Origin of the sequence: Burkholderia sp. Tr-20390 (assembly GCF_017104595.1) — a bacterium.
In the GTDB taxonomy this organism is placed as follows: Bacteria; Pseudomonadota; Gammaproteobacteria; order Burkholderiales; family Burkholderiaceae; genus Burkholderia.
On the sequence record NZ_JAAGPC010000010.1, the window covers coordinates 56,216 to 102,506 of the forward strand.

At 65.4% G+C, this 46,291-nt stretch carries 38 protein-coding genes and 3 pseudogenes (1 of these 41 only partly in view); 16 read left to right on the forward strand and 25 right to left on the reverse strand.

The window, feature by feature from the left end:
* Positions 1 to 619: the 3' portion of a CaiB/BaiF CoA-transferase family protein gene (locus G3N98_RS05345; protein ID WP_206147502.1), read on the forward strand. Its footprint begins 581 nt before the window's first position; 619 of the gene's 1,200 nt are visible here — the last part of the coding sequence; the start codon falls outside the window, past its left edge; its stop codon occupies positions 617 to 619.
* Positions 620 to 622: 3 nt separating this feature from the next.
* Positions 623 to 1,474 (forward strand): CoA ester lyase, encoded by an 852-nt coding sequence (locus tag G3N98_RS05350; RefSeq protein ID WP_089476254.1) that lies wholly within the window; start codon positions 623 to 625, stop codon positions 1,472 to 1,474.
* Between the two features lie 50 nt (positions 1,475 to 1,524).
* On the opposite strand, the gene G3N98_RS05355 is transcribed toward G3N98_RS05350, so the two are convergent.
* The 4 genes and pseudogenes from G3N98_RS05355 to uvrA all read right to left on the reverse strand — a co-directional run bounded on the left by G3N98_RS05355 (position 1,525) and on the right by uvrA (position 9,510).
* Complete coding sequence (locus G3N98_RS05355; RefSeq protein ID WP_206147503.1) at positions 1,525 to 2,565, reverse strand: LLM class flavin-dependent oxidoreductase; 1,041 nt, start codon at positions 2,563 to 2,565, stop codon at positions 1,525 to 1,527.
* Positions 2,566 to 2,797: 232 nt separating this feature from the next.
* Positions 2,798 to 2,978, reverse strand: a pseudogene (locus G3N98_RS39670) (hypothetical protein); the annotation flags it as partial.
* Between the two features lie 53 nt (positions 2,979 to 3,031).
* Positions 3,032 to 3,319, reverse strand: coding sequence for a DUF1330 domain-containing protein (locus G3N98_RS05360; RefSeq protein ID WP_089476256.1), 288 nt, complete (start codon positions 3,317 to 3,319; stop codon positions 3,032 to 3,034).
* Between the two features lie 296 nt (positions 3,320 to 3,615).
* Entirely contained in the window at positions 3,616 to 9,510 is a 5,895-nt protein-coding gene (gene uvrA, locus G3N98_RS05365; RefSeq protein ID WP_206147504.1) for an excinuclease ABC subunit UvrA, read from the reverse strand.
* Between the two features lie 204 nt (positions 9,511 to 9,714).
* Here uvrA and G3N98_RS39675 point away from each other — a divergent pair.
* The 4 genes and pseudogenes from G3N98_RS39675 to G3N98_RS05380 all read left to right on the forward strand — a co-directional run.
* Positions 9,715 to 9,801 (forward strand): annotated as a pseudogene (locus tag G3N98_RS39675) (arsenical resistance protein ArsH); the annotation flags it as partial.
* A 167-nt stretch (positions 9,802 to 9,968) separates the two neighbouring features.
* On the forward strand, positions 9,969 to 10,385 hold the full coding sequence (locus G3N98_RS05370; protein WP_089476258.1) for a plastocyanin/azurin family copper-binding protein: 417 nt from the start codon (positions 9,969 to 9,971) through the stop codon (positions 10,383 to 10,385).
* Positions 10,386 to 10,760: 375 nt separating this feature from the next.
* A complete protein-coding gene (locus G3N98_RS05375; RefSeq protein ID WP_206147505.1) occupies positions 10,761 to 11,738 on the forward strand; it encodes a chromate resistance protein ChrB domain-containing protein in 978 nt (325 codons plus the stop codon).
* Positions 11,735 to 12,913 (forward strand): chromate transporter, encoded by a 1,179-nt coding sequence (locus tag G3N98_RS05380; RefSeq protein WP_206147506.1) that lies wholly within the window; start codon positions 11,735 to 11,737, stop codon positions 12,911 to 12,913. The genes G3N98_RS05375 and G3N98_RS05380 overlap by 4 nt, the downstream gene beginning before the upstream one ends.
* A 266-nt stretch (positions 12,914 to 13,179) precedes the next feature.
* On the opposite strand, the gene G3N98_RS05385 is transcribed toward G3N98_RS05380, so the two are convergent.
* Positions 13,180 to 13,539, reverse strand: coding sequence for a helix-turn-helix domain-containing protein (locus tag G3N98_RS05385; protein WP_277396883.1), 360 nt, complete (start codon positions 13,537 to 13,539; stop codon positions 13,180 to 13,182).
* Between the two features lie 168 nt (positions 13,540 to 13,707).
* Here G3N98_RS05385 and G3N98_RS05390 point away from each other — a divergent pair, with 168 nt between their 5' ends.
* From G3N98_RS05390 to G3N98_RS05400, 3 genes are read left to right on the forward strand one after another with little or no spacing between them, the layout of a single operon-like run.
* Complete coding sequence (locus G3N98_RS05390) at positions 13,708 to 14,079, forward strand: DoxX family protein (protein WP_241025756.1); 372 nt, start codon at positions 13,708 to 13,710, stop codon at positions 14,077 to 14,079.
* Positions 14,080 to 14,090: 11 nt separating this feature from the next.
* Positions 14,091 to 14,834 carry an SDR family oxidoreductase gene (locus G3N98_RS05395; protein ID WP_206147508.1) on the forward strand — a complete coding sequence of 248 codons (744 nt, stop codon included), beginning with the start codon at positions 14,091 to 14,093 and terminating at the stop codon, positions 14,832 to 14,834.
* 53 nt (positions 14,835 to 14,887) lie between these two features.
* Positions 14,888 to 16,015 carry a D-alanyl-D-alanine carboxypeptidase family protein gene (locus G3N98_RS05400; RefSeq protein WP_241025757.1) on the forward strand — a complete coding sequence of 376 codons (1,128 nt, stop codon included), beginning with the start codon at positions 14,888 to 14,890 and terminating at the stop codon, positions 16,013 to 16,015.
* 68 nt (positions 16,016 to 16,083) lie between these two features.
* Here the strand turns inward: G3N98_RS05400 and G3N98_RS05405 are convergent, their stop codons facing one another.
* The 12 genes from G3N98_RS05405 to G3N98_RS05460 all read right to left on the reverse strand — a co-directional run bounded on the left by G3N98_RS05405 (position 16,084) and on the right by G3N98_RS05460 (position 27,009).
* The gene (locus tag G3N98_RS05405) at positions 16,084 to 17,526 is read right to left on the reverse strand and encodes an amino acid racemase (RefSeq protein WP_346779066.1); all 1,443 of its coding nucleotides are present in this window, start codon (positions 17,524 to 17,526) and stop codon (positions 16,084 to 16,086) included.
* A 14-nt stretch (positions 17,527 to 17,540) separates the two neighbouring features.
* Complete coding sequence (locus tag G3N98_RS05410) at positions 17,541 to 18,815, reverse strand: dicarboxylate/amino acid:cation symporter (protein ID WP_206147509.1); 1,275 nt, start codon at positions 18,813 to 18,815, stop codon at positions 17,541 to 17,543.
* A gap of 183 nt (positions 18,816 to 18,998) precedes the next feature.
* Positions 18,999 to 19,913 (reverse strand): LysR substrate-binding domain-containing protein, encoded by a 915-nt coding sequence (locus G3N98_RS05415; RefSeq protein ID WP_089476264.1) that lies wholly within the window; start codon positions 19,911 to 19,913, stop codon positions 18,999 to 19,001.
* 245 nt (positions 19,914 to 20,158) lie between these two features.
* Positions 20,159 to 20,479: a high-potential iron-sulfur protein gene (locus G3N98_RS05420; protein WP_089476265.1), complete on the reverse strand. Its 321-nt coding sequence runs from the start codon at positions 20,477 to 20,479 to the stop codon at positions 20,159 to 20,161.
* Between the two features lie 141 nt (positions 20,480 to 20,620).
* Positions 20,621 to 20,962, reverse strand: coding sequence for a cytochrome C oxidase subunit IV family protein (locus G3N98_RS05425; RefSeq protein ID WP_089429792.1), 342 nt, complete (start codon positions 20,960 to 20,962; stop codon positions 20,621 to 20,623).
* Between the two features lie 7 nt (positions 20,963 to 20,969).
* Entirely contained in the window at positions 20,970 to 21,689 is a 720-nt protein-coding gene (locus G3N98_RS05430; protein WP_206147510.1) for a heme-copper oxidase subunit III family protein, read from the reverse strand.
* Positions 21,686 to 22,297, reverse strand: coding sequence for a cytochrome c oxidase subunit 3 (locus G3N98_RS05435; protein WP_206147511.1), 612 nt, complete (start codon positions 22,295 to 22,297; stop codon positions 21,686 to 21,688). The genes G3N98_RS05430 and G3N98_RS05435 overlap by 4 nt, the downstream gene beginning before the upstream one ends.
* Positions 22,294 to 24,054 (reverse strand): cytochrome c oxidase subunit I, encoded by a 1,761-nt coding sequence (ctaD, locus tag G3N98_RS05440; RefSeq protein WP_206147512.1) that lies wholly within the window; start codon positions 24,052 to 24,054, stop codon positions 22,294 to 22,296. The genes G3N98_RS05435 and ctaD overlap by 4 nt, the downstream gene beginning before the upstream one ends.
* A 31-nt stretch (positions 24,055 to 24,085) precedes the next feature.
* The gene (locus G3N98_RS05445; RefSeq protein WP_206147513.1) at positions 24,086 to 25,234 is read right to left on the reverse strand and encodes a c-type cytochrome; all 1,149 of its coding nucleotides are present in this window, start codon (positions 25,232 to 25,234) and stop codon (positions 24,086 to 24,088) included.
* Positions 25,235 to 25,338: 104 nt separating this feature from the next.
* On the reverse strand, positions 25,339 to 25,854 hold the full coding sequence (locus tag G3N98_RS05450) for a hypothetical protein (protein WP_089429797.1): 516 nt from the start codon (positions 25,852 to 25,854) through the stop codon (positions 25,339 to 25,341).
* 219 nt (positions 25,855 to 26,073) lie between these two features.
* Complete coding sequence (locus G3N98_RS05455) at positions 26,074 to 26,583, reverse strand: DUF1269 domain-containing protein (RefSeq protein ID WP_089429798.1); 510 nt, start codon at positions 26,581 to 26,583, stop codon at positions 26,074 to 26,076.
* A gap of 210 nt (positions 26,584 to 26,793) precedes the next feature.
* Positions 26,794 to 27,009 carry a DUF3820 family protein gene (locus G3N98_RS05460; protein WP_206147514.1) on the reverse strand — a complete coding sequence of 72 codons (216 nt, stop codon included), beginning with the start codon at positions 27,007 to 27,009 and terminating at the stop codon, positions 26,794 to 26,796.
* 124 nt (positions 27,010 to 27,133) lie between these two features.
* On the opposite strand from G3N98_RS05460, the gene G3N98_RS05465 reads away from it, so the two are divergent.
* Positions 27,134 to 27,322: a hypothetical protein gene (locus G3N98_RS05465; protein WP_069250279.1), complete on the forward strand. Its 189-nt coding sequence runs from the start codon at positions 27,134 to 27,136 to the stop codon at positions 27,320 to 27,322.
* 269 nt (positions 27,323 to 27,591) lie between these two features.
* Here the strand turns inward: G3N98_RS05465 and G3N98_RS05470 are convergent, their stop codons facing one another.
* Together G3N98_RS05470 and G3N98_RS05475 are read right to left on the reverse strand one after the other, a co-directional pair.
* On the reverse strand, positions 27,592 to 27,933 hold the full coding sequence (locus G3N98_RS05470) for a hypothetical protein (protein WP_089429799.1): 342 nt from the start codon (positions 27,931 to 27,933) through the stop codon (positions 27,592 to 27,594).
* 244 nt (positions 27,934 to 28,177) lie between these two features.
* Positions 28,178 to 29,044: a LysR family transcriptional regulator gene (locus G3N98_RS05475; RefSeq protein ID WP_206147515.1), complete on the reverse strand. Its 867-nt coding sequence runs from the start codon at positions 29,042 to 29,044 to the stop codon at positions 28,178 to 28,180.
* Positions 29,045 to 29,190: 146 nt separating this feature from the next.
* Between G3N98_RS05475 and G3N98_RS05480 the strand changes: the two genes are divergently transcribed.
* The 3 genes from G3N98_RS05480 to G3N98_RS05490 all read left to right on the forward strand — a co-directional run bounded on the left by G3N98_RS05480 (position 29,191) and on the right by G3N98_RS05490 (position 32,088).
* Positions 29,191 to 30,222, forward strand: a complete 1,032-nt coding sequence (locus G3N98_RS05480; RefSeq protein ID WP_346779067.1) for an NAD(P)H-quinone oxidoreductase — start codon at positions 29,191 to 29,193, stop codon at positions 30,220 to 30,222.
* Between the two features lie 47 nt (positions 30,223 to 30,269).
* The gene (locus G3N98_RS05485) at positions 30,270 to 30,917 is read left to right on the forward strand and encodes a flavin reductase family protein (protein ID WP_069249689.1); all 648 of its coding nucleotides are present in this window, start codon (positions 30,270 to 30,272) and stop codon (positions 30,915 to 30,917) included.
* A 367-nt stretch (positions 30,918 to 31,284) separates the two neighbouring features.
* Positions 31,285 to 32,088 (forward strand): hypothetical protein, encoded by an 804-nt coding sequence (locus tag G3N98_RS05490; RefSeq protein ID WP_206147516.1) that lies wholly within the window; start codon positions 31,285 to 31,287, stop codon positions 32,086 to 32,088.
* 309 nt (positions 32,089 to 32,397) lie between these two features.
* On the opposite strand, the gene G3N98_RS05495 is transcribed toward G3N98_RS05490, so the two are convergent.
* Positions 32,398 to 33,426, reverse strand: a complete 1,029-nt coding sequence (locus G3N98_RS05495; RefSeq protein ID WP_206147525.1) for a methionine synthase — start codon at positions 33,424 to 33,426, stop codon at positions 32,398 to 32,400.
* Between the two features lie 26 nt (positions 33,427 to 33,452).
* Positions 33,453 to 34,484 carry a DUF1852 domain-containing protein gene (locus G3N98_RS05500; protein ID WP_241025759.1) on the reverse strand — a complete coding sequence of 344 codons (1,032 nt, stop codon included), beginning with the start codon at positions 34,482 to 34,484 and terminating at the stop codon, positions 33,453 to 33,455.
* Positions 34,485 to 34,709: 225 nt separating this feature from the next.
* Between G3N98_RS05500 and G3N98_RS05505 the strand changes: the two genes are divergently transcribed.
* Complete coding sequence (locus G3N98_RS05505; protein WP_089430136.1) at positions 34,710 to 35,618, forward strand: LysR family transcriptional regulator; 909 nt, start codon at positions 34,710 to 34,712, stop codon at positions 35,616 to 35,618.
* A gap of 410 nt (positions 35,619 to 36,028) precedes the next feature.
* Here the strand turns inward: G3N98_RS05505 and G3N98_RS05510 are convergent, their stop codons facing one another.
* The 4 genes and pseudogenes from G3N98_RS05510 to G3N98_RS05515 all read right to left on the reverse strand — a co-directional run.
* Entirely contained in the window at positions 36,029 to 36,691 is a 663-nt protein-coding gene (locus G3N98_RS05510; protein ID WP_206147517.1) for an OmpA family protein, read from the reverse strand.
* Between the two features lie 116 nt (positions 36,692 to 36,807).
* Entirely contained in the window at positions 36,808 to 37,065 is a 258-nt protein-coding gene (locus G3N98_RS39680; protein WP_306172476.1) for a YadA C-terminal domain-containing protein, read from the reverse strand.
* The gene (locus G3N98_RS39685; protein WP_346779068.1) at positions 37,040 to 37,360 is read right to left on the reverse strand and encodes a hypothetical protein; all 321 of its coding nucleotides are present in this window, start codon (positions 37,358 to 37,360) and stop codon (positions 37,040 to 37,042) included. Before G3N98_RS39685 ends, G3N98_RS39680 begins: the two co-directional genes overlap by 26 nt.
* 101 nt (positions 37,361 to 37,461) lie before the next feature.
* Positions 37,462 to 41,664 (reverse strand): annotated as a pseudogene (locus G3N98_RS05515) (ESPR-type extended signal peptide-containing protein); the annotation flags it as partial.
* Between the two features lie 1,443 nt (positions 41,665 to 43,107).
* Between G3N98_RS05515 and G3N98_RS05520 the strand changes: the two are divergent.
* The gene (locus G3N98_RS05520; RefSeq protein ID WP_089476273.1) at positions 43,108 to 43,944 is read left to right on the forward strand and encodes a response regulator; all 837 of its coding nucleotides are present in this window, start codon (positions 43,108 to 43,110) and stop codon (positions 43,942 to 43,944) included.
* The coding region (locus G3N98_RS05525; RefSeq protein WP_206147519.1) for a sensor histidine kinase at positions 43,937 to 46,291 on the forward strand (2,355 nt) is incomplete at its 3' end. The genes G3N98_RS05520 and G3N98_RS05525, both read left to right, overlap by 8 nt.

The window sequence follows — 46,291 nt, forward strand, 5'->3', positions numbered from 1 at the left end:
GGGCATCGGCTCGCACGTGGAAATTTCGATGCTCGAGGCGCTGGCCGAGTGGATGGGCTTCCCGATGTACTACGCGTACGACGGCCAGCAGCAGCCGGGCCGCAACGGCGCCGCGCACGCGACCATCTATCCGTATGGCCCGTTCAAGGCCGGCGACGGCCGCGTCGTGATGCTCGGCCTGCAGAACGAGCGCGAATGGAAGACGTTCTGCGACGTCGTGCTGCGCGACCCGGCGCTCGCGACCGATCCGCGCTTCGACGCCAACGTGCACCGCTCGGAACACCGTGCGGAACTGAAGGCCGTGATCGAACAGGCGTTCTCCTCCCTCACCGCGCAGGACGTGATCGCGCGCCTCGACGAAGCACAGATCGCGAACGCCGCCGTGAACCAGATCGGCGATCTCTGGACGCATCCGCAACTGCACGCGCGCCAGCGCTTTCGCACGATCGACTCGCCGGCCGGCGAACTGCAGGCGCTGCTGCCGCCCGCCACGATCGACAGCTTCGACGTGCGCATGGATGCGGTGCCCGCGCTGGGCGAGCACAGCGCGGCCATCCTGCATGAACTCGGGCGCACCGACGCCGATATCGAACAACTGCGCGCCGCCAGCGTGATCTGAGCCATGTCCAAGCCCCTTTCCCCCGTCCGCCACGCGCGCAGCCTGCTGTTCGTGCCGGCCACCCGCCCCGAGCGCTTCGCGAAGGCGCTCGATTCGGGTGCCGACTGCATCATCGTCGACCTCGAGGATGCCGTCAGCCCCGACAGCAAGGACGACGCCCGCGCGCAACTCGCGCAGCACCTGCCGCTGCTGACGGACGAGCAGCGTGCGCGCACTGTCGTGCGCGTGAACGCGGTCGGCACGCCGTGGCACGACGCGGACATCGCGCTGCTGCGCGACTGGGCCGCGCAACGCGTGGCCGTGATGCTGCCGAAATCCGAAGATGCGGGCGCGCTGCGCCACGTCGCGGCGCAGCTCGGCGAGCACGCGCAACTCGTCGCGCTGATCGAATCGCTGGCCGGGCTCGATGCGGCCGACGCGCTGGCGCGCGATCCGCAGGTCGTGCGTGTCGCGTTCGGGCATCTGGATTTCCAGCTCGACCTCGGCATGCGCGCGACGCCCGACGAGCCGGAGCTGGCCTTTGCGCGCAATGCGATCGTGGCCGCGTCGCGTCGCGCGCAGTTGCCGGCGCCGATCGACGGCGTGACCACGCGCACCGACGATGCCGAGCGTCTGACGGCCGATGCCCGCCGCGCGCGCGCGTTCGGGTTCGGCGGCAAGCTGTGCATCCACCCGGCGCAGGTCGCCGGCGTGAACGATGCGATGGGCTATTCGGAAGACGAGCAGGCGTGGGCGCGCCGCGTGATCGACGCAACCGCGAAACACGGCGGCGCCGTGTTCAGCCTGGACGGCCGGATGGTCGATCTTCCGGTGATCCGGGCGGCCGAGGCGATCATCGCCGGTACGCGGAAATAATCGATCGCGACTACGCGGCGCGCCCCACCGGTGCGCACCCGCGCCGCCGCTCAGGCCGCCGCTTGTTCGCGCCGATCGGCGGGACGCCAGCCGAGTGCCGGTGCGATACGCGTGATGACATCGTCGAGAATCTGCAGATAGTTCTCGAACGGCAGGTTGTAGGGCAGTTCGACACGCAGTTCCCGCACCTGTCCGACCACCGGATCGGCCTGCAGCCGCTCCAGGATTTCGTCCGAGGGGCCGACGAGATCCGGCGCGTACAGTGTGCGTCGCTCGCCCTGCGGCGCCAGCGTGCGGGCATGACGCCCTTCTGCAAACGCGCGATAGCGTTCGCGCTCTTTCGCGCTCGCGCCGTCGGTCGGGACGATCACGCGCCCCAGCGAGATACGCGGTGCGTGGGCTTCATGCCAATGGCCGCGATACAGCGCCAGTTGCCGCAATTGGGCGTCGAGATAATTGTCGGTGCCCTCGCCCGTGGTCACGTTGGCGATCAGCAGGTTGAAGCCGTTACTGGCCGCCCATTCGGCCGACCGAGCGGATCCCGCGCCGTACCAGAGCCGCTCCGTCAAGCCCGGTGCGAAGGGGCTCACGCGCGGCCGGACCTTGCCCGCAGCCGATTCCACGAACGTGTCTTCGTCACCGAGCCAGTCGCCGGCCAGATTGCGGCGCAACCGGGCCACGCGCGCATGCGAGAAGTCGACCCGTTCCGGATCGGTGTCGAACAGGCGTTCGCCCAGCAGCGCCCCGTGAATCGGCGCCCCCGCGCTGAGCCCGACGTTGAGCCGCCCGCGCGACAGCACGTCGACGGTGGCGAGATCCTCGGCCAGCCGGAACGGATTCTCGTATCCCATCTGGATGACCGCCGCGCCCAATCCGATCCGCGTCGTGCGCTGGCTCGCCGCCGCGAGAAACGTCGCGGCCGACGAGACGGCGCGCTCGAGATGGCGTTGCCGTATCCAGGCGCCGTCGTAGCCGAGCGCCTCGCCCGCGTGGAACAGGTCGAGCGCCCGCTCGAATCCCTCCGCTGCGTCTTCGCCGGGGTAGTTTCCCGCTGTCAGGAAGGAAATTTGATCAATGCGTACGTTGCTCACTTTCGTGTCCTTCGCTATCAGTCGAAATTCGAAAGGAAATGAGACATCGCGCTCGACCTCGAAAAGGTCGAGCCCATCGGATTCAAGCGGTCACGAGAAAGCGTGGAAGGGACTGGCGACTTCACATGCGTCGTCGATTATGGAGAATGTGCGACTGACCCGTTGCGGTCATTTCTTCTATGGATATGACGCGCGCATCCATAATGGAATGCGCGATCGAGGCTGGGCGGTTCGACGCCCGTTGCCGATCGCCGAGCGGCTGCGCGCACGCGGCCTCGGCCTACGCGCACCGCGTCGGGATCGACCGGCGAAATCGGGGCGCCCGGGCGATACGGCGCCGACGGCTCGGGCTTCAACAGCTTGCGTGACAGCGCTGCCGGAAAGCCCCGCTCGCCCTTGCACAGCGACACGATCCTCCAGCCGAAGGCGGAGTCGCCGCGACGGTCGACAAGCGACTCACGCCCCGTCAGACGCCTTCGACCAGCACGGCCCGAAAGCGTGCGCCCTTGAAGCGATGCGGAACGATGGCCTGGTATGCCGGGCTGCCATACCACGCGTGCGCGGCGTCCCTGGATGGAAACTCGACGATCACCACCCCTTCCGGGCCGTCGCCCTCGAGCGTTTCCTGCGGGCCATACGCGGCCAGCACCTTCAACGGGTGGCCGGCGATCGTCGCGCCGACCTTGTCCTGGTAGAGATCGAGTTCCTGCTGATCCTGCGTGCTTTCATGCGTGAAGACGATATAGGTCGCCAAGATTGCACTCCTGATGCGTTCGAGAATGATGGGACGATCGGGAGATCGTCCGCCGGACAACGGCACTCATCCTAACCATCGGGCGCGCTTTCTCTTATCCCCCTGCTTCCAACTCTCTATTCGAGCCGGATTAACAATGGACGCAACCGGTCGGCCGGGCGCATGTCGCAGCACCAAAAGAAAACACCCCTCGACGAGGGGTGCATGAGCCGGATCGCGGTGCCCCCCAGCCGCTGGCAAGTCAGCTGGGGGAACTCACCGCCCGGCACCGGAGCCGTCGAGACGCAGCGTCGCGCTCACCCTACTCGCGCTTCGCCCTCGCGCTCGGCTTCGCCTTCGTCCGACCCCGTTCGCGCCAGCACCGGCTTGAGCGCCTGCCCGGTGTGGCTTGCGCGCACCTGCACGAGCGCTTCCGGCGGCGCCGCCGCGACGATCGTACCGCCGCCCACGCCGCCTTCCGGCCCGAGATCGATGATCCAGTCGGCTTCGGCGATCACGTCGAGGTCATGCTCGATCACGACGACGCTGTGCCCCGCATCGACGAGCCGGTGCAGCACGCGAATCAGCTTCGCGACGTCGGCCATGTGCAGGCCGACCGTCGGTTCGTCGAGCACGTACAGCGTGTGCGGCGCCTTCTGGCCGCGCCGCGTGATGTCGTCGCGCACCTTCGTCAGCTCGGTGACGAGCTTGATGCGCTGCGCCTCGCCGCCCGACAGCGTCGGCGACGGCTGGCCGAGCGTCAGGTACCCGAGCCCGACATCCTTCATCAGCTGCAGCGGATGCGCGATGTTCGAGATCGGCGCGAAGAATTCCACCGCCTCGTCGATCTCCATCGTCAGCACGTCGCCGATGTTCCGGCCGCGCCACGTGACGGCAAGCGTCTCCGGGTTGAAGCGCTGCCCGTGGCACACGTCGCACGGCACCTTCACGTCGGGCAGGAAGCTCATCCCGATCGTGCGCACGCCTTGCCCTTCGCATGCGGGGCAACGCCCGTCGCCGGTATTGAACGAGAAGCGCGACGCCGTGTAGCCGCGCGCCCGCGCTTCCAGCGTATCGGCGAACAGCTTGCGGATCGTGTCCCACACGCCGATATAGGTGGCCGGGCACGAGCGCGGCGTCTTGCCGATCGGCGTCTGGTCGACTTCCAGCACGCGGTCGATCTGCTCCCAGCCGCTCAGCGACTCGCAGCCCTGCCACGCATGCGTGACGTTCAGCGACGGCCGCGGCGCGTTGCGCGCGAGCACGCTCGAACGGCGGTTGGTGGCCGGCGCATCCTGCTGCGCGGCCTTGCGTGCGCGGCGCGTGGCCGGCGACGACAGCACCGAGCGGCCGACCGCGTCGAGCAGGTTCGTCATCAGCACGTCGCGCGCGAGCGTCGACTTGCCCGAGCCGCTCACGCCCGTCACCGCGACGAGCCGCGCGAGCGGAATGCCGACCGTAACGTCACGCAGGTTGTGCAGCCGCGCGCCGTGCACGGTCAGCCAGGCGTCCGGCACCGCGGCGCCGCCCTGCTTGCCCGGCAGGCTCACGCTGCGGCGCGGCTGCAGCGGGTGCGTCATCGGCTGCGCGAGCAACCGGCCCGTGACCGAATCGGACTGCGCGGCCAGATCCGCGACCGCGCCCTGCGCGACCAGCGTGCCGCCGCGCTTGCCGGCGCCCGGGCCGACGTCGATGATGTGATCGGCGCGGCGGATCGTGTCCTCGTCATGCTCGACGACGACGAGCGTATTGCCCTTGTCGCCGAGCTTGCGCAGCGCGTCCAGCAGGATCTGGTTGTCGCGCGGATGCAGGCCGATCGTCGGTTCGTCGAGCACGTAGCAGACGCCCTGCAGGTTGCTGCCGAGCTGCGCCGCGAGCCGGATGCGCTGCGCTTCGCCGCCCGACAGGCTCGGCGCCGCGCGATCGAGGCTCAGGTAACCAAGCCCGACTTCCTCGAGAAATGCGAGGCGGCTGCCGATCTCGCTGACGATGTCGCGTGCGATCTGCGCGTCGCGCCCCGTCAGTTCCAGCCCGTCGATCCAGCGCCGCGTGTCGGACACCGTCCATTGCGCGACCTCGACGATCGGATGCGCGTCGAACGTGACCGCGCGCGCGGACGGGTTCAGCCGCGTGCCGTGGCAATCCGGGCACGGTTCGTTGCCCACGCCTTCCGGTTCCTGCTCGTCGGACGGCAGCGTCTGCTCGCGGCCACGATCATCGCCGGCGAGCACCGTGTCGTCATACGCGGCGCGCTGTTCGCGCGTGAGCGTGACGCCAGTGCCGACGCAAGTCGTGCACCAGCCATGCTTGCTGTTGTACGAGAACATCCGCGGGTCCAGCTCCGGGTAGCTCGTGCCGCACACCGGGCACGCGCGCTTGACCGACAGCACCTTGACCGTGCCGACCCGCGCGGTCGAATGATCGTTCTGCATCGCGTGGTGCAGCCCGTCGAGCGGTGCGAGCAGATGCATCACGCCCTTGCCGAGCTCGAGCGTCTCGTCGAGCACGCGCCGCAGTTCGGCCTCGTTGTCCGGCGACACGACGATATCGGCCACCGGCAACTCGATCGTGTGCTCGCGGAAACGGTCGAGCTTCGGCCACGGATCGACCGGCACGAACTCGCCATCGACGCGCAGATGCGTGCTGCCGCGCGCCTTCGCCCACTTCGCGAGATCCGTATACACGCCCTTGCGGTTGACGACGAGCGGCGCGAGCAGCCCGACGTGCTCGCCGCGATGATCGCGCAGCAACTGCGCGGCGATCGATTCGACGGACTGCGACGTGACGGGCGTGCCGTCGTGGATGCAATGCTGCAGGCCGAGCTTCACGTACAGCAGCCGCAGGAAGTGCCAGACCTCGGACGTGGTCGCGACCGTGCTCTTGCGCCCGCCGCGCGACAGCCGCTGCTCGATCGCGACGGTCGGCGGAATGCCGTACACCGCATCGACTTCGGGGCGGCCGGCCGGCTGCACGATCGAGCGTGCATACGCATTCAGCGACTCGAGGTAGCGGCGCTGGCCTTCGTGGAACAGGATGTCGAACGCGAGCGTCGACTTGCCGGAACCCGATACCCCGGTGATCACGTTGAACTTGCCGTGCGGGATGTCGACGTCGAGCGCCTTCAGGTTGTGTTCGCGCGCATTGACGATCCGCACGACGTCTTCGCCCTCGATCGCACGCCGCTCGCGCGCCGCGTTCAGCACGGCCTGCAGCGGCTTGCCTTCGTCGGCGAGCGCCAGCTCGGCATCCATTGCGCGGTCGTACTGCAGCAGCGCCACGCCGGTATGCGATTCGGCACAGGCCTTCACGTCGTCGGGCGTACCCGCGCACAGCACGAGGCCACCGCCGTCGCCGCCTTCCGGGCCGAGATCGATCAGCCAGTCGGCCGCGCGGATCACGTCGAGGTTGTGCTCGATCACGATCAGCGAATGGCCGGCCGCGAGCAGCTTGCCGAACGCCTGCATCAGCTTCGCGATGTCGTCGAAGTGCAGCCCGGTGGTCGGCTCGTCGAACATGAACAGCTTCGCCCGCGCGATGCGCGCTTCTTCCGTGACGACCCGGCGCCCATTGACGGCCGCCGCCGATTCGGCGAGGAAGCCGGCCAGCTTCAGCCGCTGCGCTTCGCCGCCCGACAGCGTCGGCACCGGCTGGCCGAGCTTCACGTATTCGAGGCCGACGTCGACGATCGGCTGCAGCACGCGCAGCACCTCGGCGTCGGTCGCGAAGAACGCGGCCGCTTCGCTGACGGTGAGGTCGAGCACGTCGGCGATGCTCAGCGCGCGGCCGTCGCGCTCGATGCGCACTTCGAGAATCTCGGCGCGGTAGCGGCTGCCGTCGCAATCCGGGCAGCGCAGGTAGACGTCGCTCAGGAACTGCATCTCGATGTGCTCGAAGCCCGAGCCGCCGCAGGTCGGGCACCGGCCGTCGCCCGAATTGAAGCTGAACGTGCCGGCGCCGTAGCCGCGTTGCAGCGCGAGCGGCGCCTTCGCGAACAGCTTGCGGATCTCGTCGAACGCGCCGACGTAGCTCGCCGGGTTCGACCGCGTGGTCTTGCCGATCGGCGACTGGTCGACGAACACGACGTCGCCGACCTGGTCGGCGCCCGTGAGGCTGCGGTACGCGCCCGGCGACTCGGTCGCCTTGCCGTGGTGCCGCGCCATCGCCGGATAGAGCACGTCCTGCAGCAGCGTGGATTTGCCGGATCCCGACACGCCCGTCACGCAGACGAGCCGCTGCAGCGGAATCTCGACCGTCACGTCGCGCAGGTTATGTTCACTCGCGCCTTCGAGCACGATGCGCGGCGTGTTCGCGTCGACTACCCGGCGCGCCCAGTTCGACGCATGCGCGACATGCTTGCGGCCGCCGAGATACTCGCCCGTCAGCGTGTGCGCGGAGCGGATGTCGCCCGGCGTGCCGTCGTAGACGATCGTGCCGCCGCGCTCGCCCGGGCCGGGCCCCATGTCGATCAGCCGGTCGGCCGCGAGCATCACCGACGGATCGTGTTCGACCACGACCAGCGTATTGCCCGCATCGCGCAGCCGCTGCATCGCCTCGACGATCCGCGTGAGGTCGCGCGGATGCAGCCCGATGCTCGGTTCGTCGAGCACGAACAGGGTTTTCGTGAGCGACGTGCCGAGCGCCGTCGTCAGGTTGATCCGCTGCACCTCGCCGCCCGACAGCGTGCGGCTCTGCCGGTCGAGCGTCAGGTAGCCGAGCCCCACGTCGCACAGGTATTTCAGGCGCGTGCGCACCTCGGCGAGCAGCAGCTTCAGCGCATCGTCAAGCAGCGCGCTCGGCAAGGTGATGTCGTCGAAGAAGCGGCGAATGCGCTCGATCGGCAGCAGCATCAGGTCGTGCACGGTCAGGCCCGGCAGCGCTTCGAGCTGCGCGCGGCTCCAGTCGACGCCGCGTGGCATGAAGCGGCCGGCCGGCGCGAGCACGCCGTCGGCGTTTTCCTTCGAGCCGAGCCGCCATTGCAGCGATTCCGTCTTCAGGCGCGCGCCGCCGCACACGTCGCACGGCGTGTAGCTGCGGTATTTCGACAGCAGCACGCGGATATGCATCTTGTACGCTTTCGACTCGAGATAGCCGAAGAAGCGCTTCACGCCGTACCACTGGCTCTGCCACTTGCCGTTCCAGTCCGGCGACCCGTTGACGACCCAGTCGCGCTCGGCGTCCGACAGCTCGGACCACGGCGTGTCGCGCGGGATGCCGGCTTTCGCCGCGTAGCGCATCAGGTCGTCCTGGCACTCCTTCCAGGCGGGGGTCTGCATCGGCTTGATCGCGCCGCCGCGCAGCGTCTTGCGCGCGTCGGGGATCACGAGGCCGAGATCGACGCCGATCACGCGGCCGAAGCCGCGGCAGGTTTCGCACGCGCCGTATGCCGAATTGAACGAGAACAGCGCCGCCTGCGGCTCCGCGTAGCGCAGGTCGCTGTCGGGATCGTGGAGCCCGGTGGAGAAGCGCCATACCTGCGGCTCGGCAACCGCGTTCCCGGCGTCGGCCGGCAGCACATAGACGTTCACGCGCCCGCCGCCGCGCTTCAGCGACGCCTCGATCGCCTCGACGACGCGCACCTTGTCGGTGTTCTGCACGCGGAAGCGGTCGGCCACCACGTCGAGCACCTTGCGCGGCCCGGTGGGCGACGCGACCTCGCGCTGCGCCTGCACGCGCGTGTAGCCGCTCGCCGACAGCCACTGCGCGATTTCTTCGTCGGACACCGCTTCCGGCAGCTCGACCGGGAACGTGACGACGACACGCGGATCGTCCGCCTGCGTGCGCGCGACGAGCTCCGCGTAGATCGTCTCCGGCGTGTCGTGCCGCACCTGCCGCGCGGTCTTGCGGTCGAACAGCTCGGCCGCGCGCGCGTACAGCAGCTTCAGGTGATCGTTCAGCTCGGTCATCGTGCCGACGGTCGAGCGCGAGCTGCGCACCGGGTTGGTCTGGTCGATCGCGATGGCCGGCGGCACGCCGTCGACACGTTCGACCTGCGGGCGGTCCATCCGGTCGAGGAACTGCCGCGCGTACGCGCTGAACGTCTCGACGTAGCGCCGCTGGCCTTCCGCGTACAGCGTGTCGAACACGAGGCTGGACTTGCCGGAGCCCGACGGGCCGGTGACGACCGTCATCTCGCCGGTACGCAGGTCGAGATCGAGATTCTTGAGGTTGTGCTGACGTGCTCCGCGAATGCGGATCAGATTGCTGGATGACAATTTGCCTGCCCGTCTGAATGAGTTAGCCAGAGTGCTCGGTGCCGGAACGCTGCGGCGGATGCCCGCAGGCGCGGCGCACGGGCCGCAACGGTTACACGTGTGCGGCTCGATTGCGACGGACACTATACTGTATATTCATACAGTTTTCCATGACGACCCTGGCGCCGTCATGGGCAGGCGGCTGGCGAGGGGGCGAGACGCCTGCCGGAGCGGCATGGCGCGATGACGGGCACCCTGAAATCACGGATCGCCCGGATTCCGCCGTCGGTCGCCGCTGTCCGTCCAATGCAGGCGGACCCCAGGAATAAACGCCTCGCAGCGCACGTTTACCGCACGTACCGCCCCACGAAAGCGTTCATGCCGTCGCACTGGCAGGGGTGTCTGCGTGCGCGGCATATCGCATACGGCCATCGCCGGACGCTTGGCGGGTGCGGTGTTTCGTTGCAACGGGAGCCATCATGAACGCCACTTGCCGAATCGCCATCCTCGCCAGCGTGACTGCGCTCGGCATGACCTCGCCTGCCAGCCGGGCAGAGCAAACCGTCAACGCGACGTTGCTGTCGAACGCGATCCAGCTCGAGACACACAGCGTGAAAGCGGGTCGCGTCACGCTTGATGTCAGGAATGCCGCGGACAACAACATGGAACACGAGCTCGTCCTGCTCAAGACCGATCTCGCGGATGACGCACTCCCTGTCCGCAAAGGCCTGGTGCTGGAGCACAAGTTGAAAAAGATCGGCGAAGTCGAAGACATCGCACCGGGCAAGCGCAAACGCGCGTCATTCACGCTCGTGCCCGGACGCTACGCGCTGATCTGCAACAAGCCGGGACACTATGCGGCCGGCATGCATACCGTGCTTGTCGTCACGCCGTGAATCGCCTGGCCGAACCGAACGCGCCGGGTACCGGCGCCCTGCGACCGGTATAGAAGACTTCGCCACGTCGCGCGGCGTGTGCGTCGTCGACCCGGACACTGCTTCACGTCATCCATCGGCGCGTCCGCTGCGTCACGCCGATCGATACCCCAGTCCTGATTGCCCCTTCCCCACGTCTCGCTTGCGCGACAGAGACTGCCGAGCAGGCGACCCGTTGCCTGCCGGTTCGCTGCGGTAATGGGCGTGCCGTGCCGACCATCCGAATCCCGCCGATGACGGTTGCCGGTCGCCGGCTGATGACTGGCGCAGCCCCCTGCTTGTACCGTTCGAAAAGTTAACTTGTAGAGTCAATGACGAGTTAGTAGCATTGTCTACATGAACACTTTATCGATCTGGTCACTCCTCGTTCTGACCCTTCCGACAGAAAACGCGACGGCCCGCATGCGGTTCTGGCGTGCACTGAAGGCGAAGGGTTGCGCGGTGCTGCGTGACGGCATCTACCTGCTGCCGTACACCGGAGAGCATGAAGCGACCCTGCGCGAGCTCGCGGACGCGATCGCCGAAAGCGGCGGCACGGCCTACCTGCTGCGCGCGCCCAGTCTCGACGCGTCGCAGGAACAGGAATTCCGCGCGCTGTTCGATCGCGACGACGACTACGCGGCCTTCACCCGAACACTCATCGACGCGCGCAAGACACTGGCCGGGCAGTCCCCCACCGAACTCACCCGCCTGCTGCGTCGCCTGCGCAAGGATTTCGACGCCATCCGGGCGATCGACTATTTCCCGGGCGATTCGGCCACCCGCGCCGAAGTCGCGCTGCAGGATTTCGTCGCGCTGGTCGACACCGTGCTGTCACCGGGCGAGCCGCACGCCGCGGACCGCGCCATTCGCCCGCTGGCGATTGGCGAGTACCAAGGTCGCACGTGGGCGACGCGGCAGCGGATGTGGGTCGATCGCGTCGCGAGTGCATGGTTGATCCACCGATTCATCGACACGCGCGCCCGCTTCATCTGGCTTGCAGCGCCGGCGGATTGCCCGGTTGATGCGCTCGGTTTCGATTTCGACGGTGCAACGTTCACGCACGTCGGCGAGCGCGTGACCTTCGAGGTGCTACTCGCCAGTTTCGGGCTCGAAAACGACGCCGCGCTGATGCGGCTCGGCGAGATCGTGCACGCGCTCGACGTAGGCGGCCCCGCCGCGCCCGAAGCGGTGGGCTTCGAGGCCGTGATGGCCGGCATGCGCCAGCGCACGGAAAACGACGATCAGTTGCTCGAACAGATGAGCGCCGTGCTCGACGCCCTGTATGCGCACTTCACGTCGAATGGCAAAAACCAGACCACGGCCAGATCATGACCACTACCGTCGCCACCACCGAACCGACCTACTCGCTGGGCGAGCTGGTCGCCTACATGCTGCGTCTCGGCACCTTGGGTTTCGGCGGCCCCGTCGCGCTGGCTGGCTACATGCGTCGCGACCTGGTCGAGCGTCGCGGCTGGATCACGGAGGCCGACTACAAGGAAGGCCTTACGCTGGCCCAGCTCGCACCGGGGCCGATGGCGGCCCAGTTGGCGATCTATCTCGGCTTCGTCCACTACCGCCTCCTCGGCGCGACGCTGGTCGGTTTCGCGTTCGTGCTGCCGTCGTTCCTGATGGTGGTCGCGCTCGGGTTCGCGTACGCGCATTTCGGCGGGCTGTCGTGGATGCAGGCCGTCTTCTACGGCGTCGGCGCCGCGGTGGTCGGCATCATCGCGATGAGCGCGTACAAGCTCACGACCAAGACCGTCGGCAACGACAAGCTCCTTTGGGCGATCTTCCTGACGCTGGCTGCGGTGACCTTCATCACGGAATCGGAAATCGCGTGGCTGTTCGTCGCCGCCGGCCTGATCGGCTGGCTGTGGCATGCACCACCGAAGTGGCTGCACAAGGGCGGCCTGAATGCCGTTGCCGCTGCCCATCTTCCCGCGGCCAGCGGGTTGCTGAGCGGCATCGATTTACCGCAGCTCGTTCAGATCGGCGCTTTCTTCATGAAGGCGGGTGCGTTCGTGTTCGGCTCCGGACTCGCGATCGTGCCGTTCCTCTATGGCGGCGTCGTCACCGAACATCACTGGCTGAACGACAAGCAGTTCGTGGATGCCGTCGCGGTCGCGATGATCACGCCCGGCCCGGTCGTGATCACCGTCGGCTTCATCGGGTATCTGGTCGCGGGATTCCCGGGCGCACTCGTCGCTTCTCTCGGCACGTTCCTGCCTTGCTATCTGTTCACGGTCATTCCCGCGCCTTACGTGAAGAAATACGGGCACCGGCCGGCCGTCAAGGCGTTCGTGAACGGCATCACGGCGGCGGCCGTCGGCGCGATCACGGGCTCCGTTCTAGTCATCGCGAAGCGATCGATCGTCGATATCCCGACCGCGCTGCTCGCCGTCGCAACCGTGCTGCTGCTGTGGCGCTTCAAGAAGCTCCAGGAACCGGTGATCGTGACTGCAGCCGCCGTCATTGGACTCGTGGCGTTCCCGCTGCTTCATCATTGACTCGAGTTTCCGGGAAACAGACGTGACGTGCCCGTTGAAAGCGTTGGCATGCGATCGTCATTCACCTATCGGAGAAAGCCGTTCGAGCGACTCGACAAGGCCCGCGTAATGTGACGGTTTGCGGGGTTACGCATTTCATCACGGTACTTGCCCCGACCATTGTCCTGCCCGCTAGCAACAAGCGCGAGCCCGGTCAGCGTGCCGGCGAGACCAGGATTCTTCAGGTTGTTCCCACGTGCTCCGCGAATGCCGGGGAACGCGCCAGATCACCCCAGCTTCGCCTTGGCGGGACTGGTCTTGCGTCCGCGCCCCGGCAGCTTGACCGGCACGGTGCGCCCATACTCGTTCCACCACGCCGTCAGCGCCTCTATCGTCGGCCCGAGGCCGCGCGCCTTTTCGGTGATGTCGTATTCGACGCGCGGCGGCACTTCCGCGAACACCGTGCGGGTAATCAAGCCGTCCGCTTCCAGCTCGCGCAACTGCGCAGTCAGCATGTGCTGCGTGATGCCGGGAATCGATTTTCGTAGTTTACCGAATCGATAAACGCGCTGGTTGAGCAGCCACATGATCTCCAGCTTCCACTTTCCGGAAAGCAGCGAGAATGCGCGCCGCATTTCGTCGTGCATGTTCACTTCGTCGGCGTCATTAGTCATCTTTTCCATACCTGCAGACAGAAAATCATCCTACTTGCGGGCTTTCATCTTAGACGACATTCTTGTGCCAAGTCGACATCGATGAAACTCAGGAACCCGCAACAAATGGCTGAAAATTTCGCATACTGGACCAGCACCGCTTTGCTGTCGCTGCTCTATCTCACGTCCGCGACGCTCTATATCGTCAAGCGCGATCGCGTCCGAAAAATCCTCGTCGGATTCGGCTATCCCGCGTATCTCGTGCCGCTCCTGACCGTCGCCAAGATCGGCGCCGTCGCGGCCATCCTGGCCCGTGTCAGCGTGCCGCTCAGCGATCTCGCGTACGCGGGCGTCTTCTATCACTTGCTGCTTTCCGGACTGGCGCACGTCGGTGTTCGCAAGCCGCGCGGCGCGCTGCCGGCAGCGGTCGCCCTCATCTGTCTCGTCGTTTCATTCACCACGCAGAACGAAGCACGCGACATCCCGTCACCGGATGGCGTCGCCGCGACAACGGGTCACGCGATCATCACCTAAAGGAGAACACCATGGCCCGACTCAGCGGGAAAATCGCCATCGTCACGGGCGCCGGCCGGGGAATCGGACGCGCCACCGCGAAACGGTTCGCTGCCGAAGGCGCAACGGTAGCAGTCGTGTCGCTCACACCGGCCAACGTCGATTCGGTCGTGGCCGACGTCGAGGCCGCTGGCGGCCGTGCGCTCGGCATCCCTTGCGATCTCGGCAGTGCCGACCAGATCAACGCGGCCGTCGACAAAGTTGCCACGACCTGCGGCGGCATCGACATCCTCGTGAACAATGCGTTCGATCCATCCGCGCCGTTTTCGTCGATCACCGATTTGTCGGTGGAGAAACTGCAACGCAATTTCGATCTCGGACCCATCGCGTACCTCCGGACGATGCAAGCGGCCTACCCGCATCTGAAAGCGAGCGGCGCCGGCCGCGTGATCAACTTCGGATCGATGGCCGGCGTCATGGGCCTCGCGGGGTACGGTCCGTACAACATGGCGAAGGAAGCGGTGCGCGCACTGACGAGAACCGCCGCACGCGAATGGGCCGCCGACCGGATCACGGTCAATAACGTGCTGCCGTTGGCGCAAACGTGGGGCGAGCGTGCCGACGTACCGCCGCCGACCAACCCGCTGGGGCGTTTCGGCACACCCGACGATGACATCGCGCCGGTTGTCCTGTTCCTCGCCAGCGAGGACGCGCAGTTCCTGACGGGCTACAGCCTCACGCCGGACGGCGGCTCGATCATCGACAGCGCACGCTGAACGCCGCTCGGCATATACGTTGCTACGGCATACGGCTCACGCATCCCGGCCGTATGCCGCACACGCATCACGCGATGCCGACACGGCATCGCGCGTGTCACGTCATCCCTTATGATCGGCGTCCGCACATCCTGTCGCGCCGCGTCGCAATCGACGCTTCCCCGTCGATCCATCCGCTCGACACCCGATCAGCCCTATCCCTCACGGCTCACATTTCCATGCAGGTTATTTGGCATACGACCCGACGATTCCGCTCCCTCCGCTTACCCCTGTTGCTGGCTTGCATCACCGCATGTTCGACGGCGCTTGCCGAAGCCGCGCCCGCGCCCGTACCACCGACCATTCAAGCCGCATCGTGGCTCGTCGTCGACGGCGAATCCGGACAGATCCTGGCCGAGCACGATGCGGACGCGGAGCGTCAGCCCGCGTCGCTCACCAAGCTCATGACCGCGTATATCGTCCTGCGTGCATTGCGCGACGGAACCCTGGACCAGGACGAGAAAGTGACGGTCGGTGTGTCCGATGTGGCGGAAGTCGGCAGCGACGAAGCCCGTATGTATCTGGTCCCAGGACAGCGCGTCACCGTCAGGAACCTGGTGCAGGGCCTGATCGTCGCGTCGGCGAACGACGCGGCGCTGGTGCTGGCGAAACGAGTCGGCGGCTCGCTTGCCGCCTTCGAGCAGTTGATGAACGATACGGCACGACAAATCGGCATGCAGCACACGCGTTTCACCACGCCATCCGGCATCACGACGCCGGGCAACCATTCGACCGCTCGCGATCTGTCCACGCTGGCACGCCGTCTCACGGTGGACTTCCCGGAATACTACGGCTACTCGTCGAAGCAACACTTCGCGTACGGAAAATTCGAAAAGCGCAACAAGAACTGGCTGCTGGGCAGGGATCCGTCTGTGGACGGCCTGAAGACGGGGCACACCGCGGCCGCCGGGTATTGCATCGTCGCGACCGCGAGCCGGCCGCAACAAGCGCCGGCGATGACGCGCCGGGTGTTCGCGGTAGTCCTCGGCGCGCCCACTGCGGCCGCAAGAATATCGGGTGCGGAGCAGTTGCTGAACTACGCCTGTTCGTCGTTCAAGGATTACGCCTCCGCGCCCGCCTCGGGACACCCGTTCATCACGCGCGCGGCCGGGCCGAGTGCCGTCGACGCTGGCAGAACATGACTTCGCGCCGAGGTGCACAAACAACGCCTCGGCCATGTCATCGACGCCCGATCCGGACAGAAGCCGAATCAGCCCCCTCCCGCTGTCGCATGGGCTATACACGCGCGCGCCAGCACGTCGGTCGGGTCGACCAGCGTCGCCCGCCCACCGTTGCGCGCGACGTATTCGCCCCCCGGCAGCAGGATCGGCAGCTCGGTACATCCGAGCACGATCACGTTCACGCCGTCGGCAATCAACGCGTCGACGGCAGCGTCGATATCTTCCTTGCACTGTCCGGCCGTGAAGCCCGCCTTGACACCCGCCTTTCCGTAGATCGCTTCCATCACGCGCGCCTGCAACGCCGGTGCGGGCGCGACTTGCCGGAGTCCTTGCTGCGCCAGCGCCTTTTCATACACGCCGCTTTCGATCGTGCCGGACGTCGCCAGTACACCGACCTCGCGTAGCGCCGGGTAGCTGTCGCGCAAGTGAGCGACCGTGACGGTCAGCATGTTGACGATCGGAATGTCGAGATACGGCTGAATCCGCTCGACGAATGCATGCGCGGTATTGCACGGAATCGCGATGACGTCCGCATCGCCGTCCTCGAGCTTCTTGCAGGTCGCGTACAAGGCGATCGTCGGGTCCACGCCGGCACCCACGAGATTCTCGGTTCGATCGGGGATTTGCGGATTCTGTTCAACCAGCAGCTTGATATGGTCCTGGTCGCGCGCCGCCGGCGTGTTGCGCACGATCTTGTCCAGGAAATCGACCGTCGCGGCCGGACCCACGCCGCCGACCACGCCGATCTTGAACGTCGATGCACGGGAGCCGAGCGGCGCCGATACCGCGTACTGCGCGTAGGCGAGATTCGAATCGATCAACGGCACCGGCAACGGACCGATTTCATCCGCGACCAGCGCAATCTCGGTCAGCCCCGGGACGATGACCTGCACACCCTGATCAACCAGGTCCTCGCAAGCGCGGCGCAACAGCTCGACCGGACGGCCCCCGAGATTGCCTCGCTTGATGCCGTCGACACCGTAGACGGCTTCCGTCACGAGATCGACGCCATCGTACGAACGCGGATAGACGATGTCGAATGGCGGCGACGGGAAATACGCATCGAAGAGCCGTTTTTCCCGCACATAGTCGGAAGCCAGCACGCCAATGCGTGTCGCGTCGGGATACTTGCGTTGCACATGGCTGCGAACGGCTTCGACGATATCCACGATTGGCAACCTCGTATTCGCCTTCAACTCGTCGATGAACGTGTGGCTCAGGAAACACGGGAGCACGACCGTCGTCACGCCACGCGCCTCGAACGCCCGGATCATGTCGAACACGTACAGCTTGCGTTCGATGGTCGCGGCACTGCCCGACCCCGCGCCATTGAACGGGTATTGCTCGAAAATCGCTTCGACATGCTCATCGTCGGAAGACGCCGGCGTCGCCTTCACCATCTTGAAGAACACGTCGGCGCTGCCCAGCGGCCCGAGGCCGCCGACTACGCCGAATTTTCGGCGGACGTTCACGGTATCCCTCTCCATCATGCATTCAGCTCCGGCTCGTCGAATACGGCGCCGTTCGACTTCACGGCTCGCCGGCCCTCCCACTTCGCGATCACTGCCGTCGCCACGCTGTTGCCGATCACGTTCGTCATCGTGCGCCCCATGTCGAGGATCTGGTCGATCGCGAGAACCATCGCGACGCCGGCCGCCGGCAGATGGAACATCGGCGCGACCGCCGCGACCACGACCACCGAGCCGCGCGGCACGCTCGCCATGCCCTTGCTGCTCAACATCAGCACCAGCAGCATGAACACCTGCTCCGACAGCGGCATGTGCACGCCGAACGCCTGGGCGATGAAGAGGGCGGCAAATGCCTGGTACATCATCGAGCCGTCGAGATTGAATGCGTAACCCAGCGGCAACGTGAAGCCCACCACCTTCTTGTCGACGCCGAACTTCTCGAGCTGCTCGGTCAGCCGCGGATAGGCGGCCTCGCTGCTCGCGGTCGAGAAGGCGATCAGCGCGGGTTCGCGCACGGCCTTCAGCAGGCTCAGGACGCGTCGCCCGAGAAACGCATGGCCGACGCCGATCAGGATCATCCAGAGGACGAGCAAGCCGAGATAGAACGCGCCGATCAGCTTTCCATACGTGTAGATCACGTCGAGCCCGCGCAGCGTGACCGACGACGCGATCGCACCGAATACGCCGAGCGGCGCCGCGCGCATCACGTAGTTCGTCAGGCGCAGCCTCACCGGCACCATCCCGTCGATCGACTGGATCACGACGCCGACGCGCTTGTCGTGCTTCAGCGCACTCAGCGCGACGCCGAGAAAGACCGAGAACACCAGGATCTGCAGGATGTCGTTGCGCGCCATCGCGTCGAGCAGGCTGGTCGGGAACGCATGCGTGATCACGTCCCGGGCGTTCAGCGCGGCCGTATTCAAGCCGGTATTGACCTCGCCGGCGGTTGCCGTGAGGTTCAGGCCGGCGCCCGGCTGCAGCGCATTGGCCATGACGAGGCCCAGGCTCAGCGAAATCAGCGACGCGCAGATGAACCACCCGATCGAGCGCAGGCCGATGCGCCCGACGTCCTCGCCGCTGTCCATGCCGGCCAGGCCGGACACGAGCGTCACGAACACCAGCGGCGCGATGATCATCTTGATCAGGCGCAGGAAGATGTCGGTGACGATCGAGAAATAGCCGGCCATCGCCTTGAGCGCGCCCGGGTCCGCGATGTGGGTGTGGCAGAGATAGCCGGCGACGACACCGAGAATCATGCCGACTGCGATGCTTAAGGTAAGGCGATTTTTCATGTCCATCCGTCCGTGGTGGCACCCGGCCGCCGGAAGGCAGGCCGCCGCTGCGATGCAGGCAGCGCGACGCGGGTCACGCATCACATCTGCCGTTGGAACGAATGGTAGGGACCGTCGATAAAACCGTGATGCCGGTGCGACATGGCGGTATGCGAGCGCCGCATAAGGCGGGAAAACCCTGACTCAGCCGAGCTGGGAAGGCGCCGCGCGCAGGTGCTGCCAGAGCGTGTCCAGGAATTCACTCCGATTGGACACGTCGCGATATACGCGCAGTTCGACGTCGAGGTTCCACGCCGCCGGCCCGGCCGGCACGAGTTCGCCGGCGGCCAGTTCCGCCGCGATCGCGCTCCGGGGCAGCCACGCGACACCCTCGCCTTCCATCACGAGTTTCTTCAGCACCTCGGCCATGTCGGATTCGTAGTGCAGTTGCAAGGCCGGCGCATCCGGTGCGCGACCGAGCAGCAGCGCGAGGCATCGCCCGAAGTAGCTGGTTTCCGTATAGGAAATCAGCGGCAGCGGATGCTGCTTCGTCCCGGGAAGACGAAAGGCCGGCGCCGATCGACGGTTGGGCCTGCATGCCGGCATCAACGTATCGAGGCCCACGGTCAGGTGCTCATACTTCGCCGGGTCGAGATGGAGCGGCAGTTCCGGATGGTGATACGCAAACATGAGCTCGCAATTGCCGTTGACGAGCATCAGGATCGAATCATGGACATTGGTCGGAATCACGCGCGCCCGCACTTCGCCGAAATGCGGCGCGAGCGCCTTGAGCCAGACCGGCAGGAAACTCAGCGCGATCGTGTGGCCCGCGGCGATCTGCAGGCTCTTGCCGGCGATCCGCTGCTCGGTGCGGATGATGGCGCGCGTGTCGAACAGGCGGCTGAGCACATCCTCGGCCGTCTCGCGGAACAGGCGGCCCGCCGGCGTCAGCACCGGCGGAAAGCTGCTGCGATCGATCAGTTCGGCCCCGATCCACTGTTCGAGCGACTGGATGCGGCGGCTGAAACCCGACTGCGTGACGTTGCGGAACTCCGCTGCCCGGGAAAAGCTTTGATACTGAGCGAGGGCGAGGAAATCCTCGATCCATTTGATTTCCATGGTGGCCTTGGAGGATCGCGGTGGGATCGGCCTGCGCGTCACCGAAGTCAGGGTGACGCGCAGGCCGGCGGACGCTCACATTGTATGTGCTCGATCCGGCGCATCGCGTCGGCGTTCGCCATGGCGCCCGTGGCCGATCCGGACGTCGTCGTTCTGCATGCTCGCTGACGGGACGATATTCGCGGGCGACAACCCCGGCGACAACGGCGTTTCGGTTGCACGGCCGCCAGGTCATCCCCGCCTCGCTACGCCTTCTTCGTATAACTGTTGCACCAGCCTTTCGCATTGACCTGCTTGCCGCCGAAAATCGCGCACGCCCCCGTCGTGGCGCCGGCCTTGCCCTGGAAGAACTGGCAATTCGCACAGGCGTCGCCCGCGTGGAATTTCGGGTACTTCGCATGATCGACGCGGCCGGCATCCGCCTTGTAGCCGAGCGCCTGGGCATTGGCATCGGTTTCCTGCACGACACCGGCACCGGCATCCGCCGCCGTCGCGCGGCGTCCAACGGCGAGCGCCGAGGCCAGCACGGTGCTGACTGCAATGAAACGCCGACGTGAAAATTTCATGGAATCCTCCCTTCAGGTTTGCGTGAACGGATGTCCGGAATGCGCCGTTCCCGGATGACGCGACGCCGTCCGCTCCGAAACAGCGCCCGTCGATCGCGTGCGCATCGCGCCCATCACGCCGACGCACGCTCGACGACGGAATCAGCGAAAGAACAGCTCACGCATTCCGAACGTGTGATGCGCTTCCGCCGCCATCAGCACCATGAGCACGAGCAGGCACAGCGGCGGGATCAGGATCGCGTACACGAGCGCCAGCCGCTCCCACATCATGTGCATGAAGATCGACACGATCAGCCCGGCCTTCGCGATCATCAGCACGACGATCAGCACCCAGCGCATCAGGCCCTGCACGTTGAAGTAGTCGACCAGGTACGACAACGTGCTCAGCACGAACAGCAGGCCCCAGATCTTCAGGTAGAGGCCGATCGGATGCTGCTGGCCGTGCGCGGCGTCGGGTCGATCGGCGGGATCGGTGTGCTCCATGGCTGCCTCACCACAAATAGAACAGCGCGAAGATGAACACCCACACCAGGTCGACGAAGTGCCAGTACAGCCCGGCGATCTCGACGATCTGGAAGTTGCCGTGTTCGGCGAATCCCGGCTGCAGGATCTTGCGCGCGATCAGCAGCAGGTAGATCACGCCGCAGGTCACGTGAAAGCCGTGGAACCCGGTGATCGTGAAGAAGCACGCGCCGAACTGCGCCGCGCCCAGCGGGTTGCCCCACGGGCGGATGCCTTCACGAAAGATCAGGTTGCTCCATTCGAACGCCTGCAGCGACACGAAGACCGCGCCCAGCAGCGCGGTCGTCAGCAACAACGCGGCAGCCGGCCGTGCGTTGCGCCGGTAGCCGAAGTTGACGGCCATCGCCATCGTGCCGCTGCTGCTGATCAGCGTGAACGTCATGATCGCAATCAGCAGCAACGGCACTTCCACGCCGCCCACGCTGAGCCCGAACACCTTCGCGGTATCGGGCCACGGCGCCGTGGTCGACATGCGCACCGTCATGTAGCCGATCAGGAAGCTGCTGAAGACGAAGGTGTCCGACAGCAGGAAGATCCACATCATCGCCTTGCCCCACGGCACCCTGAAGGCTTCGCGGTCGGACGACCAGTCGGTGACGATGCCGCGCCAGCCGTCGGGCCGCGCGTCGACGGGCGGCACCGCGGACGATTCGGCAGCGGATTCCGTGTGGGCCGTCGGCGCGGTCATGGCGCGGCTCCGTATAGCGGCCCGCAGACGGCGGCGACGATCCCGGGGGTCAGCCACTGCATTGCCGCCAGCAGCACGAGCCAGACCGCGAGCAAGAAATGCCAGTAGCGTGCGCACAGCGCGACGGCCCGTTGGGCCCGGAACGGGTCCGCGCGCCGGAGCTGCACGATCGTCACGGCCCACGCCGCCAGCCCGCCCAGCACATGCAATCCATGCAGGCCGGTGAGCAGGTAGAGGAAGCTGTTGGACGGATTGACGGTGACGGTCTCCCCGGCTGCCGACAGCATCTGCCACGCAACCAGTTGCCCGATCACGAACACGGCCGCCAGCACGCCGCCGGCTACCAGCCACATCGTGCGGTACGGGCCTATCCGCCGGGCGCGCTGCATCGCGATGCTGGCCAGCGCCAGCGCGCCCGTGTTCCACCACAGCAGCGCCGGATGCGGGATCGGCTGCCAGTCGGGTTCGCGCATGCGCATCGCATAGGCGAACAGCAGCAGTGAGAACAGCGTCGTCGCCACCGCCATGAACACGGTCAGGCCGGTGCGGCCCGCATTCGGCAAGCCGGGTGGCGCATCGGGAACGAAGGGGCGCGGCAGCGTGGTCATTCGTGTGCCTCGCCCGGGTGCAGCGTCGGATGGGCCGCCTTGGGTTCAGGCGCCGTCGCCGGCGGCTGATTCTGCGGCACGAAGTCTTCCTCCTGCCCCGGCGGACTGTATTCGTACGCCCAGCGGTAGACGACGGGAAGCGTCGGCCCCCAGTTGCCGTGCACGGGCGGCGTTTGCGGCGTCTGCCATTCGAGCGTGGTGGCCCGCCACGGGTTGCCGTCCGCACGCCGGCCGTGGCGGAGGCTCCACGCGAGGTTGAACAGGAACAGCAGCTGCGCCGCCGCGACGATCAGCGCGACGATCGTGATGAACGTGTTGAGCGTCTGCGCCGAATGCGGAATGAAGCTGTAGCCCTGATACGCGTAATACCGCCGCGGCATCCCCAGGATGCCGAGATAGTGCATCGGGAAGTAGATCGCATAGGTGCCGACGAAGGTGATCCAGAAGTGCGCGCGTCCGAGCGTGTCGTCGAGCAGGCGGCCCGTCACCTTCGGGTACCAGTGATACAGGCCGCCGAACACCACGAGGATCGGCGACACGGCCATCACCATATGAAAGTGCGCGACCACGAAATATGTGTTCGACAGCGGGATGTCCACGCTCACGTTGCCGAGGTACAACCCGGTCAGCCCGCCCAGCACGAAGGTGCTGACGAAGGCGATCGCGAACAGCATCGGCACGGTCAGGTGGATATCGCCGCGCCACAGCGTCAGCACCCAGTTGTAGACCTTGAGGGCGGTCGGGACGGCGATGATGAGCGTCGTGGTGGCGAAGAAGAAGCCGAAGTACGGATTCATGCCGGCGATGAACATGTGGTGCGCCCAGACCACGAAGCTCAGCGCGCCGATGATCACGATCGCCCATACCATCATCCGGTAGCCGAAGATGCTCTTGCGCGCGTGCGTGCTGATGAGATCCGACGCGATGCCGAAGGCCGGCAGCGCGACGATGTAGACCTCCGGATGCCCGAAGAACCAGAACAGGTGCTGGAACAGCAGCGGGCTGCCGCCGGCGTGCTTGAGCGTCTGCCCCATCGACACCACGGCCGGGACGAAGAAACTGGTGCCGAGCGTCCGGTCGAACAGCATCATCACCGCCGACACGAACAGCGCCGGAAACGCCAGCAGCGCCATGATGGTCGCGATGAAGATGCCCCACACCGTGAGCGGCATGCGCATCAGCGTCATGCCGCGCGTGCGTGCCTGCAGCGTGGTGGTCACGTAGTTCAGGCCGCCCATCGTCGCCGCGACGATGAAGATCGCCAGCGACACGAGCATCAGCACGATGCCCCATTCCACGCCCGGGGTGCCCGGCAGGATCGCCTGCGGCGGATACAGCGTCCAGCCCGCGCCGGTCGGCCCGCCCGGCACGAAGAAGCTCGCCACCAGCACCAGCACGGCCAGCAGGTAGACCCAGTAGCTCAGCATGTTGAGAAACGGGAACACCATGTCGCGGGCGCCCAGCATCAGCGGGATCAGGTAGTTGCCGAAGCCGCCCAGGAACAGCGCCGTCAGCAGGTAGATCACCATGATCATCCCGTGCATCGTGACGAACTGGTAGTAGTGGTTCGCGTCGATGAACGCGAACTTGCCCGGAAAGCCGAGCTGCAGCCGCATCAGGTCCGACAGGACGAGGCCGACCAGGCCGACCGCGATGGCCGTCAGCGCGTACTGCACGGCGATGACCTTGTGGTCCTGGCTCCACACATAGCGGGTCCAGAAGCTGTGCGGGACGTGGTCGGTGTGCGCGTAGGTCATGGCGTGTGCTCCGTCTGCTTCATCCGTTCCGCTAGGGCTGGGCCGCGGTGCTGGCGGCCGTCCCGCCTTGCGCCTTGATGTAGGCCACCAGCGCGCTCAGTTCCTGCTCGCTCAGGTCGAAGTGCGGCATGATCGGCGAGAAGCCCTTCACGACGCGGGCCGTCGGGTTGCGGATGAACGCGCGCAGATAGGCTTCGTCCACCTTCGCGGTGCTGCCGTCGGCCATCGTTTCGGTCTTGCCGTACAGGCCCTTCCAGGTCGGGCCCACGAGCGGGCTGCCGTCCACGGTATGGCAGGCGACGCAGCCCTTGGCCGCCGCGAGCGTCTTGCCCAGGTTGGCCAGCGCCTGCGCGCTGCCGCCCGCGGCGGCGGGTGCGGCCTGCACGTGGGCCATCTGCTGCTGCGCGAACGTGGTCTGCTGCGCCAGCCAGCGCGAGAACGCGGCTTCGTCTTCCACCACCACCACGCCGCGCATGCCGGAATGCCCGATTCCGCAGAGCTGCGCGCACAGGATGTCGTAGCGCCCTGCCTGGGTCGGCGTGAACCAGAAGGTGGTCACCATGCCCGGCACCATGTTCATGCGTGCCCGGAACGGCGGAACGTAGAAGTCGTGCAGCACGTCGCGCGACCGGGTCAGGACCTGGACCGGCCGGTTGAGCGGCAAGTGCACCTCGGGACTGTCGATCAGGTAGTTGTCACGGCCGTTCGGGTCGGCGGGGTTCAGGCCGAACGGGTTGTCGTTGCTGATGTAGCGCACGTCGGTCGTGCCCAGCTTGCCGCCGGGCCCGGCGAAGCGAAAACGCCATTGCCATTGCTGGCCGAGCACCTCCATCTGCAGCGCGTTGCGCGGCGGCCGGATGTAGTCCGCGTAGACGAACAGGCCCGGCGCCAGCAACGCCGCCACGCCGACGATGGTCAGGCCGATCAGCCACCATTCCAGTTTCCGGTTGTGCGGCTCGTAGGCCGCACGATGCCCGCTGCGGTGGCGATAGCGCACCAGGGCGACCACGATGAACAGGTTGATGGCGATGAAGAATGCGCCGGTGATGACGAGCGTGATCGTCAGCATGTCGTCCATGCGCACCCAGTTCGACGCGATCGGCGTGATCCACCACGGACTGGCAAAGTGAAACCCCACCGCCAACAGGATGATCAGGACCAGGGCAATCGCAAGGGCCATAGGCCGCCTCGCTGCATCTCACTCACCGGCACCGCCGACACCGGGTTCCGTGTCTCCCGCGGGCGCCGCGTGTTCAAGCGCGGCGCGGCGGGAAACGCGATGGGTCAGTCGTCCACGTTCTGCTTGCGCAATCGCTCCAGCCTGCCGTAGGTGATGGCCGCCACCACGCCGAACAACAGGTTGGCCAGCAAGGGCCCGGAACCGCGCTCGGAGACGAACCACGGGAACACGGCCGTCATCACGTAGAAGTTCCACCCATACGCGACGATCCCGAACGCCAGCCCGATCGCGGCTTCCATGCCCACGCTCGAATCAAGGCGGAAAGGCGCCATGATCGCGGCGAGCATCATCCCCATGATCGCGCCGAGCACGTAGTGCAGCAGCAGTGCCATCGCCACGATTTCGAGGTTGAATTGCGTCATCTGGCCGAGCGCGCTGCGGCCCATCACCATCGCCGCGATCTTGTGGGTCGGTTGCCACGGGCTCGAGCCGAGCACCAGGGTCGACCAGACGAATTCCAGCGCGATCACCAGCGCGCCGCCCGCGAGACCGGCCACGGCAGCGGCGACCCAGTCGGGCGTACGCCGCTCCCAATGGTGCGACTGAATGTGCAGTTCCATACGACCTCCTTGCCGACGGTTCGACGTCGGCACTTCGGTTCCGAAGGCGTCACGCGCGTCGGACCCGCGTCTCCTGCGCGATTCGGGATGGCGGACAGGGGTGCCTGCGCAACGTGCGAGCGACCCGCTCCACGCGCGGCCCGCGGTCGCGGTCGTGCGCTCGACGCAACGCGTCGATGCCCCCCCCGGGTGTCGGGCAGGCCGGCTTGCTGTCGCGCGTCAGGGGAAGATCGGTGACGTCGGTTCGGCGCCTTCCAGGTCCGCCTTCGGAAAATGCTGGGCGACCATTTCTTCGATTTCCTGCTCTCGCAATGCCGGCACGTCGGCCATGATCAGGATCTGGCCTGCCTGGATCGCCTCGCGAAATCGCTGGAGTCGCGCGTTCGGCTCGGCGATGCCGATCATCGCGGCGGTCCACGCCCCGAATCCCGCGCCGGCCAGCGTCAAGCCGACGACGGCGCCGCCCGCGATCACGAGCTCCGCCGGAGGAAAGACGAGCGCGACGAGGCCGATCAGCGCACCGGCCGCGCCGCCGAGCGCGACGCCGCGCTCGAGCGCATGCACGACATCGCTGCTTTGCAGCAACGATGCTTCGGGCAACTGATCGAGTGTGACGCTGTGGTCGGCGAGAACGTGGATATGGCGCCAGACGATGCGTGCGCGCAATAGATCGTCGACGATGGCCTTCGCCATCTGGGTATCGGGTACGAGGAAATAAAGGCGTCTCATGTTGGCACCCCTTTTCTTGCCATCAACGCGTCCACAAGGGACTGTTTTCTATTCTATGTCAGCATCGGCGACACGCCAGGTGCATGCGGGCCACGGACGGGGTCGCATGCGAGCATTCGCCCCGCGTGGCGGGTGGGGTTGAAATGCGGTGGTAGTTGTCGATCACGGACGAACGATGCGGGGGCCCGGGACATTCGCGCCCGACTGGCGCTATCCGCGTTTGCGCAACGGCGCCGGCAAGTCCCGCAGGCCGTTGTGGTCGATCTCGTGCATCAGCGCGAGCTGTCGCCCGATTTCTCCACGCGGAAACCCTTCACGCGCCAGCCAATTGAGGTAAGGCCCGGGCAGGTCGGCAATCAGCCGGCCCTTGTATTTCCCGAAGGGCATGGTGACGGTGACGAGGTGTTCGAGGTCTGGATTTTGCATGCGGGTATTGTGCACGGCTTTTCGGTCCTGTCGCAGACCTCGCGAAAAGGACTCAGCGAACCACCTGCGCCCCTTTTCTCGCCTGCTAGACTGGAATTCCCCCCTGCACACGATGGAGGGAATCATGTTGTCCGTCTACGTCGTGAAGACCGGCGAGCAGTTCCTCTGCACCGCCGAGGATGGCGATATCGGCATGGCACCGGCGGTTGAGGATGCCACGTCGTTTGGTTCGTATGAGGAAGCAGAAAAGGCCGCGCACGTGCATGCCGACCCCGGATACGAAATCGTGGCCGTCTGTGTGATCAGACACTGACTAGGCGCCCGCTGCCGGGCGCCGCGCGACGAGATGCGGCTCGCCATTCCGCCGGCGCCATGCGACATGGGGTGGCGCGATGGGCCGTGCCCGGAATTGCCTGGCAACGGATGGATGGCGTGTCGGGGGGCTCACGCTGGGATCGCCGCGCGCGTCGGCAACTCCGCCGTGTACGCTCCGACGCAGCGCGCGTTTCCTGAAACGCCCGGCATCCGGCGCACCCTCCTCGTATGCGGCGCTGCGGGTGTTCGGCGCGTCTTGCTCCGCTGTTATCGTCTAGGCCCTTTCATGCCCTCCGACTCCATGGCCGCATGCCACTCCTCATTCGCCTCGATGGGGTCCATCTCATCGTCGACGGAGGCCGTCGCGCGCTCGGCGGCCGCTCTGGCTTCGTCTGCCGGGGACGCAAAATCACCGTCGCCATCACGATCGCCATCGCCGTCACCGTCGCCCGGGGGCTGCAGCATGTCCTTGAGCATCGCGCTCAGTTCCGGCGTGTCCCATGGCAGCCCACGCCGAGTCCGATCCTTGATGTAGTGCCTCACCTCCGCGTCCTGCTCCACGGTCAGCGGCAGCCCTCGGAAGGTGCTTTGGGGGCCAGCGTCGATCATCGCATTCTCCTGCTTCTAGGGCATTTTCAGTGTACTCGCCATTGCGAGCCCGTGAGCAATGATTACGGCGCGCTTGCGGCGGATCAAACGTGTGGGGGCGACGGGCGCGCGGCCGCCCATTTCAGGCACCCGCCTGCAATGGGTCGATACCGATGAAAGTTTCGCGAGATTTCGGGACCCGCTAATCCGGTAGTTCAGGGGGAAGAAGTGACAACCTCCACTGCCACAAGCAGCGTATTCGCTGCTATCCGCCGAACGCAACGACGATCTCTTCGATCGTCACGCGAATGCGCGCCGTATGCCGCAGATCCTGATGCGTGACGAGCCAAACCTCATACGACGCGTCGTTTGTACGGTCCGGCCAGATCCGCACAAGGCCGTCTCGTTCGCCCATCGGCACGGGTATCTCGCTGATGCCGAGCCCTGCCTTGAGTGCCGCGCGCAACGTCAGGTTCGTGTTCAGCCGTGCGACGATGCGGCCGTCCGTCAGCGGTTCCCCGACGAACGCCGGCACCCGCGCCTTGGCGAAATACGGCTGGTAGACGACGAGATCATGCCCGGCGAACCGTTCGCCCGGCACCGGTTCGCCATGGCGCCGCACATAGTCGGGCGACGCGAACAGTCCCACTTCCCAGCGCGCCAGACGGCGGGCGAGCAGATCCGGATTTCGGGGCTTGACGGTCCGGATCGCGATGTCGGCTTCGCGCTTCGCGAGATTGAGGAGCAGGCTCGTCGTGTCGAGCATCACCGATACGTCCGGATGCTTCGCATGCAGGCGCTCGAGGGCCGGCATCACGAACTCGTGGGCCAGCGCATCCGTCGTCGATAGCTTCACCTCGCCGGCGAGCCGCTTGTCCACGCCTTGCGTGTGGCGCACGAGATCGTGTGCGGATTGCTCCATCGCCTCGGCTGCACGGATCGCGATCCTGCCGACCGGCGTGAGTTCATAGCCGTTCGACGTACGCAGGAACAGCGTCGCGCCGAGCGCGTGCTCGAGCGCCGCAAGCCTGCGGCCCACCGTGGCCTGATCGATGTCGAGCGCGCGGGCGGCAGCCCGCAAGGTCCTTTCCCGATGGAGCGCGACGAAGATGCGCGCGTCGTCCCAGTTCATGTCGCCCCCGGCGTGATGCAAATTTGCATCATACGTCCGGCAATTCTCTGCACGTCAAACACAGGCGGCGCGACTACACTTTTTTCAACCGATGCGGCGGGTCGCTCGAATCCGCGGCGCATCCGGCATTTTAAAAGGATGAAGTCGTGTCACACGAAACGAAAGGCATTCCCGCGGCGATGACCGCGATCGACATTACGCGGCCGGGCGGCCCGGATGTGCTGGCACCCGTGCAGCGTCCTGTTCCCGCACCGGCCGACGACGAAGTGCTGATCCGCATTCATGCGGCCGGCGTGAACGGTCCTGACGTGCTGCAGCGCAAAGGGTTGTACGATCCGCCACCGGGCGCGTCGGACATTCCCGGGCTCGAAGTCGCGGGCAAAATCGTGTCGGTCGGGCGCGACGTGACCCGGTTCGCGGTCGGCGATCTCGTCTGCGCGCTGGTGCCGGGGGGCGGCTATGCGGAGTACGCCGTCGCGCACGAGAGCAACACGCTCGCGGTTCCCGATGGTCTCACGATGGTCGAGGCGGCCGCGATCCCCGAAACCTTTCTGACGGTATGGCTGAACCTGTTCCAGCGCGGCAAGTTCAAGGCTGGCGAAAGCGTGCTGATCCATGGCGGCGCATCGGGGATCGGCACCACGGCGACGATGCTCGCGAAGGCGTTCGGCGCCTCGAAGATCATCACGACGGTCGGCTCCGACGCGCACCGCACCGCAAGCATCGCGCTCGGTGCCGATGTCGCGGTTGACTACCGCAACGAGGATTTCGTCGAGGAAGTCATGCGCGCGACGGACGGGCGCGGCGTCGACGTGGTCGTCGATATCGTCGCCGGTGATTACGTCGCGCGGAATTACGCGGCGGCCGCGATGAACGGCCGCATCGTGCAGATCGGCGTGATCAAGGGGCCCGCGCCAGCACTCGACCTGTTCCCGATGCTGGCGAAGCGCCTCACGCACATCGGCTCGACGCTGCGCTCGCGCACGCACGAGGAAAAGGCGGAGCTGATCGAGGATCTCAAGCGATCGGTGTGGCCGCACATCCGGCGTGGCGCGGTGAAGCCCGTGATCCATCGGACCTTCGATCTCGACGATGCGCGCGGCGCGCATACTCTGATGGACTCGGGCACGCATATCGGCAAGATCGTGCTGACGACCCGGGCGGCAGGCATGGACTGACGCGCAGCTCCGGCCACCTGACATGACTCACCTCTCCGATCAAAACCATGACTGATGCACGCTACCACTACTACGAACCGTCACAAGGCCATGGATTGCCGCACGATCCATTTAATTCGATTGTCGGTCCAAGGCCCGTCGGATGGATTTCCACGCGCGGCAGCAACGGCATGCTGAATCTCGCGCCATACAGCTTTTTCAACGCCTTCAACTATCATCCGCCGATCATCGGCTTCTCGAGCATCGACGCGAAGGACAGTCTACGCAACGTGCAAGAAACGGGGGAATTCGTGTGGAACCTCACCACACGCGATCTCGCCGAAAAGATGAATGCAACGTGCGCAATGGTGCCTTACGAAGTTGACGAGTTTGAAGTGGCCGGGCTGACCCCCGCTCCGTCTCGGCAAGTCGCCGTTCCACGCGTGGCAGAGAGCGGTGTCAACTTCGAATGCAAGCTCACCGATGTGATCCAGCTGCGCGATCACAAAGGCACGCCTGTCACCACATGGCTCGTGCTGGGAGAAGTCGTGGCGGTTCACATTCGCCAGGACTTGCTTAAAGACGGTACCTTCGACACCTTCGGCGCAGGCATCATTCTTCGGGCAGGCGGCCCATCGGCCTATGCGCTCGTCGCACCCGAGAGTCGATTCGATATCGGGCGCCCGCCCGGGGCGAATCCCCCCGTCGCACGATGACGGAGGGTGGCGCAGTCGGCTCGTGAAAGGCCGTTGGACCTCGGAAGCTGCCGCTGACTTGTTCCCGGGCAAAGCGGCTATCGACGGTCGAAAGTGCTTGTTCGCCGAGCCTGACAGCAGACGTTCGGTGCAGATCCTCAGCCGAACGTCCGCAAGGCAGCGTCAAGTCGACCGGCCGCGACCAACACGTGAACGCCTGCAAAGGCCGAGCACTTGCCGCTCAGCGCAGGTACGGGGCCACCGATATCCGGTTAGACAGCCGTTGACGCTGCGCGGGCTCCAACGGCGGCAGTGGACCGATTGATCACCATGTCGTCCACGAAACAATCGACAACTTGGAACTATACTGGGCAACCAGGAGGCTTCCATGACCGATCACGACAGACTGCATCCACTCCGTCCGCTCCTGAAAAACTGGGTTTGGGAGCATGGTCGAATCGGGACTCGCTATCTCGACTGCGTAGATGGCGAAATCAGGTTTGACGAGGGCAAGAAGTCGCATTTCGCGGCCGAGAAATATATCTATGTGCCCCTTGGCAAGGGCGCTGAAGACGATGCATCCGCGGAGGGGCCTGCGATCCACGAGGCTGGACTTGCCCGGCTTTTGCGGGCCGCGCAGCTGGGTACGCCGGAGGAAGCCGGTTCTGTGGCGGATGTCCAGCGCGCAGTACAGGACTGCGTGGAGATTGGCCTGTTCAGCGCATATCAATGGGAGGCACGAGAGGCGTTTGCCCGATACGCGCAGGAACCCATGTTCGATGACGAGATCCGCGCGGCGGTTGTCGACGACATCCGGCGTGTTTACGCCGGCATGCGGGAGCAACTGGCGCTGTACGATTTCAGTGTGCTCCACGGCTTGCCCACGCCGCTGCTTATCGGCGATACGCCCTTCATCGACTGGCGCGTGCGTGCCAGTCCGGCACTTCCGTTTGTATCGCTCCCGCTGGGTCCTTACTGCCTGCTGGTAGGCGCGCCGTCAGGCAGGAAAAGCCGAATCGCCCCGGTCGTCTGGAAGGCCGCTGCCGCGATGGGCCCGTTGAAGGATCACAACCGCCAAATCGAGGAGCAGGCGCGTCTGTGGCTGGTGGCGACCACGGACGACCAACTCGTCGCTGCGCAAAGTCGCATTGCCGCGGCCGTCGGCTCCAGGCAAGGGAATGAGAAACCCTGAACGAAGTTCACCTGAAGCAGATCGTCGGCGGTGGCTAAGTGAAAGACCGGCACGTGAAGCCGACCGGTTCGCCATCGACGTTTGATGCAATCACCGTGATACCGGATGCATAGTGGCCGAGCGCTTCGCGAAAGCGCCCAGGCTCGATGGCCGTGCTGGAAAGTGACATGGTAGATACCGAATACCGGGTGCGGCTCGGAAAGGTCAAGGCGGTGCATTCCGACAGATTCAGGGAGCCGTTTCAATGCACTCCCTGACATCCACACGGCCTTCAATTCCCCGCTCACTACGTCCGACGTCAGTTCGGACCTAGTTCGAGAGTTCCTTGCGGACGATTTCCGCCCCCGCGCTCAACGCACTCAGCTTGCCTCTCGCGACTGCACGCGACAACGGCGCCATGCCGCAGTTGGTGCAGGGATAGAGCTTGTCGGCATCCACGAACTGAAGTGCTTTTCGCAACGTACCGGCGACTTCCTCGGGGGTTTCAATGGTATCGGTCGCCACATCGATGGCCCCCACCATCACCTTCTTGCCCCGAATGAGTTCGATCAGATCCATGGGAACGCGCGAGTTGTGACATTCCAGCGAGACCATGTCGATACTGGATTTTTGCAGCTTGGGGAAGGCTTCCTCGTACTGCCGCCACTCCGACCCCAGCGTCTTCTTCCAGTCCGTGTTGGCCTTGATGCCATAGCCATAGCAAATATGCACGGCGGTTTCACACTTGAGACCTTCGATCGCTCTTTCCAGGGTCGCGACGCCCCAATCATTCACCTCGTCGAAGAAGACATTGAATGCGGGCTCATCGAATTGAATGATATCGACGCCGGCAGCCTCCAGTTCCCTGGCTTCCTCGTTCAGGATCTTTGCGAACTCCCAGGCCAGTTTTTCGCGACTCTTGTAATGATCGTCGTACAGCGTATCGATCATCGTCATCGGCCCCGGCAACGCCCATTTGATGGGCTGGCTCGTTTGCCGGCGCAGGAACTTGGCATCGTCAACGAAAACCGGCTTCTGTCTCGCCACCGCACCCACGACCGTCGGCACGCTGGCGTCATAGCGATCGCGAATTCGAACGGTCTTGCGGTTCTCGAAATCAACGCCGCTGAGATGCTCGATGAACGTGGTCACGAAATGCTGGCGCGTTTGCTCGCCGTCGCTGACGATATCGATGCCCGCATGTTGCTGCTCTTGCAACGACAGGCGCAAAGCATCCTGTTTGCCCTCGATCAACCCCTCGTCCTGCAATTTCCATGGTGACCAAAGTGTCTCGGGTTGTGCGAGCCACGAAGGTTTAGGCAAACTGCCGGCGGTTGAAGTGGGTAGAAATTTTTTCACGGTAGACGACCTTGTGTTTTTGTTGGTCAAAGCGCGTAGTCCGCAGACCACTGCTCAAGAATGGCCTGGTATGGCTTGATAAATTTCTCTTCGACAAACCTGCCCTGTTCGATAGCCAGCCGGCTACGCTCTTCCCGATCGTAAACAATCCGGGTGAGCGAAAAATCCTGATGCTTCAGACTCGGTTGGTAGGATTTTCCTGCCGGTGAATTCGCATTGTAAATTTCGGGCCGGTAAATTTTCTGGAAGGTATCCATCGTGCTGATGGTGCCGATGAGCTCGAGATTGGTGTAATCATCCAGCAAATCACCGGTAAAATAAAAAGCCAGCGGCGCGACACTATTCGGCGGCATGAAATAGCGCACCTTCATCCCCATTTTTTCGAAATACTCGTCAGTCAAGGAATACTCGTCCTGCCGGTATTCGATACCCAACACGGGGTGCCGATTTGCCGTCTGATGGTAGGTCTTGCTACTCGAAACGCTCAGGCATATAACGGGCGGTTTCGCGAAATTATCCTTGTAGGCGCTCGACTTCACGAAGGACTTGAACAGATTCCCGTGCAGGTCGCCAAAGTTATCCGGCGTACTGAAGCCGGGCTGATTCTTGTTGTGCTCCAGCAAGACCACACTGAAATCGTAATCCCGCACATAAGAGGAAAAATTATTTCCCGCAATGCCGTCAATGTGTTTGTTGTTTTTCCGATCGAAAATATTCGTCTTCAGTATTTCGATCAAGGGCAGCGCGGCACTGCCCTGCTCTCCGCCGATATTCATTTCGACTGAAATGATTTCAAGCTTGACGGCATAACGATCGCCTTTGGGATTGTCCCAATGCGCCATCGCATTGAAGCGATTGTCAATCATCCTGAAGGTATTGCGCAAATTCTCCTGACGACTCTTTCCTCTGGCGAGGTTCGCAAAATTGGTCGTGATGCGCGTATGGTCGGAAGGCTGATAGTCCTCATCGAAACAGACGCTTTTAATAGCAAATGTAAACTCTTGACTCGTCATGATCTTGCGCCCCGATTTCCGAAATGAAAACTGCATCTGCTCCATGCCTTTCGATGCGGCTCGCTTTTCTTTTCCGACGGACGAATGTGACATTGGGCCATGGCCGACTGGATATGAATCGATTTCAACCAACCATGAGCGATGCTCACGGTGCGGTGTGTCTGGTTCACATCGGAAGAAAAGTAACTGGCAGCGATGATATAGTTTCCATTGCATGAATAAAAATGGATTTATTTCATGCAAACATTAAATTTGTTCATGGAGTGGTCGATGCTGGATCGCAATCATCTGATGGTCGTGCGGGAAGTGGAGCGGCAGGGCTCGCTCACGGCCGCGGCCGATACGCTCAACCTCACGCAGTCGGCGCTCAGCCATGCGGTGAAGAAGCTGGAGCAGCAGCTCGGTACGCCCGTGTGGGCGCGCGAAGGACGGACCATGCGGCTCACGCAGGCCGGACAGTACCTGCTGAGCCTCGCGAACCGGTTGCTGCCGCAATTCGAACTCGCCGAGGAGCGCATGAGGCAGTACGCGCAGGGCGAGCGCGGCACGTTGCGGATCGGCATGGAATGCGCGCCGTGCTATCAATGGCTGCTGAAGGTGGTGTCGCCGTATCTCGCGCACTGGCCGGATGTCGATGTCGACGTGAAGCAGCGCTTCCAGTTCGGCGGCATCGGTGCGTTGATCGGCTATGAAATCGACGTGCTCGTCACGCCCGACCCGCTCAAGAAACCCGAACTGCATTTTGAGCCGGTGTTCGATTACGAGCAGGTGCTGGTGGTTGCCGATGATCACCCGCTGGCCGGAGAAGCGTATGTCACGCCGGAACAGCTGACGCACGAGGTGCTGATCACGTATCCCGTCGAAACGGACCGGCTCGATATCTACACGCAGTTCCTCACGCCCGCGAACAGGGTGCCGAAGCGCCACAAGGTGATCGAGACGACCGACATCATGCTGCAGATGGTGGCGAGCGGCCGTGGCGTGGCGGCGTTGCCTCGCTGGCTCGCGGAAGAATACGCGGGCTGGATGCCGCTTACACCCGTGCAACTTGGAAAGAAGGGGATTGCGAAGCAGATTTTCCTCGGCACGCGCAAGACGGATGACGACGTCGATTATCTTGCGGCGTTCGTAAAGGCTGCGCGGGAGTGGAAATGGGCGGACGCGAAGATGCGAGACTAGTTTTGCAATCGGGACATGAACAAAACTGATTGCTCCCGCAACGGGTCGCTTTCCGCGCCTTCGTGCTTGTCGACCCGCGCTGCAGTCGAACCCGTTTCAGCCGCGCGACCATTGCCGCTCCGCACCTCGGCCGAAGTCTCTCTCATCCCTTTTCACGCAGCGGCACCGGGCATCGCTTGCGCCCCGCGCAGCAACACGTTGGCCGGCGCCGATGAACCCGCGACATCGGCACCGGCAACCGGCCCGCGGGCCGTCGTGCCGCGTCGTCGTCCGCGCGATGGCGGCATCGCGCACGCCCATCGCGACGCGTTGCCTGACTCGACCGCCAGCGTCTCCGAACGGCGCCACAGCCGCAAGCGAGAGCCGTCCGTTCGCGACGGCCACGCCTGCGGCAACCCAGTGGCGACGCCCTACTTCCGCAGCGAGATTTCCACCCGGCGATTGCGCGCCCGCCCTTCGGCGGTCTCGTTCGATGCGGCCGGGTTGGTTTCTCCATGCCCCGTCGCCGCGACCGAATCCGCCTTCAGCCCGTGTTCGCGCAGATACCCCGCGACGGCATCGGCGCGGCGCTTCGACAGGGCCTGGTTGTGTGCATCCGAGCCGGTCGCGTCGGTATAACCGTCCACTTCCACACGCGCGAAATGCCTGTCGCCCTGCTGGCTCAGCAAACTGTCGAGCGCGGCGGTGGCGGCGGACGTCAGCACGGCGGAGTCGGTCGCGAAGTACGCATCGCCGGTCAGGCTCACCTTCTCGACCGCGGCGGGCGCCGGCGTAGCCGCCGCGGCGACCGGCGCGGGCGCCGCACCGCACTGGAACACCATCGAGTGCGGATCGGCGCCGTCGCGGTACGGCGTCGTGGAATCGACCGTGCGCACGGCCTCGTTGCCGCACATGCGCGTCGCGACCTTCATGCAGGTATTGGCGCTCGACAGGATGCCGTGACAGTCGACACGGAACGTCCGGATGCCGTCGCGGGGCTGAAGTTCGTATGCGTTGTACGTCGGTCCCGATGCGCTCGAACAGGCCGCGAGGGAAACGACGGACGCCAGCAGTGCAAGATGAATGTTTTTCACTTGAGGACTCCGAAAATGCGAGGGGCGCAGCGCGATGGCGCGGCCGCACCCGCGTGCGTTTGCGTTCGACGCGGTCCGCCCCGGCAGTGCATGCCGGCGCGAACCGCGGCGCGCGATTACTTCCACTGATACAGCATGCCCGCGCCGACGACGCGCTGGCTGCCGGCGAAGCCGCCGTTCAGCGTCGCCTTCAGGTTTTCCGTGACGCGCGCCTGCACGCCGACCGCCATCGCCTTCTGCCCCTGGAACGTCGCCGTACCGACCCCCATCGCGAAGTTCGAGTCACGGTCCATGTGCGGGATCGACGCCATCGCGGCGGTGGCCGCGATCCCCTCGCGTGCCATCGAATCAGTCTGCTGGATCTGCTGCTGCATCTGCGTGAGCTGGTTGTTGACCGTGTTCAGCGACTGCGTGAACTGGTTCGACACCGCGTTCAACTGGTTCACGTTCACCGCATCCGTGCCCTGCGTACCGGCCGCGACGTTGACCACCTGGCGCGCCGATTCCGCCGAACCGACCGCGACGACGTTCGAGCGGCCGCCGTCGTTGCTGCCCGTGCCGATCGCGGTCGAATTGCTGCCCGACGCCGTCGAGCCCACGCCGACGGCGGTGGAACCGTTGCCCGATGCGAGCGCATTGTTGCCGACCGCCGTGCTGTTCGAGCCCGATGCCACCGCCCCCGACCCACCCGCCGACGAATTCGGGCCGGTCGAGCCCGGCGGCACGTTCGCGCCGTTCGGGTTCGTCGTGTACTGGCCGCCGAGGTTGGTCGTGCGCTGGTCGATCAACGTCGTCAGCTGGTTCGCGACCGAGTCGAGCTGCGACACGTTCACCGCGTCCGTGCCGTTCTTGCCGGCCGCGAGGCCCGTGATCTGCCGGTTGCCGATGTTCACTTCGCCGGCCGACGATTGCGGGCTGCTCAGGCCGTACGCGACGTAGTTCGTCAGCGCGCCGACCGTCGTCAGCGAACCGGCGCCCAATGCGACGCTGTTCGCGAACGTCGCGGACGCACCGGCGCCCAGCGCGAGCGCATCGGTTGCGTTGCCGAGCGCGCCGGAGCCCAGCGCGACGCTGCCCACGCTGACCGCCTTCGCATTCGCGCCTTGCGCGACCGACTGCGCGCCCAGTGCCGTCGCGCCGCTGCCGAGCGCGAGCGCGTCGGCCTGCGCGGCACTCGCCGCCTGCCCGATCGCGACGCCGCCAGGCGCAGTCTGGTCGACGATCGCGCCGTTGCCGATGCCCACGCCGTGATCGCCGTTGACGACCGTCGTCGGCCCCACCGCGACCGATTCCGCGCCGACGGCGAGCGAGTCGACCGCCGTCGAATTCGCGTGGAAATACTTCTGGCCCGTGACCGCGAACGACTGCAACGCACCGGCGAGCTGCCGCACGGTCACCGCATCCTGCTGCCCGGTGCCGTCCGCGACGTTGGTGATCTGGCGATACGTCTTGCTGGTCGCGTCGCCGACCGATACCGCGCCGAGCAGCGTCTGGTCCGTCGTGTTGAACGGGATCGACGCGGTGCCGTTGCGGAGGATGCCCGACGCCGGCGTCGTCGCGCGGTCCGATACCGACCCCGCGCCGAGCGCGATGCTGCCGTCCACCTTCGAGATCGCATTCGGGCCGATCGCGACACTGTCGAGCCCGATCGCCTGGCTGTCCGGCGCGGTCGAGTTCGCGTGGAAATACTTGATGCCGTGCGCGTTGATGTTGTCGATCGCCGAGCCGACGTTGTTGTTGATCGTCGTCGACCCGTCGCTGTTGTACGTCACGTACGACGGGGCCGAAATCGTGCCGGTCGTCGGATCGTAGGTGGCCCCGCCGCCGATCGCGCCCGCCGTGCTGTTGCCGAGGTTGGTGTTGTTGTTGGCGATCGAGCTGAGGCCCGTGGACAGCGAGCCGATGCCCGTCGACGTCGCGGTGGACAGCGACGTCAGGTTGCTGTTCGTGCTCGACAGCCCGGTGGACAGCGAGCCGACGGTCGTCGAGGTCGATGTAGACAGCGACGCGATCGAGCTCGTCGTCGAACTGAGGCCGGTGGACAGCGAACCGATGCTCGTCGAGGTCGCGGTCGACAGCGACGTGACGGTGCTGTTCGTCGTGCTCAGGCCGGTGGACAGTGAACCGACCACCGTCGAGGTGGACGTCGACAGCGACGTGATCGAACTGTTCGTGCTCGACAGGCCGGTGGACAGCGAACTGATGCCCGTCGACGTTGAAGTTGACAGCGACGTCACCGTGCTGTTCGTCGAACTCAGGCCGGTGGACAGCGAGCTGATGCCCGTCGACGTCGAAGTCGACAACGATGTCACCGTGCTGTTCGTCGAACTCAGGCCGGTGGACAGCGAGCTGATGCCCGTCGACGTCGAAGTCGACAGCGACGTCACCGTGCTGTTCGTCGAACTCAGGCCGGTTGACAGCGAACTGATGCCCGTCGACGTCGAAGTCGACAGCGACGTCACCGTGCTATTGGTCGAACTCAGGCCGGTCGAAGTCGACGTGGACAGTGACGTAATCGCGCTATTGGCCGACGACAACCCGGTCGACGTGGACGTCGACAACGACGTCACGGTGCTGTTGGTCGAACTCAGGCCCGTGGACAGCGACGTGATGCCCGTCGACGTCGACGTGGACAGCGATGCGATCGAACTGTTGGCCGACGACAACCCGGTCGACGTGGACGTCGACAACGACGTCACGGTGCTGTTGGTCGAGCTCAGGCCCGTGGACAGCGAACTGATGCCGGTCGAGGTCGAGGTGGAGAGCGACGTGATCGCGCTATTGGCCGACGACAATCCGGTCGACGTGGAAGTCGACAGCGACGTCACCGAGCTGTTGGTCGAACTCAACCCCGTCGACAGCGAGCTGATGCCGGTCGAGGTCGACGTCGACAACGACGTGATCGCGCTATTGGCCGACGACAATCCGGTCGACGTGGAAGTCGACAGCGACGTCACCGAGCTGTTGGTCGAGCTCAATCCGGTCGACAGCGAGCCGATGCCCGTCGAAGTCGACGTGGACAGCGACGTGATCGCGCTATTGGCCGACGACAGCCCGGTCGACGTCGAAGTCGACAATGAAGTCACCGAGCTATTGGTCGAACTCAATCCCGTCGACAACGAGCTGATCCCGGTCGAAGCAGACGTCGAAAGCGACGTGATCGAGCTGTTGGCCGACGACAACCCGGTCGACAGCGACGACACCCCCGTCGACAACGAACTGACGCTCGACGCCGTCGACGTCGACAGCGAATTCACCGCCTGATTCGTCGCATCGAGCTGCGACCCGTTGATCGCGTCCGTGCTCGCCGAACTAATGCGCCCGGCCGCGACGTTGGTGATCTGGCGCTCGGTACCCGCCGCGCCGACGCTGACGACGCTGGTCGGATTCGTGCCCTTGAACGTGTATGTCACACCGCCGATCGTCGCGCTTGCGGTCGGGTTCGGCGCGGAGGTCGTCGAGCCCGAGCCGAGCGCGACGTCGCCTGCATTGTTCGCGACGGCCGACGCACCGAACGCCAGCGCACCGGCGGCCGCGGCCGTCGACGTGTTGCCGAGCGCGAGCGAGCCGGTGCCCTGCGCGATGTTCGAATTGCCGATGGCGACCGCGCCGTCGCCGTTCGCCGTGTTGTTCGACCCGGCCGTGACCGCACCGGTGCCGATCGCGGTGCTCGGGTCGCCGATCGCCACCGCACCGTTGCCGCTGACCGTCTGGCCCAGGCCCAGCGCGACGGCACCGAGGCCGCCCAGCACCTTCGAGTTGTTGCCGCCGGCAATCGAGCCAGCGCCCGCCGCTGCCGCGACCGAGTTGCTGTCGCCGATCGCCACGGTCGACCCCGCCGCCGCGACGCTGTTGATGCCGATGGCCGTCGCATTCGTGGCCGATGCCGTCGCACCGGGCCCCAGGGCGGTCGCCGAGATGCCGGTCGCCAGCGCGCTATTACCGAGCGCGGTCGCGAACTGCTGCGTCGCGCTCGACTGGACGCCCATCGCGATCGAACTGACGCCCGTCGCCTTCGCGCTCGTGCCGAGCGCCATCGAGGTATCGGCGCCGGCCGTCGTGGCCGAACCCAGCGCGATCGAACTGGTGCCGAGCGACTGCGTGCCCGAGCCCGGTACGCCGGCCGTCCCGCCCCAGCCGATCGCGATCGACGACGTGCCCTTCGCACCGCTGTTCACCCCCATCGCCACGCCCGAATTGCCGGAAGCCAGCGCGCCGCTGCCCACGGCAACGGCGGCCGCGCCCGAGCTGGTCGATTGGTTGCCGAGGGACACCGAGCCCGTCAGGTCCGCATGCGATGCATAGCCCAGCGCGACGCTTTGCGCGCCGGCGGCGCTCGCCCCGAGGCCCAGCGCCGCCGCGTATTGACCGGAAGCCAGCGCATTGTTGCCCAGCCCGATGGCCGACACACCGGTCGCGGCCGCACCGCTGCCCATCGCCACCGACCCGCTTTGCGTCGCGCTCGACAGGTTGCCGATGGAAACCGAGTAATCGCCCGAACCGATCGCCTGCACGCCCATCGACGTGCTGTTGACGCCCGTCGCCTGCGCGTTGATGCCGACGGCCGTCGAAGCGTCGCCCATCGCATGCGCCCCCGGGCCGAGTGCCGTGGCCGACAGCCCCTGTGCCGTCGCCAGATTGCCCAGGGCGGTGGAGTTCTGCTGCGCGGCACTCGAGCCGATGCCGATCGCGATCGACGAGATGCCGCCCGTGGCCGTGCCGCCATCCGGGTTGTACTGCGCATGCGCACCGGCATGGAACAGCGCGAGATACGCGGACGCCATCAGCATGGTGAGCCGCCTGAGCGACGAGGCCGAGGTCGCGCCTGCGCGAACCGCGGCCGCTCCTGCGACGTCACGCCCCGGCGTGCCACGCGACGACGCGACGCGCTTGCCGCGCGCCCGATCAAGCTCCGAAGCCGCAACCCAGGCTCCCAATGCTTCGTTCCAGATCGACTTGAACGTCTTGTTCATCTTGTCTTCCCTCGGTTCTCATGTGCTGGATGACGCAACGGCGAACACGGCAGCCGGCGTGAATGTCCTCTACACATTCCCGTCCACCTCGCGATGTCCCGCCACTCACTTTGGATCACTAACTAAACAGCCGGGTAACGCTGCACGCCACGCGCGATGGGTATCGCGATCACGCAATCGCGCGCCGCCCGTGCCGGTTGACACGACGCGAGGCGACGATCGCCGGTTATCGAATCATGGAAGCCGACACGGCAAGCCCGTCGGCCCGACGCCGGGCGTGCAGACCAGCCGCGCACGCGCGCGCCATCGCGCCGAACCCGCGACGACCTCGAATCTCATCGGAAAGCGTCATTCAGACGCCGGATGGGCGGAAGCCGGCCCGCACCCGGGGGCGGCCCGCCCTGTTTCATTCAGGAGGAGGATGACGCCGTGCGATCCCCGGGGCTGAAGCATGCGCCACCGGTTCGTGCGAACCGGTGCGTTGGCCTGTCATGCCTGTTGTGCTCATCGTTTTCGTACCCGCCTGATTCGAAAGCGCGCCGCGCGCGACCGTCCCCCGATGGATCGAACCCTCGGACGGCCCACGCGCAGCCACGCACCCCTTCCGTCCGGCCTTCAAACGCATTTCCGGAATCCCGGAACAGCATCGGCGACTTGCCGGACGACCCCTGCACCGAATTAATCGATCGAATTTCCTTGATGATTTCGTCTCGACCGGTGCGTCATGCCCAACCGCATTCCAGAACTCACCGATTTCTCTTATATAGCAACGTATTCGGTGAATAATGAAACCTGCATTACCCTCGTGCCAGTTATTCGTTTGCCGACGCGATCCCATATCATGAGATATAACATCGATCAATGTCTCATTGGTATCGCATGCATCGGAATAGAACTTCGGCATGCGATCCACGCGATCCAGACCGTTTGAAAGAACCGATTCCAGCCGCGCCGTGGCTAGTTTGCTGGCATCCGCCGGAACGAACCTTTTCCCGAGCGGAAAAATCCTTTTCCCGAGCAGACAGCATTTACATTCATACATTCCGACGCAAAATGTGCTTTCTCGACTAACACGATTCCGACCAAACGTCAGAAAAAAATTAATCGCGCAACCCACAATTTCTTCATTCTTTTCACATAGAAGGCATCGACTTCGGAACGCATGTCAAACTGATTCACCCGCGCCATCCCATTCCAATTATTCCAAATTTATCCGGCAATAAAGACCGATTATTAAAAGCCGATTCGGCATGTTTTTCCACTTCCGTTCCTTCCGGCCGGACACGGTGGCGGCAAACACGCAACACCCCGCCGCACAAGCCCCCACGGACCGCACGGAATCCTCACAATGTGACCTGTTGTCGGCATATAATTTTTCGCAACAATCGCGCAGAACGCGATGCACGTCGTCTGACCGGCCACCCTTCCACCGCCTCCGCAACCATGTCATCCCGCTCGTCCAGTTCGGCGTCGCCTCGTCCCACGCCGGATCTTGCTGACGCACATATTCTTGTCGTCGACGATCGCCCGAACGACCTGCGGCTCCTCACGGAAATCCTGCGTGCCGCACGGTGCCGGATCAGCGTCGCGTTCGACGGGCTGCAGGCGTATCACCGTGCCCAGGCGATCGCGCCCGACCTGATCCTGATGGATGTCCGCATGCCGCGCATGGACGGCTTCGCCGCGTGCCGGCTGCTGGCGTCGACGCCGTCGACGCAATCGATCCCGGTCATCATCCTGACGGCCGCGGGCGATCTCGAGGATCGCATCGCGGGGCTCGAAACCGGCGCGATCGACTACATCATCAAGCCGTTCGAGCCGACCGAAGTGCTGGCCCGGATCCGCAATCACCTGAAACGCGCGCGGCGCAGCCAGCCGTTCGCGCATCTGCCCGAGCTGCCCGACAACCCGGACGCGGCCCTCGTGCGCGCGGCGTCCGAGGTCCTGCTGCGCGACCTGCGTCATCCGCCGGCGCTCGAGGATCTCGCCAGACAGGTCGGCACGCACGAGAAGCGTTTGTCCCGCGTGTTCCGCGACCATCTCGGCCAGACCGTGTTCGAATATCTGCGCGACACGCGCCTGCGCGCCGCGATGCACTTTCTCGCGGAGACGTCGATGGGGATCGGCGACATCGCCGAGGAAATCGGCTTTTCCACGCCCGGCAACTTCGCCACCGCCTTCCGCGAACGCTTCGGCATCACGCCGTCCGACTGGCGGCGCCAGCGCCATGCGGTCAATGCCCCGCCCGCCGCACCCGGGGCGCACCATCACGATGGGTAGGCGCCACGCGGCATGGGCCGCCGGCTGTCGCGCGGTGCTGCTGCTCCTGCTCGCGATGGCCGTCACCTGCGCGACGGCGCGTGCCGCTTCGACGCCGAACCCCGCGCAACTGGACGCCGTGTCGGTCTTCGAGGACGCGAGCACGACGATGTCCGCCGCTCAGGTCGCCGCACGGCTCGCCGATCCCGCGCATGGCACGCCGGTGGCCGGCACGTCGTCGTTCAACGTCGAGTTCTCGCGATCGGCGTGGTGGATCCGCGCCACGCTGACCAACCGCGACAGCGCCGCGCGCCCGCTGGTGCTGGTGGTTCGCGACGCCCGCGTCGACCGGGCGGACTTCTATCTCGGCCGGAACGGCGGGTGGACGCTCGACAGCCGCTTCCCGGCCGCCGGCGCCGGTAGTGACGCCCGACCGTCATCGCGCTACCCGGCGCTCGACGTCACGTTGCGTGCCGGCGAAAGCGTCCCCGTCCTGATCCGCGTCACGTCGCGCAAGGAAATGCGGCTCGCGCCGGCCGCGTTCACGCGCGCGGCGTGGGATGCGCTGGAACGGCGCGCGACGATGTGGGACTTCGGTTTCTTCGGCGGGTTGCTCGCGCTGATGTGGTGCGCGCTGCTGATCGGGTTCTTTTCGCGCAGCGGCGTGTTTCACGTGCTGGCCGCGGTGGCGCTGGGCACGACGCTGTTCGAAGCGGCTTACCGCGGCTATCTGGCGCTGGCGTTGCCGCCTGCGCTGCATGAATGGTCGGCACGCGGCGAAGTGATCTTCGCGTACCTGGCGGTGTCGTGCTTCGTCGTCTTCATCCTGATGGTCGCCCGGCGCGAGCAGGCGAAGCTGCCGATGCGCGCGATCTACATGGCCTTCCTCGCGCTCGAAGGGGTCGGCATGATCGGCGCCGCGTGCGGCGACCTGCTGACGTTCACGTGGTTCTGCCTGCGGCTGAACGCGGTGCTCGGCATCGTCAACATCAGCCTCGCGCTGCTGCTCGCGATCCGCCGGACGCCCACCGGCCGCGTGATGCTGATCGCCATCGCGATCGCCACCTTCAACATGCTGATCCGCGTGCTCGACGGCATGAACGCGCTGCCGCCGGCGCTCGCCTGGCTGAAATCCGACATCTTCCCGAACCCCGTCATCGCGGTCATCGGGCTCGCCACGCACCTGCTGGTGCTGGCCGCATGGATCCACCACGTCGGCCGCCAGCGTACCGAGGCGAGGAAGCGGCTCGAACACTGGCAGCTCACCGAACAGGATCGCCTGCGCGACGAAGTCGCACGACGCACGCTCGCGCTCAACGACGCGCTGCAACAGGTGACGACCCACATGCAGCAGAAGATCGAGACGCTCGGCTACGTCAGCCACGACCTGCGCGCGCCGCTGTCCACGATCAACGGCTATGCGAAGCTGCTGCTGCAAGGCGCGACGCGCGGCCAGGCGCGGCTGATCCGGTCGATCGACCGCAGCATCCGCTACCAGCTCACGCTGATCGATGAGCTGCTCGCGTTCACGAAGGCCGAGCTGCAGCCGCTCGGCGTGACGCCGGACACGACCGACCTGCCCGGCCTGCTCGACGACATCGGCCACTATGCGCTCGCGCTGTGCGCGCAGCAGGACAACCGGTTCGTCTACCGGCCGGCCACGCCGCTGCCGCGCACGGTGTCGATCGACGGCATGCGGCTGCAGCAGGTGCTGCTCAACCTGCTGTCCAACGCATCGAAGTTCACGCGCGACGGCACGGTCACGCTGTCGATTCATGCCGCGCGCGAAGGCGACGCATGGCGCCTGCTGTTCGAAGTGGCCGACACGGGCATCGGGATCGACATCAGCGGCAACCGCGACATCTTCCGCGCGTACCAGCAGGTGCAGGCCGTGAACGGCGGCACCGGGCTCGGCCTGTTCATCGCGCAGCGCATCGTCGGCGCGATGGCGGGCGAGCTGGCCGTCGCCAGCCAGCCGGGTGTCGGCACGGCATTCTCGTTCGCGATCGTCGCGCCGGCCGTCGGGCACGCGCTCGTGCCGGTGTCGGAGCTCGTCCGGCGGTTTCACCCGGACGGCGAGGTCGAGCCGGATGACACCACGCCCACGATGCCGTGCCCGCCCGACGATGCGCTCGACCAGCTGATCCTGCTGGCCGACAACGGGCAGCTGACCGATATCGAGGCATGGCTCGGCCCGTATGCGGACGAGCCGGATTACGCGGCCTTCGTGCGGGACGTGCGCGAACACCTCGATGCACTGGACCTGGACGCGATCGGGAAACTGGCCGGCTCGCTGAAACAGGCGCGCCGCGCCGCGACGGCGTTCGACGCCGAAGCCGACGCCGCCGGGCCGGCCGGCCGGCACGGA

Coding starts and splice junctions, on each gene's coding strand:
- G3N98_RS05430 (WP_206147510.1), bottom strand. CDS start 21,689: ATGACCGCGCCGACGGCCCACACGGAATCCGCTGCCGAATCGTCCGCG.
- G3N98_RS05410 (WP_206147509.1), bottom strand. CDS start 18,815: ATGAAAAATCGCCTTACCTTAAGCATCGCAGTCGGCATGATTCTCGGT.
- G3N98_RS05520 (WP_089476273.1), top strand. CDS start 43,108: ATGTCATCCCGCTCGTCCAGTTCGGCGTCGCCTCGTCCCACGCCGGAT.
- G3N98_RS05460 (WP_206147514.1), bottom strand. CDS start 27,009: ATGCAAAATCCAGACCTCGAACACCTCGTCACCGTCACCATGCCCTTC.
- G3N98_RS05450 (WP_089429797.1), bottom strand. CDS start 25,854: ATGGAACTGCACATTCAGTCGCACCATTGGGAGCGGCGTACGCCCGAC.
- G3N98_RS05425 (WP_089429792.1), bottom strand. CDS start 20,962: ATGGAGCACACCGATCCCGCCGATCGACCCGACGCCGCGCACGGCCAG.
- G3N98_RS05415 (WP_089476264.1), bottom strand. CDS start 19,913: ATGGAAATCAAATGGATCGAGGATTTCCTCGCCCTCGCTCAGTATCAA.
- ctaD (WP_206147512.1), bottom strand. CDS start 24,054: ATGACCTACGCGCACACCGACCACGTCCCGCACAGCTTCTGGACCCGC.
- G3N98_RS05445 (WP_206147513.1), bottom strand. CDS start 25,234: ATGGCCCTTGCGATTGCCCTGGTCCTGATCATCCTGTTGGCGGTGGGG.
- G3N98_RS05485 (WP_069249689.1), top strand. CDS start 30,270: ATGACTGATGCACGCTACCACTACTACGAACCGTCACAAGGCCATGGA.
- G3N98_RS05380 (WP_206147506.1), top strand. CDS start 11,735: ATGACCACTACCGTCGCCACCACCGAACCGACCTACTCGCTGGGCGAG.
- G3N98_RS05420 (WP_089476265.1), bottom strand. CDS start 20,479: ATGAAATTTTCACGTCGGCGTTTCATTGCAGTCAGCACCGTGCTGGCC.
- G3N98_RS05465 (WP_069250279.1), top strand. CDS start 27,134: ATGTTGTCCGTCTACGTCGTGAAGACCGGCGAGCAGTTCCTCTGCACC.
- G3N98_RS05435 (WP_206147511.1), bottom strand. CDS start 22,297: ATGACCACGCTGCCGCGCCCCTTCGTTCCCGATGCGCCACCCGGCTTG.
- G3N98_RS39680 (WP_306172476.1), bottom strand. CDS start 37,065: ATGCAGCAGCAGATCCAGCAGACTGATTCGATGGCACGCGAGGGGATC.
- G3N98_RS05395 (WP_206147508.1), top strand. CDS start 14,091: ATGGCCCGACTCAGCGGGAAAATCGCCATCGTCACGGGCGCCGGCCGG.
- G3N98_RS05455 (WP_089429798.1), bottom strand. CDS start 26,583: ATGAGACGCCTTTATTTCCTCGTACCCGATACCCAGATGGCGAAGGCC.
- G3N98_RS05505 (WP_089430136.1), top strand. CDS start 34,710: ATGCTGGATCGCAATCATCTGATGGTCGTGCGGGAAGTGGAGCGGCAG.
- G3N98_RS05400 (WP_241025757.1), top strand. CDS start 14,888: ATGCCGCACACGCATCACGCGATGCCGACACGGCATCGCGCGTGTCAC.
- G3N98_RS05500 (WP_241025759.1), bottom strand. CDS start 34,484: ATGGAGCAGATGCAGTTTTCATTTCGGAAATCGGGGCGCAAGATCATG.
- G3N98_RS05375 (WP_206147505.1), top strand. CDS start 10,761: ATGAACACTTTATCGATCTGGTCACTCCTCGTTCTGACCCTTCCGACA.
- G3N98_RS05350 (WP_089476254.1), top strand. CDS start 623: ATGTCCAAGCCCCTTTCCCCCGTCCGCCACGCGCGCAGCCTGCTGTTC.
- G3N98_RS05385 (WP_277396883.1), bottom strand. CDS start 13,539: ATGCACGACGAAATGCGGCGCGCATTCTCGCTGCTTTCCGGAAAGTGG.
- G3N98_RS05475 (WP_206147515.1), bottom strand. CDS start 29,044: ATGAACTGGGACGACGCGCGCATCTTCGTCGCGCTCCATCGGGAAAGG.
- G3N98_RS05370 (WP_089476258.1), top strand. CDS start 9,969: ATGAACGCCACTTGCCGAATCGCCATCCTCGCCAGCGTGACTGCGCTC.
- G3N98_RS05470 (WP_089429799.1), bottom strand. CDS start 27,933: ATGATCGACGCTGGCCCCCAAAGCACCTTCCGAGGGCTGCCGCTGACC.
- G3N98_RS05490 (WP_206147516.1), top strand. CDS start 31,285: ATGACCGATCACGACAGACTGCATCCACTCCGTCCGCTCCTGAAAAAC.